Annotated in this window: 52 protein-coding genes and 1 pseudogene (1 of these 53 running past the window's edge); 31 read left to right on the plus strand and 22 right to left on the minus strand. The window is 71.2% G+C overall.

Annotation, left to right across the window (positions count from 1 at the left end; genetic code table 11):
• Window positions 1-18 precede the first annotated feature (18 nt).
• Window positions 19-723, minus strand: coding sequence for a hypothetical protein (locus ACI79D_RS19905; RefSeq protein WP_456920207.1), 705 nt, complete (start codon window positions 721-723; stop codon window positions 19-21).
• Window positions 724-888: 165 nt separating this feature from the next.
• On the opposite strand from ACI79D_RS19905, the gene ACI79D_RS19910 reads away from it, so the two are divergent.
• Complete coding sequence (locus ACI79D_RS19910; RefSeq protein ID WP_456920209.1) at window positions 889-1,122, plus strand: hypothetical protein; 234 nt, start codon at window positions 889-891, stop codon at window positions 1,120-1,122.
• Between the two features lie 9 nt (window positions 1,123-1,131).
• Here ACI79D_RS19910 and ACI79D_RS19915 read toward each other — a convergent pair whose 3' ends face one another.
• The 3 genes from ACI79D_RS19915 to ACI79D_RS19925 form a co-directional block, all read right to left on the minus strand.
• Complete coding sequence (locus tag ACI79D_RS19915; protein WP_456920210.1) at window positions 1,132-2,418, minus strand: Nramp family divalent metal transporter; 1,287 nt, start codon at window positions 2,416-2,418, stop codon at window positions 1,132-1,134.
• A 69-nt stretch (window positions 2,419-2,487) separates the two neighbouring features.
• A complete protein-coding gene (locus tag ACI79D_RS19920) occupies window positions 2,488-2,736 on the minus strand; it encodes a hypothetical protein (RefSeq protein ID WP_456920211.1) in 249 nt (82 codons plus the stop codon).
• Complete coding sequence (locus ACI79D_RS19925; protein ID WP_456920212.1) at window positions 2,733-3,077, minus strand: STAS domain-containing protein; 345 nt, start codon at window positions 3,075-3,077, stop codon at window positions 2,733-2,735. The genes ACI79D_RS19920 and ACI79D_RS19925 overlap by 4 nt, the downstream gene beginning before the upstream one ends.
• Before the next feature lie 137 nt (window positions 3,078-3,214).
• Here ACI79D_RS19925 and ACI79D_RS19930 point away from each other — a divergent pair, with 137 nt between their 5' ends.
• Genes ACI79D_RS19930 through ACI79D_RS19940 form a run of 3 tightly spaced genes read left to right on the plus strand, consistent with a single transcriptional unit; the run spans window position 3,215 to window position 5,935 of the window.
• Complete coding sequence (locus ACI79D_RS19930) at window positions 3,215-3,934, plus strand: response regulator (RefSeq protein WP_456920213.1); 720 nt, start codon at window positions 3,215-3,217, stop codon at window positions 3,932-3,934.
• Between the two features lie 25 nt (window positions 3,935-3,959).
• Window positions 3,960-5,333 carry a sensor histidine kinase gene (locus tag ACI79D_RS19935; protein ID WP_456920215.1) on the plus strand — a complete coding sequence of 458 codons (1,374 nt, stop codon included), beginning with the start codon at window positions 3,960-3,962 and terminating at the stop codon, window positions 5,331-5,333.
• Window positions 5,330-5,935 carry a GerMN domain-containing protein gene (locus ACI79D_RS19940; RefSeq protein WP_456920216.1) on the plus strand — a complete coding sequence of 202 codons (606 nt, stop codon included), beginning with the start codon at window positions 5,330-5,332 and terminating at the stop codon, window positions 5,933-5,935. Before ACI79D_RS19935 ends, ACI79D_RS19940 begins: the two co-directional genes overlap by 4 nt.
• Before the next feature lie 175 nt (window positions 5,936-6,110).
• On the opposite strand, the gene ACI79D_RS19945 is transcribed toward ACI79D_RS19940, so the two are convergent.
• Together ACI79D_RS19945 and ACI79D_RS19950 are read right to left on the minus strand one after the other, a co-directional pair.
• On the minus strand, window positions 6,111-7,223 hold the full coding sequence (locus ACI79D_RS19945) for an NAD(P)/FAD-dependent oxidoreductase (protein ID WP_456920217.1): 1,113 nt from the start codon (window positions 7,221-7,223) through the stop codon (window positions 6,111-6,113).
• A gap of 60 nt (window positions 7,224-7,283) precedes the next feature.
• On the minus strand, window positions 7,284-7,853 hold the full coding sequence (locus tag ACI79D_RS19950) for an LOG family protein (RefSeq protein ID WP_456920218.1): 570 nt from the start codon (window positions 7,851-7,853) through the stop codon (window positions 7,284-7,286).
• A gap of 87 nt (window positions 7,854-7,940) precedes the next feature.
• On the opposite strand from ACI79D_RS19950, the gene ACI79D_RS19955 reads away from it, so the two are divergent.
• The gene (locus ACI79D_RS19955; protein WP_456920220.1) at window positions 7,941-8,405 is read left to right on the plus strand and encodes an NUDIX domain-containing protein; all 465 of its coding nucleotides are present in this window, start codon (window positions 7,941-7,943) and stop codon (window positions 8,403-8,405) included.
• 36 nt (window positions 8,406-8,441) lie between these two features.
• Here the strand turns inward: ACI79D_RS19955 and ACI79D_RS19960 are convergent, their stop codons facing one another.
• Window positions 8,442-9,233, minus strand: coding sequence for an endonuclease/exonuclease/phosphatase family protein (locus ACI79D_RS19960; protein ID WP_456920221.1), 792 nt, complete (start codon window positions 9,231-9,233; stop codon window positions 8,442-8,444).
• 1,139 nt (window positions 9,234-10,372) lie between these two features.
• On the opposite strand from ACI79D_RS19960, the gene ACI79D_RS19965 reads away from it, so the two are divergent.
• The 4 genes from ACI79D_RS19965 (at window position 10,373) to ACI79D_RS19980 (ending at window position 13,174) form a co-directional block, all read left to right on the plus strand.
• Window positions 10,373-11,125 carry a hypothetical protein gene (locus ACI79D_RS19965; RefSeq protein ID WP_456920222.1) on the plus strand — a complete coding sequence of 251 codons (753 nt, stop codon included), beginning with the start codon at window positions 10,373-10,375 and terminating at the stop codon, window positions 11,123-11,125.
• 35 nt (window positions 11,126-11,160) lie between these two features.
• Window positions 11,161-12,051 carry a 1,4-dihydroxy-2-naphthoyl-CoA synthase gene (locus ACI79D_RS19970; RefSeq protein ID WP_456920223.1) on the plus strand — a complete coding sequence of 297 codons (891 nt, stop codon included), beginning with the start codon at window positions 11,161-11,163 and terminating at the stop codon, window positions 12,049-12,051.
• Window positions 12,052-12,091: 40 nt separating this feature from the next.
• On the plus strand, window positions 12,092-12,424 hold the full coding sequence (locus ACI79D_RS19975) for a hypothetical protein (protein ID WP_456920224.1): 333 nt from the start codon (window positions 12,092-12,094) through the stop codon (window positions 12,422-12,424).
• A gap of 156 nt (window positions 12,425-12,580) precedes the next feature.
• Window positions 12,581-13,174 (plus strand): TetR-like C-terminal domain-containing protein, encoded by a 594-nt coding sequence (locus ACI79D_RS19980; protein ID WP_456920225.1) that lies wholly within the window; start codon window positions 12,581-12,583, stop codon window positions 13,172-13,174.
• Window positions 13,175-13,189: 15 nt separating this feature from the next.
• Here ACI79D_RS19980 and ACI79D_RS19985 read toward each other — a convergent pair whose 3' ends face one another.
• Both ACI79D_RS19985 and ACI79D_RS19990 read right to left on the minus strand, forming a co-directional pair.
• Complete coding sequence (locus ACI79D_RS19985; protein ID WP_456920226.1) at window positions 13,190-13,834, minus strand: TetR/AcrR family transcriptional regulator; 645 nt, start codon at window positions 13,832-13,834, stop codon at window positions 13,190-13,192.
• A 45-nt stretch (window positions 13,835-13,879) separates the two neighbouring features.
• Window positions 13,880-14,326: a DUF5946 family protein gene (locus ACI79D_RS19990; RefSeq protein ID WP_456920227.1), complete on the minus strand. Its 447-nt coding sequence runs from the start codon at window positions 14,324-14,326 to the stop codon at window positions 13,880-13,882.
• A 41-nt stretch (window positions 14,327-14,367) separates the two neighbouring features.
• Here ACI79D_RS19990 and ACI79D_RS19995 point away from each other — a divergent pair, with 41 nt between their 5' ends.
• Window positions 14,368-15,348 (plus strand): Gfo/Idh/MocA family protein, encoded by a 981-nt coding sequence (locus ACI79D_RS19995; RefSeq protein WP_456920228.1) that lies wholly within the window; start codon window positions 14,368-14,370, stop codon window positions 15,346-15,348.
• Here ACI79D_RS19995 and ACI79D_RS20000 read toward each other — a convergent pair.
• The 6 genes from ACI79D_RS20000 to ACI79D_RS20025 all read right to left on the minus strand — a co-directional run bounded on the left by ACI79D_RS20000 (window position 15,345) and on the right by ACI79D_RS20025 (window position 22,384).
• Complete coding sequence (locus ACI79D_RS20000) at window positions 15,345-16,556, minus strand: glycosyltransferase (protein ID WP_456920229.1); 1,212 nt, start codon at window positions 16,554-16,556, stop codon at window positions 15,345-15,347. The two genes, ACI79D_RS19995 and ACI79D_RS20000, sit on opposite strands and share 4 nt — an antisense overlap.
• Window positions 16,553-17,515 carry a glucosyl-3-phosphoglycerate synthase gene (locus ACI79D_RS20005; protein WP_456920230.1) on the minus strand — a complete coding sequence of 321 codons (963 nt, stop codon included), beginning with the start codon at window positions 17,513-17,515 and terminating at the stop codon, window positions 16,553-16,555. The genes ACI79D_RS20000 and ACI79D_RS20005 overlap by 4 nt, the downstream gene beginning before the upstream one ends.
• Window positions 17,516-17,723: 208 nt before the next feature.
• Window positions 17,724-18,704, minus strand: a complete 981-nt coding sequence (locus tag ACI79D_RS20010) for a glucosyl-3-phosphoglycerate synthase (RefSeq protein WP_456920231.1) — start codon at window positions 18,702-18,704, stop codon at window positions 17,724-17,726.
• 85 nt (window positions 18,705-18,789) lie between these two features.
• Window positions 18,790-20,937: a phage holin family protein gene (locus ACI79D_RS20015; protein ID WP_456920232.1), complete on the minus strand. Its 2,148-nt coding sequence runs from the start codon at window positions 20,935-20,937 to the stop codon at window positions 18,790-18,792.
• On the minus strand, window positions 20,934-21,566 hold the full coding sequence (locus ACI79D_RS20020) for a DedA family protein (protein ID WP_456920233.1): 633 nt from the start codon (window positions 21,564-21,566) through the stop codon (window positions 20,934-20,936). The genes ACI79D_RS20015 and ACI79D_RS20020 overlap by 4 nt, the downstream gene beginning before the upstream one ends.
• Entirely contained in the window at window positions 21,563-22,384 is an 822-nt protein-coding gene (locus ACI79D_RS20025; RefSeq protein ID WP_456920234.1) for an MBL fold metallo-hydrolase, read from the minus strand. The genes ACI79D_RS20020 and ACI79D_RS20025 overlap by 4 nt, the downstream gene beginning before the upstream one ends.
• Window positions 22,385-22,713: 329 nt before the next feature.
• Here ACI79D_RS20025 and fdh point away from each other — a divergent pair.
• The 3 genes and pseudogenes from fdh to nrfD all read left to right on the plus strand — a co-directional run bounded on the left by fdh (window position 22,714) and on the right by nrfD (window position 28,146).
• Window positions 22,714-26,004: pseudogene (gene fdh / locus ACI79D_RS20030) on the plus strand (formate dehydrogenase).
• Window positions 26,001-27,065 (plus strand): 4Fe-4S dicluster domain-containing protein, encoded by a 1,065-nt coding sequence (locus ACI79D_RS20035; RefSeq protein WP_456920235.1) that lies wholly within the window; start codon window positions 26,001-26,003, stop codon window positions 27,063-27,065. The pseudogene fdh and the gene ACI79D_RS20035 overlap by 4 nt, the downstream one beginning before the upstream one ends.
• A 40-nt stretch (window positions 27,066-27,105) precedes the next feature.
• A complete protein-coding gene (gene nrfD / locus ACI79D_RS20040) occupies window positions 27,106-28,146 on the plus strand; it encodes an NrfD/PsrC family molybdoenzyme membrane anchor subunit (RefSeq protein ID WP_456920236.1) in 1,041 nt (346 codons plus the stop codon).
• A 27-nt stretch (window positions 28,147-28,173) separates the two neighbouring features.
• On the opposite strand, the gene ACI79D_RS20045 is transcribed toward nrfD, so the two are convergent.
• Window positions 28,174-28,695 (minus strand): ANTAR domain-containing response regulator, encoded by a 522-nt coding sequence (locus ACI79D_RS20045; protein ID WP_456920237.1) that lies wholly within the window; start codon window positions 28,693-28,695, stop codon window positions 28,174-28,176.
• 408 nt (window positions 28,696-29,103) lie between these two features.
• Between ACI79D_RS20045 and glmS the strand changes: the two genes are divergently transcribed.
• The 6 genes from glmS (at window position 29,104) to ACI79D_RS20075 (ending at window position 37,931) form a co-directional block, all read left to right on the plus strand.
• Window positions 29,104-30,921: a glutamine--fructose-6-phosphate transaminase (isomerizing) gene (gene glmS, locus ACI79D_RS20050; RefSeq protein ID WP_456920238.1), complete on the plus strand. Its 1,818-nt coding sequence runs from the start codon at window positions 29,104-29,106 to the stop codon at window positions 30,919-30,921.
• Window positions 30,922-30,938: 17 nt separating this feature from the next.
• Window positions 30,939-32,282, plus strand: coding sequence for a nucleotide sugar dehydrogenase (locus ACI79D_RS20055; protein WP_456920239.1), 1,344 nt, complete (start codon window positions 30,939-30,941; stop codon window positions 32,280-32,282).
• Between the two features lie 37 nt (window positions 32,283-32,319).
• Window positions 32,320-33,345 (plus strand): NAD-dependent epimerase/dehydratase family protein, encoded by a 1,026-nt coding sequence (locus tag ACI79D_RS20060; protein ID WP_456920240.1) that lies wholly within the window; start codon window positions 32,320-32,322, stop codon window positions 33,343-33,345.
• A 137-nt stretch (window positions 33,346-33,482) separates the two neighbouring features.
• A complete protein-coding gene (locus ACI79D_RS20065) occupies window positions 33,483-34,553 on the plus strand; it encodes a glycosyl hydrolase family 18 protein (RefSeq protein WP_456920241.1) in 1,071 nt (356 codons plus the stop codon).
• Window positions 34,550-35,908, plus strand: a complete 1,359-nt coding sequence (locus tag ACI79D_RS20070) for a glycosyltransferase family 2 protein (protein WP_456920242.1) — start codon at window positions 34,550-34,552, stop codon at window positions 35,906-35,908. Before ACI79D_RS20065 ends, ACI79D_RS20070 begins: the two co-directional genes overlap by 4 nt.
• 487 nt (window positions 35,909-36,395) lie before the next feature.
• Complete coding sequence (locus ACI79D_RS20075; protein WP_456920243.1) at window positions 36,396-37,931, plus strand: Rieske 2Fe-2S domain-containing protein; 1,536 nt, start codon at window positions 36,396-36,398, stop codon at window positions 37,929-37,931.
• A gap of 800 nt (window positions 37,932-38,731) precedes the next feature.
• On the opposite strand, the gene ACI79D_RS20080 is transcribed toward ACI79D_RS20075, so the two are convergent.
• Window positions 38,732-40,273, minus strand: a complete 1,542-nt coding sequence (locus ACI79D_RS20080; RefSeq protein WP_456920244.1) for a polysaccharide deacetylase family protein — start codon at window positions 40,271-40,273, stop codon at window positions 38,732-38,734.
• 297 nt (window positions 40,274-40,570) lie between these two features.
• Window positions 40,571-41,221 (minus strand): hypothetical protein, encoded by a 651-nt coding sequence (locus tag ACI79D_RS20085; protein ID WP_456920245.1) that lies wholly within the window; start codon window positions 41,219-41,221, stop codon window positions 40,571-40,573.
• Window positions 41,222-42,036: 815 nt separating this feature from the next.
• On the opposite strand from ACI79D_RS20085, the gene ACI79D_RS20090 reads away from it, so the two are divergent.
• Entirely contained in the window at window positions 42,037-42,222 is a 186-nt protein-coding gene (locus ACI79D_RS20090; protein ID WP_456920246.1) for a hypothetical protein, read from the plus strand.
• Window positions 42,223-42,262: 40 nt separating this feature from the next.
• Here the strand turns inward: ACI79D_RS20090 and ACI79D_RS20095 are convergent, their stop codons facing one another.
• Entirely contained in the window at window positions 42,263-42,775 is a 513-nt protein-coding gene (locus ACI79D_RS20095) for a hypothetical protein (protein WP_456920247.1), read from the minus strand.
• A 178-nt stretch (window positions 42,776-42,953) separates the two neighbouring features.
• Between ACI79D_RS20095 and ACI79D_RS20100 the strand changes: the two genes are divergently transcribed.
• The 5 genes from ACI79D_RS20100 (at window position 42,954) to ACI79D_RS20120 (ending at window position 46,270) form a co-directional block, all read left to right on the plus strand.
• Window positions 42,954-43,433 (plus strand): hypothetical protein, encoded by a 480-nt coding sequence (locus tag ACI79D_RS20100; protein ID WP_456920248.1) that lies wholly within the window; start codon window positions 42,954-42,956, stop codon window positions 43,431-43,433.
• Between the two features lie 217 nt (window positions 43,434-43,650).
• Window positions 43,651-44,727: an NAD-dependent epimerase/dehydratase family protein gene (locus ACI79D_RS20105; RefSeq protein ID WP_456920249.1), complete on the plus strand. Its 1,077-nt coding sequence runs from the start codon at window positions 43,651-43,653 to the stop codon at window positions 44,725-44,727.
• Between the two features lie 45 nt (window positions 44,728-44,772).
• Window positions 44,773-44,967 carry a hypothetical protein gene (locus ACI79D_RS20110; protein WP_456920250.1) on the plus strand — a complete coding sequence of 65 codons (195 nt, stop codon included), beginning with the start codon at window positions 44,773-44,775 and terminating at the stop codon, window positions 44,965-44,967.
• A gap of 44 nt (window positions 44,968-45,011) precedes the next feature.
• Window positions 45,012-46,034: an LCP family protein gene (locus tag ACI79D_RS20115; protein WP_456920251.1), complete on the plus strand. Its 1,023-nt coding sequence runs from the start codon at window positions 45,012-45,014 to the stop codon at window positions 46,032-46,034.
• 5 nt (window positions 46,035-46,039) lie between these two features.
• Complete coding sequence (locus ACI79D_RS20120; protein WP_456920252.1) at window positions 46,040-46,270, plus strand: hypothetical protein; 231 nt, start codon at window positions 46,040-46,042, stop codon at window positions 46,268-46,270.
• Window positions 46,271-46,273: 3 nt separating this feature from the next.
• On the opposite strand, the gene ACI79D_RS20125 is transcribed toward ACI79D_RS20120, so the two are convergent.
• Window positions 46,274-46,489, minus strand: coding sequence for a hypothetical protein (locus tag ACI79D_RS20125; protein WP_456920253.1), 216 nt, complete (start codon window positions 46,487-46,489; stop codon window positions 46,274-46,276).
• A gap of 735 nt (window positions 46,490-47,224) precedes the next feature.
• Window positions 47,225-48,322 (minus strand): acyltransferase family protein, encoded by a 1,098-nt coding sequence (locus tag ACI79D_RS20130; protein ID WP_456920254.1) that lies wholly within the window; start codon window positions 48,320-48,322, stop codon window positions 47,225-47,227.
• A gap of 395 nt (window positions 48,323-48,717) precedes the next feature.
• On the opposite strand from ACI79D_RS20130, the gene ACI79D_RS20135 reads away from it, so the two are divergent.
• A complete protein-coding gene (locus tag ACI79D_RS20135) occupies window positions 48,718-49,536 on the plus strand; it encodes a hypothetical protein (protein ID WP_456920255.1) in 819 nt (272 codons plus the stop codon).
• Window positions 49,537-49,593: 57 nt separating this feature from the next.
• Here the strand turns inward: ACI79D_RS20135 and ACI79D_RS20140 are convergent, their stop codons facing one another.
• Window positions 49,594-50,658: a glycoside hydrolase family 3 N-terminal domain-containing protein gene (locus tag ACI79D_RS20140; RefSeq protein ID WP_456920256.1), complete on the minus strand. Its 1,065-nt coding sequence runs from the start codon at window positions 50,656-50,658 to the stop codon at window positions 49,594-49,596.
• A 256-nt stretch (window positions 50,659-50,914) separates the two neighbouring features.
• Between ACI79D_RS20140 and ACI79D_RS20145 the strand changes: the two genes are divergently transcribed.
• From ACI79D_RS20145 to ACI79D_RS20165, 5 genes are all read left to right on the plus strand, one after another.
• Complete coding sequence (locus ACI79D_RS20145) at window positions 50,915-51,625, plus strand: PP2C family protein-serine/threonine phosphatase (RefSeq protein WP_456920257.1); 711 nt, start codon at window positions 50,915-50,917, stop codon at window positions 51,623-51,625.
• 715 nt (window positions 51,626-52,340) lie between these two features.
• Window positions 52,341-53,393 carry an O-antigen ligase family protein gene (locus ACI79D_RS20150; protein WP_456920258.1) on the plus strand — a complete coding sequence of 351 codons (1,053 nt, stop codon included), beginning with the start codon at window positions 52,341-52,343 and terminating at the stop codon, window positions 53,391-53,393.
• Window positions 53,394-53,521: 128 nt separating this feature from the next.
• A complete protein-coding gene (locus tag ACI79D_RS20155; RefSeq protein ID WP_456920271.1) occupies window positions 53,522-54,304 on the plus strand; it encodes a WecB/TagA/CpsF family glycosyltransferase in 783 nt (260 codons plus the stop codon).
• Window positions 54,305-54,394: 90 nt separating this feature from the next.
• Window positions 54,395-55,648, plus strand: coding sequence for an oligosaccharide flippase family protein (locus tag ACI79D_RS20160; RefSeq protein WP_456920259.1), 1,254 nt, complete (start codon window positions 54,395-54,397; stop codon window positions 55,646-55,648).
• 22 nt (window positions 55,649-55,670) lie between these two features.
• Window positions 55,671-57,671, plus strand: the 5' portion of a protein-coding gene (locus ACI79D_RS20165) for a glycosyltransferase (RefSeq protein WP_456920260.1). The gene runs 249 nt beyond the window's last position; only the first 2,001 of its 2,250 coding nucleotides appear in the window; it begins with the start codon at window positions 55,671-55,673; its stop codon lies beyond the right edge, outside the window.

Here is a 57,671-nt window from a genome sequence, read left to right on the forward strand (position 1 = left end):
GCCGGTGACCGCTCGCGGTCACCGGCCCCCCGGACGTTCCCTGCGGGCGGAGACCAGGACGCCGACGGCGAAGGCCAGTACGAGCAGCTGGAACGCCGGCACGGCCAGCGTCTGGACGGCGCTCTGCAGGCCGCTGTAGGCGACGTCGACCCCGACCACGACCGAGACGAGCCCGGCCAGCAGGGCCAGCCAGCCGGTCCAGGCCGCCAGGGCGCGGGTGGTCAGGATCGTCGCGCCGAACAGCAGCAGGGCCACGCCCAGCGTCACGCGGAAGTAGCTCTGCAGGCCCCACTCGGTCCAGCGCACCACCTCGGCGTTCCCGAGACGGACGGCCCGCTCGGGTCCGTCGGCGGCGACCCAGGCATCCACGGCCTGCTTCAGCGTCACCCCGTCGACGGCCTGCAGCACGGCCCACACCGCGACCGTGGCCACCGTCGTCCCGGCGGCGAAGGTCGACAGTCGCCGGGCCTGCGGGCGGAGCACCTGGTGCAGGACGATGAGCCCGCCGAGGGCCGCCAGCACGCCGACGAACTGGGCGAAGTGGACCCACTCCCACGCGGCGCTCGCCGCGTACCTGGCGAAGACGTCCTCGTGGACGTCCTCGTTCCCCCCGGGGTGGAACAGCACGGTGACGACGGTGGTGAAGAGGAACCCGCCCAGGAGCAGCGCGCCGCTGGAGCGCAGGAGCTGCCGGTTGCCCAGGGTGTCCGGTGCCGACGTCATGGCCACCTCTTCCGCCGAACGGCGGGCTGCCGGGGAATCGTATCGGCGGGACGCCGTGCCGCGGGGTCGTTCACGCGCCGCCTGCCTGCCGGCCCGTGCCGGTCGTCGGGCGGGTCGGGACCGCGGCACTCGAGTCGTCCCGGCGCACCGGACTAGCGTGGCGCCGTGGCCACCGCTCCGCTCCGCCCGCCCTGGTTCGGCAACCGGGGCGTGCAGGTCCTCGCGGCAGTCGCGCTCGCGTACAGCCTGGTCCAGCTCGTGCTGCACGTGGTGGACGCGGAGTGGGGCGAGGCCTTCCTCAGCTTCGCCTGGAGCGTGCTGTTCGGCTACGTGCTGCTGGAGTCCCTGCGCTTCCGCCGGCAGCAGGACGCCGACGAGCCGGCCGAGCCGGGCGACTGACCCGTCCGCTCAGGAGCCCAGGTTCGTCAGCTCGTTCACGCACAGGACGACGAACAGCAACCCGGCCCCGGCGAGCAGAGTGTTCGACAGCCAGCCGTTGCGCCACCGCTCCGGCGTCCGCCGGCTGTTGAGCAGCCACAGCAGGGTCAGCGCCAGGAACGGCATGAAGAACGCGCCCAGCGCGCCGTAGGCGACGACCAGCGCGAACGGCTGGCCGAGGAAGAGCAGCAGCATCGGCGGGAAGGTCAGCCACAGCAGGTAGCCCCGGTAGGGCCAGCTGCGTTCGGCCGGCCCCTCCGCCAGCTGCCCCGACGCCCGCTTCGACGTCCGGACGAAGTCGGTGAACAGCAGGCTGACGCCCTGCCAGACGCCGAGCAGCGAGGAGAACGACGTCGCGAAGAAGCCGACCAGGAACAGCGTGCCGACGACGTCGCCGAACCGGTCGCGCAGGATCTCGTCGAGGTCGAGCAGGCCCCGGTCGCCCTCGGTGAGCGCGATCCCGCTCGCGTGGAGCAGCTCCGCGCCGACGATCAGCATCGCCACCACGAAGACGCCGGTGGTGATGTAGGCGACCCGGTTGTCCAGCCGCATGACCTTCATCCACGAGGCGTCCCGCCAGCCCTTGGCGTTGACCCAGTAGCCGTAGGCGGCCATCGTGATCGTCCCGCCGACGCCGCCCACCAGGCCCAGCGTGTAGACCGCCGACCCTTCCGGCAGCCGGGGGACCAGGCCGCTGACCGCCGCGCCGACGTCCGGGACGACGAGGACGGCCAGCCCCACGACCACGACGAACATGACCCCGATGAGGACGGTCATCGCCTTCTCGAACAGGCGGTAGTTGCCGAACCAGACGAAGGCCAGCCCGACCAGGCCGCAGATGATCCCCCACCCGGGGATGCCCAGCGCCGGGAACAGCGCGGCCAGCGGCAGGGCGGACGACGTCATCGCGGTGGCGCCGTAGACGTAGCCCCAGACCACCACGTAGACCACGAAGTAGACCGACGTCCACGGGCCCAGCGACCGCCAGCCGGCGAAGATCGTCGACCCGGTGGCCAGGTGCCAGCGCCCGGTCGCCTCGGCCAGCGCGATCTTCACGACGACGCCGAGGACCACCGCCCACATGAGCACGTAGCCGAACCGCGAGCCGGCGATGAGGGTGGCGACGAGGTCCCCGGCCCCCACGCCGGTCGCGGCGACGACGATGCCGGGACCGACGATGCTCCACCGTCGGGTCCGCTGCTGCTGCGCCTCGGGGGAGGCGGGTACGTCCTGGCTGAGGCGCTCGTTCTCCGGCACGGCTGGCCTCCAGGGTGTCGACGGCCACCCCACAGTGCAGCGGAGGGCGGGCCGGGCGGCAACCGCGGGTCAGGCCCGGATCAGCAGCTCACCCCCGTCGGCGGCGAAGTCGCGGCGCATCTCGCGCAGGATGTCCAGCCCGTCGGCGTCCGCGGCCCGCACGCCCCGCAGGTCGAGCACCACGCGGACGTGCCCGCTGCCGCGCAGCCCGTCGGCGGTCCCGCGCAGCAGGTCGGCGCCCAGCGAGGTGAGCGTCCCGCTGGCCCGGATCAGCCCGGCGCGCCGGTCGACGACCTCGGTGAGGGACGGCGCGCTCATGCGACCGCGGCCGGCTCGACGGCCATCACATGCCACAGGCCGGTGCGGCGCAGGAGGTCCTCGGTGCGCCGGTTGGCCCCGCGCAGCACCACCGCCCCGCCGCGGGCCCGGCAGGTGCGGTGCGCCCACAGGAAGCTCGCGACCGCGGGGCTGGACAGGTGCGTCAGGTCGGAGAGGTCCACCACCACGCGCCGCGCGCCGGCCAGCAGCGCGTCGTGCAGCAGCCAGCGGACGTCGGCCAGCCCGTCGGCGAGCAGGGCGTCGTCGAGGTGGATGGTCACCACGTCCGTCCGTTCGTCGACGTCCGGACGGGGGAGAGCTCTCGCCGGGGCCAGGGTCATGTGCAGTCCTCCTCCGTGCAGTGGGCGCGATCCTGCGTGCGCCTCCTGACAGAGTCGTGGGAGGAGTTTGCGATCCCGCCGGGAGTTGGTTTGCGATCCGGTGACGACCGGCCGAACCCCGGGTGGCCGGTGGCAGCATGGCCCGAGTGGCACCGCGACTCCTGGTCGTCGAGGACGACGACCCGATCCGCACTGCCCTGCGCTGGGCGCTGGAGGACGAGGGCTACGACGTCGCGGAGGCCGTGAGCGGGGAGGAGGCGGTCGCGGTCGTGGCGACCGCCGCGCCGGACCTCATGGTGGTCGACCTGATGCTCGGCCCGATGGATGGCTTCGAGGTCATCCGCGAGGTCCGCCGCGACCACGACCTGCCGATCATCGTCGTCAGCGCCCGTGCCGACACCCTCGACATCGTCGCCGCGCTGGAGGCCGGCGCCGACGACTACGTGACCAAGCCGTTTCAGGTCAAGGAGATCACCGCGCGGCTGCGCGCCCTGCGCCGCCGGGCGGGGAGCGGCAGCGCCCACGACAACGCCTCCACGCCCGAGGTCGTCCTCGACCGGCACCCGGCCGCGCCGCTGGTGCTGCGCGAGATGCGGGGCACGGTCCACCGCGGGGACGAGCAGGTGCCGCTCACCCTCACCGAGTTCCGGCTGCTGTGCGAGCTGGCCAGCGCGCCCGGCCGCGTGTTCAGCCGGCAGGCGCTGCTCGAGCGGGTGTGGTCGCACGGCTTCTTCGGCGACGAGCGGATCGTCGACGTCCACATCCGGCGGCTGCGCACCAAGGTCGAGCTCGACCCCGGCGCGCCGCGGATCGTGGTCACCGTCCGGGGGCTGGGGTACCGGCTGGACCCGCAGTGAGCGCCCGGCGCCACCCGGGGGCACCGTGAGGCGGCCTCTCGGGGGACGGGGGCTGCGGGCGCGGATCGTGCTGGGCTTCGCCGCCGGCGCGCTGCTGGTCTCGGCGGTGCTGGTGACGACGACCTGGCTGCTGGCCCGCGGGTACCTGATCGACCAGCGGGAGCGGTCCCTGACCCGGCAGGCCCTCGCCGACGCCAACGTGCTCAGCAGCCGGCTGGCCACCGCAGGCACCGACGTGGGCGAGGCGGTGGCCGAGCTGGTGCCCTCGGGCGGCGCCGACGTCGTCGTCCGCAGCGAGGACGCCTGGTACTCCTCCAGCCTGGACGTCGGTGCGCGCGACGTCCCGGCCGAGCTGCGCGCCATCGTCGCGGACGGGTCCGCGGGCACCGTCCGCGTGGACACCGCGTCCGGCCCCGCCCTGCTGGTGGGCGCCCCCGTCCCGGCCGCCGGGGTGGAGTTCTACGAGCTCTCGCCGCTGACCGAGCTGCAGCAGGTGCTGCGCACGCTGGCCGCCGTCCTGGGGGCCGGGGCCCTTGCCGCCACCGCGGCGGGCGCGGCGTTCGGCGTGTGGGCCAGCCGGCGGGCGGTCGCGCCGCTGGAGCAGGTCGCCGCCGCCGCGACCCGGATCGCCGGCGGGGAGCTGGCCACCCGGCTGCCGCCGACCGACGACCCTGACCTGGTGGCGATCGTGGCCAGTTTCAACAGCATGGTCGACGCACTGGCCGCGCGGATCGAGCGGGACGCCCGGTTCGTCGCCGACGTCAGCCACGAGCTGCGCAGCCCGCTGACCGGCGTCGTGACGGCGGTGGAGGTGCTCGCCGCCCGCCGGCCGGAGCTCGCGCCGCGGGCCGAGCAGGCGCTGACGCTGGTCGAGGGTGAGCTGGCCCGGTTCCGGCAGATGCTCGACGACCTGCTGGAGCTGGCCCGGCTCGACGGCGCCCCGCCCTGCGAGCGGTCCGCGCCGGTGTCGATGACCGCCCTGGTCCGTGAGGTGCTGGCCGCGAGCGGGCGGGACGTGGGCCTGCTGGCCGCCGATCCCGACGAGGAGACGACGGTGGTCGGGGACAAGACCGGCCTGGAGCGGGCCGTGCGCAACCTGCTGGACAACGCCGACCGGCACGCCGGGGGCCCGTGCGCGGTGTACGTGCGCCGGTGCGAGGACACCGTGGTGGTGAGCGTGGACGACGCCGGGCCCGGGGTGCCGCCGGAGGAGCGGGAGCGGGTGTTCGAGCGGTTCGCGCGGGGACCGCGCGCGGCCCGCCGCTCGCTGCCCGGCGCCGGTCTCGGGCTGGCGATCGTCGCCGAGACCGCCGCCCGGCACGGCGGCGCCGCCTGGTGCAGCACCGCGCCCGACGGCGGCGCCCGGTTCAGCCTGTCGGTACCCGGGAGCTCGCGGTGATCGGCCGGCGCGGGCTGTTCGCCGGCGCGCTGGTCGCCGTCCTGGCCGGGTGCGGCGTCCCGACCGGCGGGCCGGTGGAGACCATCCCGGAGTCCGAGGTCCCGCAGGGGCTGTCCTCGCCGAGCCCGACGGCGACGGCGCCGGCCGAGCCCGAGCCGATGGCCGAGGCGTCGCGGATCCACCTCGTGGCCCGCGACGACACCCTCGTCCCGCGGCCGCGGGAGGTGACCGGTCCGTCACTGCGGGACCGGCTCGGTGACCTGCTCGGGGAGCTCGCCGCCGGGCCGACGGCCGACGAGCGCGAGCTGGAGCTGTCGACCGCCCTGCCCCCGGACGTCCGGCTGGCCGTCACCGAGGTCGCGGAGGGCACCGCCACCATCGACCTGACCGGCCCGGTGGACGCGCCGACCGGGCTGGCGGGTCGCCGCGCGGTGGCCCAGGTGGTGCTGTCGGCCACCACCGTGCCGGGCGTGGACGCGGTCGTGCTCACCATCGACGGGGAGCGGGTGGAGGCGCCCCTGCCGTCGGGGGAGCTCACCGCGGCGCCGCTGTCGGCCGACGACTACGCCGCGCTGCTCTCCCCGGCCGCACCGCCGTCCTGACGGCCGCCCCCGGCCGCACGCCTCCCACCCCACGTCCCAGTTCCCGTTGACCATGGGCTGGTTGCCGGGCTCTGCGGCATGTCCGCCCGTGTCGCCGGCAACGACCCCGGGATCAACGCGGCGGAGGGACGGCGGGAGACGGGGTGTGCGGTGGCGCGGGCGGAGGGGGTGGCGCTCAGGTCAGCAGCCGGCGGGCCACCGCGGCCAGCGTGCGGGCGCGCAGCCGGCCGTCGGCCAGGCCCAGCGCCACCACGTCGTCGAACACCCGCTGGTCGGCGCCGGCCGCGCGGACGGCGGCGTCCATCACCGCGGGCCAGCGGCTCAGCGAGGACGCCACCGCCGACGACCGCAGGTGTCCGGCCAGCCTGCGGTCCAGCAGCGCCCGGTGCCACGCACCCGCGCCCGGCCCGGCCGCGGCGGCGATGCCGGCCAGCGCCCCGGACAGCACCGCGTAGAAGATCCCCTCGCCGGTCAGCGGGTTGACCAGGCCGGCCGCGTCGCCGGCGAGCAGCACCCGGCCGTCGGGCAGCCGCGGCCGGCCGGTCGACAACGGCAGCCGGTGCGCCCGCAGCGGCCCCGGGGCCACGCCGGGCAGCAGCCGGTGCAGCCCGTCGACCAGCGCGGCCCGGGTGGCCCCGCCGGAGACCAGCTCGCCGTAGCCGACGTTGGCCCGCCCGCCGCCGAGCGGGAACGACCACGCGTAGGCCGGCCACCGCTGCTCGGTGGTGACCAGCAGCAGGGTGCCGGCCTGGCCCGGCAGCTCCGGGGCGTAGCCGCGGATCGCCACGGCCAGCCGGTCGGGCCGGTGGGTGCGCAGCCCCAGCGCCCGGCGGACGACGGACTCCGCGCCGTCCGCCCCGACCACCACCGACGCGCGGATGGCCCCGTCGACGGTGACGCCGTCGGGGTCGGGCCGCAGGGTCCGGACGACGTGCCGCCGGAACGCCGCCCCGCGGGCGCGGGCCTCCGCGAGCAGTCGCCCGTCGAGCACCGCGCGCGGGACCACGTGCGACGGGCGGGCCGGCGCCCGGTCCACCGTGGCGCCGCCCGGGGAGCGCAGCGCCAGCCGCGGCACCGGCGGGGACCCGGCGACCAGGCGCGCGGGGTCGACGCCCAGCGCGGCGAGGACGTCGAGCGCCTCGGGTGCGACGCCGTCGCCGCAGACCTTGTCGCGCGGGAACTCGGCCCGGTCGACGACCAGCACCGACGCGCCGGTGCGCAGGGCGGCCAGCGCGGCCGCCGAGCCGGCCGGGCCACCGCCGACCACGACGACGTCCCAGCGCTCCACGAGCGCCGACGCTAGGGGGTCGGCGCGCCGAGGGCCCGGCGTGCGGTCACCTCGGCGGGGTCACGGCGGGGTCGGCGTCCACTTCCGGGCCGGGTGCTCGTAGCCGGCGACGAACGCCAGCAGGCCCTCGGCGTCGGTCACCACGCCCAGCGCGTCCAGCCGGCGGCCGTCGAGGTAGCCGTCGTCCACCATGCGGCGCAGCTGGGTCAGCAGCGGCTGCCAGAACCCGTCGACGTCCACCAGGACGGTGGGCTTGGCGTGCAGCCCGAGCATCCCCCAGGTCCAGGCCTCGAACAGCTCCTCGAGGGTGCCGGCCGCACCGGGCAGGGCGACGAAGGCGTCGGCGAGCTCGGCCATCCGCGCCTTGCGCTCGTGCATCGAGCCGACGACCTCCAGCGCCGGCAGGCCGGGGTGGGCGAGCTCGTCGTCGACCAGGTGCTGCGGGATGACGCCGACCACCTCGCCGCCGGCGGCCAGCGCGGCGTCGGCGACGACGCCCATCAGGCCGACGTGCCCCCCGCCGTAGACGATGCCGACGCCGGCCCGGGCCAGGCCCGCGGCGAGGTCGGCGGCGGCCTGCTGGTGGGAGGACGGCCCGCTCTGGGACCCGGTGAAGACGGCGACGCGCACGCCCTCGAGCCTGTCACGCACGCGGGAGCGGAGTGGCAGGGGCGCGTTTTCCGCGCCCTGCCACTCCGCTCGGGGTTCACTGGGGGCGTGTTCTCCTCCACCGACGGCTGGGTGACGTGCTCGTTCGGCCACCGGCACTGGGGACTGCTCGGTGCGGCCGGGCTGCTCGTGCACCGCGACGGCGCCGAGGGCACCGAGCTGCTGCTGCAGCACCGGGCCACCTGGTCCCACCACGGCGGGACGTGGGGGACGCCCGGCGGCGCGCTGCACGCCGGCGAGACGCCGCAGCGCGGCGCGCTGCGGGAGGTCCGCGAGGAGCTGGGCCTCCTGCCGGACGACCTGGAGCTCGGCGCCTCCTCGGTCGACGACCACGGCGGCTGGTCGTACACGACGGTGCTGGCCCGGCCGCTGCGCGGCATCGAGCCGGCCGACCTGCGGCTGGACGGCGAGAGCGACGGGGTGGCCTGGATCGCGCTGGCCGACCTCGCCTCGGTGCCTCTGCACCCGGGCTTCGAGGCGTCCCTCACCCGGCTGCACGACCTGCTGTTCTGACCCCGGTCCCCGTCGGTCCCCGCGGGAACCGGCGGCTCAGGCGGGGGTCACCGTCACCGTCAGCGCGCGGTGGTCGCCGACCGGGAGTTCCTGCGACCCGCCGTCCCGGGCCCGCAGGCCGTTCCCGAGCGCCAGCACGTGGTCCAGCTGCACCCGCGGCCGGACGGCGGGGAAGCTCGGCGCCCGCACCAGCGGAGCGGCCCGGACCAGCCGCGCGGGCACGGTGCCGGGCAGGTTGAGGTCGCCGGCCAGCACCACCGGGCCGGGCAGCCCGGCCACCCACCGGCGCAGCCGCAGCAGCTGCCGGACGGCGGTGTGCGGCGCGAACGACAGGTGCGTGGTGACGACGGTGAGGTGCGCCAGCCGCGCGGCCAGCGCGATCCGCGGCTCGTCGGGGACCCACCACCGCCGGCCCTCGCGGTCGCGCACCGGCAGCCGGGCCCGGCCGGTCCCCAGCCCGAGCACCGACCACTCCACCACCGGCAGCCGGCTGAGCAGCGCGAGCCCGTAGACCGGTCCGGCGCCGTCCGGGTGCGGCCCGCGCACCGCGGGGTCGGCCGCCGTCCAACTGCGGAACGGGTCGGGCGTGCCGGTGAGGGTGACGGCGCTCCGCCAGTGCGCCGCGCCGAGCCCCTCGGCCAGGACGGCGGCCTGGTCGGTGCGCTGCGAGCGCGGCTGGCCGGCGTCGACCTCCTGCACGGCGAGCACGTCGACGTCGAGCCCGCCGGCGGCCGCGCGGAGCTCGGCCGGGGAGAGGACCGCTCCGGCGGCGCCGCGCCCCGAGGCGATGTTCGCGGTGCCGATCCGCACGGCGGGCGGCTCGGGCACGAGTCGACGCTACCCCGCAGGTCCCGCGCTCGAGGTGCCGATGCGTGCGGTCGCGCTTACCGTGAGCGCCGTCCCGTCGCGCCACGGAGGAGTCGGCCATCTCCCGCAGACCGCGTCACCTGACCGCCGCGGGAGTGCGCCTGGGCCGCACGGGCGCGCGGCACCTGCGCCACCGCGCCGGCGGCCGCGGCTCGCTGGCGCTGCTCCTCCTCGCCGGGTTCCTCTGCGCGGCGGCCCTGGTCATGATCGCGGTCGCGCCGTCCCCGGCGGGCTCTGCCGGGAACGGCACGCTCGGCGGCTCCGAGGACCCCACCGACGTCCCCCGGGCGGGCGTCGGCACCGCGGCCCGTGCTCCGGAGACCTCGACCGCGACGCCGGCTCCGACCTCGGCCGGTGCGCGACGGTCGGCGGAGGGCGACGTCACAGCCGAGGTCGCGGCGGTGCCGGGTGCGCCGACCGTGGCCGGGGTCCCGCCCGTGCCGGGGAGTCCCGGGGCGGCGGCGTCCGCCGGTGGGGAGGCGACGGTGGCGGCCGGTGCGCCCGCGCCGCGGCGCACCTCGGCGGGCGGGTCGTCCTCCGGGGGGTCGTCCTCCGGTGGGTCGTCGGGCGGGACCGCCTCCGGGGGGTCGTCCGGGGGCTCCGGCGCCGGGGGGTCCGGCTCCGCGCCGGCGAGCCGGCCCGAGCGGGACCGGGGTGGGAGCTCGATCGGGAGCGGACCGTCGGGTGCCAACGGCTCGACCGGTGGCTCCGGTGGGGCCGGGTCGACCGCCGGGTCCGGTGGCGGCGGGTCGACCGGCGGGTCCGGTGGCGGCGGGTCGGCCGGCGGCTCGGGGAGCACGCCCGGCGGTGGCACGGGGAGCCCGCCCGACGACGACGGCTGCGTGTGCGAGGACGTCGGCGACCTGCTCGACGGCGTCACTGACGGCGCGGGCGGGGTCGTCGGCGACGTGACCGAGGGCGCGGGTGACGTGGTCGGCGGCCTGTTGCCGTGACCTGGAGCGCACTCCGCCGGCAGGGGTGTCCTCAGCGTGACCAAACCGTTACTTTGAGGTGCGCGTCGTCACCGATCCGAGGAGCCCGCCCTGTCCGTTCGCCCTCGCCACCGCGCAGCTGACAGCGGTCGCGGATCCCGTGCGCGGGTGCGGCTCGTGCTGGTGTTCCTCGTCGGGTTCGTCGGTGCCGCCGCTGTCCTCGTGGTGAGCCAGGACGCCGGCGGGGCCCCCGCGGCGTCCGGGAGCGAGTCGGCTCGCATCCGGAGTGCGGCCGACGGCATCGGGACGGCGGTCCGGGCCAGCAGCACCCCGACGGACCCCGCAGGTGCCGAGGGCACCTCGCAGGCCGAGCCCGGCACGGCTCCGGGGGCCGGCCCGACGCCCGACGCCGGCCCAACGCCCGACGCCGGCCCGACGCCCGACGCCGGCGCGCCTGCCCCGGCGGTCGCCCCGGGCAGCTCGTCGGCCGCTCCGGGCACCGTGCCGCAGACGGCCGCGCCCGCGGCGTCGCCCGGTGCGACGTCCGCGCCTCGCACGGCCGCCGGGGCCCCCGCCCCTCGTGCCGCCGGCGGGACCGCCACCGCGCCGACGGCGCCCGCGCCGCAGCCCGACCGGACGGCGCCCGCGCCGCAGGCCGACCGGAGGACGCCCACCCCGGCCGCCGCGCCGTCCTCGGCCGCGCCCTCCACGGCCGCGCCGTCCACCGCCGCGCCGTCCGACCGCGAGGCGGCCCCGTCCGCGCCGAGCGCGACCGCGGAGTCCCGGGTCCCCCGCGAGCGCGACCATGAGCACCGGCGGGACCGGGACCGCTCTGCTGACGAGGAGCGAGAGGGAGGCCGCGGCCTCACCGGCACCCCCGCGGCCCCCGGGACCGAGGTGCTCGACGCCGTCGTCCCCTGAGTGACCGGCGCAGCGGGGCCACTAGGTTCGAGCGCATGACCGCCCGCGACGACGTCTCCGAGATCTTCGACAGCGCGGCGTGGCAGCCGGTGGAGGGCTTCGACTTCGCCGACATCACCTACCACCGCGCCGTCGACGCGGGGGTGGTGCGCATCGCGTTCGACCGGCCGGAGGTGCGCAACGCCTTCCGCCCGCAGACCGTCGACGAGCTGATCACCGCGCTGGAGCACGCCCGGCTGTCGACCGACGTCGGTTGCGTCCTCCTCACCGGCAACGGCCCCAGCCCGAAGGACGGCGGCTGGGCGTTCTGCTCCGGCGGCGACCAGCGCGTGCGCGGCCGGTACGGCTACGAGCACGACAAGGGACGCAGCAGCGGCCGGCTGCACGTGCTCGAGGCGCAGCGGCTGATCCGCTTCATGCCCAAGGTGGTCCTCTGCGTCGTCCCCGGCTGGGCGGCCGGCGGCGGGCACAGCCTGCACGTCGTCTCCGACCTGACCCTCGCCTCCGCCGAGCACGCCCGGTTCAAGCAGACCGACGCCGACGTCGGCAGCTTCGACGGCGGCTTCGGCTCGGCCTACCTCGCCCGCCAGGTGGGGCAGAAGTTCGCCCGCGAGATCTTCTTCCTCGGCGACGAGTACTCCGCCGAGGACGCGCACCGCATGGGCATGGTCAACCGGGTCGTGCCGCACGCCGAGCTGGAGGCCACCGCGCTGGACTGGGGACGCCGGATCGTGGCCAAGAGCCCCACCGCGCAGCGGATGCTCAAGTACTCGTTCAACCTGATCGACGACGGGCTGGTCGGCCAGCAGCTGTTCGCCGGCGAGACCACCCGGCTGGCCTACATGGCCGAGGAGGCCGTCGAGGGCCGCGACGCGTTCCTGGAGAAGCGCGACCCCGACTTCTCCCGTTTCCCCTGGCACGTGTGAGGGGACTCTCGGCCGAGAGGGTCCCAGCGAGGAGGACAGGATGATCGTCGAGGTGGTGGGCGGCACCGACGAGGTGCCCGAGGTGAAGGTCGTGGACGTCGACGACCTGACGCGGCTGCACCTGGCCCTCGGGGCGGTGACCGACGAGGAGGCCGACACCGCGCTGCGGGAGGCGGGGCTCGGCCGGTTGCAGGACGCCGAGACCGGGTTCCTCGACGTCGCCGCGCTGCGGGCCGCCGCGGAGCCGCAGGCCGGCGCCGACGACTGGGCGCGGCAGTGGGACGGGATGGTCGAGTACGCCCGCGGCAAGGGCTGGCTGACCGACGACGGGGCGAGCCTGCAGGTCCACGTGGAGAGCGCCGCCGGCGCCTGACGTCCACACGATCGGGTGGCGGCCGTCCAGGCCATGCTGCCCGATTGGGTTGAGTCCCTAAAGAAACTTCGGGTGGTTTTGGGTTGCGGTCATTGTGGTGACTCCAGTCAACGGCCACGATGACGCGGTGAGGTCCACCTTTGTCCGGGCGTCGGCGTGACAGGAACGCCGGGTCGCCCCCTGAGCGCCGAGCTCTCCGACCAGCTGCTCTCGGTGGCAGTCGACATCCTCGCGGAGGAGGGTTGGGGGCGGCTCAACAGCGATCGTGTCGCCGCGCGTGCCCGGGCCGGGAAGGCCGGGATCTACCGGCGGTGGCCGACGATGGCCGCGATGGCCCGCTCGGCCGTCGGCCGGTTCACGCTGGTGCGCGTCCCGCCGGACACGGGTTCCCTCCGGGACGACCTCGCCGCGCTGGTGGACCGCTGGCGCCGCCCCCTCGACCGTGAGGAGCGGGCCACCGCCAGCCTGGTCGGCGCCGCACGCCACGACGAGGACCTGCGCGCGGGCCTCGACGCCGCCCTGGTGCAGCCGCTGGCCGCCGCGGTCGCCGAGATCGGCGCCCGCCAGGCCCACCGTGGGCAGGACGTGCCCGAGGCGCGGCTGGCGCTGCTCGGCTCGGTGCTCGAGGCCTTCTGGTGGCAGCGGCTCACCGCGGCCAACGGCGTCCTGACGCAGGAGCAGTTGCGGCACGTCGTCGACGAGGTGCTGCTGCCGATCCTGCAGCCGGCCCACGAGGGCGCCGCCGTCTAGCCGGCGCGGCGCCGGTCAGCCGGCGCGGCGCAGGCCGGACAGGACGTGGTCGGCGACCGTGCACGCGACCGCGGCGCCCTGCTCCGGGTCGCCGGTGGCGGCGTCCTGCTTCCGACGCTGCTCGCAGATGAGCGTCCGGACGGCGGCCAGCCAGACCGCCGCGGTCACCGAGGCCGCCGTCCGGGGGTCGCTCGGCACCGACGGCGCGGAGCCGTCCTCGGCCCACGCCTCCACCAGGGCGTCGGTCAGCAGGGCGATCGAGCGGTGGTGCAGTTCGCGCTCGTACGCCGACAGCGTCGGCGAGGCCTCGACGGTGGCGATGTACTCGCGGCCGGCCGGCGTGGCCCGCCGGCGGACCTGCAGGGCCACCCGTGAGGTGAGGTACTCGTGCAGCGCGTCCAGCGGGGTCACCCCCGCGGGACGGCAGCGCACGGCCTCCGCCGGCCCGTCGACCCACGGCGTGCGGCCGTCGAAGAAGAGGTCTTCCTTGCCGGAGAAGTGGTTGAACACCGTCTGGACGGCGACGTCCGCGGCGGCGGCGACGTCGGCGGTGGTGACCGCCTCGAAGCCCCGCTCGGCGAACAGCCGTCGCGCGGTGTCCCGGATCAGTGCCCGGGTCTGCGCCTTCTTCCGCGCCCTCCGGTCACCGAGATCACTCACCGTGTCAGGATAACAACGCAGCGTAGAAGCGGCGCGGTGCGCGGCTCACGCGCCCGTCCCCGTCCCGGTGCGGTCGGCCAGCACGGTGCGGGCCCACGTCTCGACCAGCACCGGCAGGTCGATGACGTCGAGGTCGGCGGCGACGTCGGCGATCGTGGTGCGCCACGCCGGGGGCGGGGCTGCGGGGACACCGGCGGGTGCCGGCTCGCCGAGCCGGGCGGCCAGGCCGGCCAGCCGCGGCGCACTCCCGTCGGCGTGCTGCACCGCGTACGCGTCGTCGGCCAGGGCGACCGCGGCCGCCGCCCGAGGGTCGGCGGCTGCCTCCTCACGCAGCCCGCGCAGCGTCTCCTCGAACAGCCGCGCGCAAGCCGCGGTGGGGGAGGCGTCCTCCCCGGGAGCCGGTGCCAGCACCGACCCGCAGCCGGGACAGCGGACGGTGGCGGGCACCGCGGCGGGCGGCGGGGGAGGCGTCGCGGGCCGGGGGGAGGACACCCGCCGATCGTGCCGCACCGGGCGGTTCCCGGCAGGACCGCGTGGGCAACAGGCTGGTCATGGGGACGGTGCGGGTCGGTCTGGTCGGAGCCGGGGGCGTGGGGGCGCGGCACGCCCGCACGCTGGCGGGGTTCCCCGACGTCGAGTTCGTCGGCGTCACCGACGTCGTCCCCGGAGCCGCCGCGGCGCTCGCCGGGGACCTCGGCGTCCCGGTCGTCGACGACGTCCCGACCCTGCTGCGGCAGTCCCTCGACGGGATCTGGCTGTGCGTGCCGCCGTTCGCCCACGGGGAGCTGGAGCTGGCCGCGGTCCGTGCCGGGATCCCGTTCCTCGTCGAGAAGCCGCTGGCCACCGGGCTGGCGGTGGCCGAGGAGGTGGCCGCCGCGGTCGCCGCCGCCGGGCTGCCCACCGCGACCGGCTACCACTGGCGGCACCTGGACACGGTGGCCGCGGCCCGCGCCGTGTGCGCCGCCCACCGGCCGCGGCTGGTCGGCGCCACGTGGCTGGACAAGGTGCCGCCGCCGGCGTGGTGGGCCCGGGCGGAGTCCTCCGGTGGGCAGGTGGTCGAGCAGCTGACCCACGTGCTCGACCTGGCCCGGCTGCTGGCCGGGGAGGTCGTCGAGGTGCGGGCGGCCGCGGCGCCGTCCAGCGCCGCCGGGCGGGACGTCGACGACGCGACCGCCGCGCTGCTCACCTTCGCCTCGGGCGCGGTGGGCACGGTGACCGCCGCCTGCTCGCTGCCGGCCAAGGTCCGCGCCGGCCTGGACGTCGTCTGCGACGGGGCGGCCGTCGAGCTCACCGAGACCGCGCTGACCGTCACCACGGCCGCCGGCACCGAGCGCACCGAGCCGGCCGTCGACGCGCGCACCGCCGTGGACCGCGCCTTCGTCGACCTGCTCGCCGGCGCGGCGCCGCCGGCGGCGCTCGTCGACTACGCCGAGGCGCTGCGCACCCACCGGGTGGCGGTGGCCATCGCCGACTCCGCGCGCAGCGGTAGAGCCGTGCGGGTGACCGGGGTCTAGCTCCGGCCGACGACGGCGTCCTGCCCGGCCGGCGGGATGCGCGGTGCGGGCATGGTCGAGCGCGCCCGTCGCAGCGCCTCGGCGTAGAGCCGCTCGTAGCCGGCGGCCATCACCGCCGGGGCGAACCGCCGGCGGGCCTCCGCGGCGCAGACCTCAGGGTCGATCTCGTCGAGCCGGCCCAGCGCGGCGGTGAAGCCGTCCTCGTCGGTGGCGAGGAACCCGGTGCGGCCCTCCTCCACCAGCGAGGGCAGGCAGCCGCGGGCCATCGCGACGACCGGGGTGCCGGCGGCCAGCGCCTCGCAGACCGCGGTGCCGCCGGGCTCCTCCCACCGGATCGGGAACAGCACGGCGCGGGAGGTGCGCAGCAGGTCGGCCTTCTGCTCCCCGCCCACGCTGCCGATCCAGCGCGCGGCGACGCCGTCCAGGTGTGGGTCGACGTGCTCGAGGAACCAGGCCACGTCGGGGTGCGCGCGGGCCGGGTGGCCGGGGGTGGCCAGGGCGGCGGCCAGCGCGTTGCGGTCGGGCAGCCCGCCGACCGGACCGGCGAGCACCAGCGGCACCCCGGCCGCCCGGCAGGCCCGCAGCGCGGTGTCGATCCCCTTGGACTCGCACAGCCGGGCGAGCACCAGCACCGAGTCGGTCCGCTCGGCGCGGGGAACCGGGGGGACGTCGTCCACGGGGACGGCGAGCGGCACGGCGCCCAGGACCTGCCCCCGCAGCCGCTCGGGCGCCCGCGCCACCTGGCTGTCGGAGACGCCGGCGAAGAAGACCCGGCCGCGGCCGTCGAAGCCCGCGTAGAACTCGGCGTTGCGGTGCAGGTCCCAGTGCAGGGTGGCCAGCACCGGGGGAGCGGCGTCGCCCAGGCTGCCCAGCAGCGCCGGGCCGACCACCTCGACGTGGGTGTGCACCAGGTCGAAGGGCTCGCCGGCGAGCGCGTGCTCGGCGATCGTCGCCTGCACCACGTGCTCGTGGGCGTGCGCGGTCCCCACCACCTGCGGGTAGGGCCCGCCCAGCAGCTCGAACCGGCCGCTCGGGAAGGCGCTGACCAGCCCGTCCACCGGCAGCGTGGAGTCCCCGACCGAGGCCAGGACGACGGTGTGCCCGCGGGCGCGCAGCTCGGCGGTCAGCGTGGCGACGACGTTCTCCAGGCCCCCGTAACCCGGCGGCGGCACCGGCAGCCAGGGCCCGGCGTCCATGAGGATCTTCATGCGCCCGGCTCCGCGCTGCCGTCCGTGGCCCGTACGGAGCGCATGGGTGGCCGCTCGAGGACGCTGACGTCCCAGCTGACTCCCTCGAGGCCGTCCGCGGTGCGCATGAACTGCAGCAGGTCCCGGCTGGGCCGCCCGGCGCCGGGCCGCCGCGCGAAGGCCGTCTGCAGGATCTGCCCGGCCATCCGGCCCAGCGCGGCGTCGGCCTGGTGGGTGTGCTGCCGGGTGCCGAGGTCGACCTGGGCCAGGGCGTCGAGGCCGGCCAGCCGGACGAGGTCGACCAGCAGGCCGAACTCCACGCCGTAGCCGGAGACGAACGGCACCTCCTCCAGCAGCGCCCGGCGGCCGGCGTACTCGCCGGAGAGCGGTTGCACGAAGCCGGACAGCTCGGGCCAGAACGCGTTGAGCAGCGGCCGGGCGACCAGCTCGGTGACCCGGCCGCCGCCGGAGGGCACGATCCCGTCGGTCGTGGTCAGCGGCCGGTCGTAGAGCGCCTTGACGTAGCCGATGGTGGGGTCGGTGAGCAGCGGGCCGAGCAGGCCCACGACGAACCGCGGGTCGAAGCCGATGAGGTCGGCGTCGACGAACACCACGAGGTCGCCGGTGGTCGCGTGCAGCGACTTCCACAGCGCCTCACCCTTGCCCGGTCGGCTGCCGTGGGCGGGCAGGATCGTGTCGACGTGGACGACGCGGGCACCGGCGGCCGCCGCGACCTCCGCCGTCCGGTCGGTGGAGCAGCTGTCGACGACCACGAGCTCGTCGACCAGCGGACATCGGTCGACCAGCGCCTCGCGGATGGCACCGACGATCTGGCCGACGGTGCGTTCCTCGTCGAGGGCGGGCAGCACGACGCTGACCGTCGTCCCCCACTCGTGCTTCTCGGCGGCCAGTTCCTCGGCCTGCCAGGTGTCAGCGGTGAAGGTGCGGTGGCGCAGCCAGCGCCGGACGTCAGGGCGCACGCGTCTCCCCTTGTCGGGTGCCGACCTCGTTGTCGGCACGGGACCCCCGTCGCGCCAGGATGCCGGGTGATCGGCTTCTCGCACAGGGGGAGTCCTGCCGATTGCCCGCCCGGGCGTGTCCGCGGTATCCCGCCGTGTCAGCCGCCGAGGACACGGTCGGGATCCGCGGCCGGTCCGCCCCTCGCTCGCTGCGATGCTCCCGACCGCGTCAGCCGACCTCCTCCGCGCAGAGGGCCCGGTACTCCGGCACGGTGATCATCGGCGGGCGCTCGTCGACGGTGACCGGCGTGCTGTGCGGCACGAACCCCAGCCCGTCGTGCCGGAACTGGGTGAGCAGCCCGCCGGCCTCCGCCTGCAGCGCCGCCCCGGCCCGGGACAGCACGGTCGACACCACCTGCCCGGCCATCCGGCCCAGCGCCTCCTGGCTCTGCGAGGTGTGCCGGCGGACGCCGAGGTCGACCTGGGCCAGGCTGCCCAGCCCGGTCAGCCGCAGCAGGTCGACGAGCAGCCCGACCTCGACCCCGTACCCGGAGACGAACGGCACCTGCTCGAGCACCGCCCGCCGCCCGGCGTACTCCCCGCCGAGCGGCTGCACGAACCCGGCCAGCTCCGGCCACAGCGCATTGAGCAGCGGCCGCGCGGTCAGCTCGGTGACCCGGCCGCCACCGGCGGGGACGCTCACGCCGTCCACCTGCAGCGGCCGCGTGTAGCAGCCCTTCACGTAGTCGACCTGCGGCTCGGTGAGCAGCGGCGCGAGCAGGCCGGGGACGTAGTGGGTGACGTCGCCGAGCAGGTCGGCGTCGAGGAAGACGACCAGGTCGCCGGTGGTGGCGGCCAGCGACTTCCACAGCGCCTCGCCCTTGCCGGGGCGGGTGCCGTGGCCGGGCAGCACCTCGGTGGTGGAGACGACGTCGGCGCCGGCGGCGCGGGCCACCTCGGCGGTGGCGTCGGTGGAGTCGGAGTCGACGACGAGCAGCTCGTCGACCAGCGGCGTGCCCAGCACCCAGTGCTCGCGGAGCCCGGCGACCATCCCGCCGACCGTCGCCTCCTCGTTGCGGGCCGGCAGGACGACGCTGACCCGGTGCTGCCCGCGGCGCTTGGCTCTCAGCAGGGCGTCGAGGTCGAGGGCGTCGAGCGAGGGTGCGGAGGTGGTGCGGTCCTCGAACCAGGCGCGGGCATCGGGTCGCATCGGCCCACCTTCCGCGAGGCCCCGATCCCGGCGCCAGCGGGCGCGACCGAGTTCACGTGACCGTCACCAGGTGTCTCGCCGGCCGTCACACCGCCACGCCGGACTCCCGCAGCGCCGTCGCGCTCAGCGGACCCACGACGGCGTCCGCGCCGGTCGGCTCGGGGTGGCCGAGGTCGGTGAGCCAGCCGCGGAAGACCCGGTGCAGCTGCTCGGCGCCGACCACCTCGCCGGGCGGCCGGAAGGAGCGCGGGTACAGCAGGAAACCGTGTTGCTGCGGCCCGCCCAGCCCGCCGTGCGACCCGACGTGCGGCTCGAAGGCCGAGGCCTCGTCGGTGTCGGGGTCGTAGCGGCTGTTGATGACGACGTCGGCGCAGTGCGGGAACGTCGATGCGCGGGCCACCAGTGCCGCCGCGTGCTCCCCGTACGGCGCCAGCGGGTCCTCGCCGATCACCATCCCCGCGGCCAGCCGGTGCACCCCGTCGCGGCCGAGCACCACCGGCCCGTACTCCTCCGAGTGCACCAGCACGAACCCGACGCCGTCGTGGTCGACCAGGCCCGGCAGCAGCTCGGGCCAGTGCCGCTCGATCTCCTCCAGCGAGACCCGGCCCGGGAGGTCGGCGAAGGACACCATCGCGGTGTGGCCGGAGACGGCGACGACCACGCCGGGCGCCACCCGCGGCCCGTGCTCCTCGCGGTCCTGCGGCAGCTCGTGGGAGTGCGGCACGGCCTCGGCGCGCTCCACCCGCTCGCGCAGCCGGCGGGCGATCACGCCACCCTCGGCCAGCGCGGCGCCGACCTGCCAGCCCTCGGTCAGCCGGCGGCTGTCCCGGGGGCCGGTGAGGTGCGGCTCGGGCAGCTCCCCGCCGCCGCAGAGCCGGCCGACGAGCTCCTCGACCGACTCCCCGAACCGGCCGGCGAACGACTCGCCCTGCGTCTGCCCGTGGTCGGAGAGGCACACCAGGTGGTACTCCCGCGGCGCCAGCTGGGTGGCGCGGTGCAGCCGGCCGATCTGCTGGTCGATGCTGCGCAGCACCGCCAGGCTGTCGGCGCGCTCCAGGCCGGCGTGGTGGGCGGCCTCGTCGTAGCCGAGGAAGTCCGCGTAGGCGACCGGCCGGCCGGCCATCACGTCCTCGAGCAGGGCGAAGACGACGACGTCGCGCGCGATGACCGTCGTCGCCGGCCGGGCCAGCGGGTAGAAGCCCCCGCGCGACACCCGCGGCCGGACGTCGGCGCGCCGCTCCCGGGCCGCCGCGACCAGTTCGCGGTAGACGTCGACGGCCGAGACGGCGATGGTGCGCAGCCCGTTCACCGGGTTGGCGAAGTAGGCGTAGTACCCGGAGCCGACCCGCTCCCGGGCCAGCCGGGCGCGCCGGCTCGACGCCGGGACGACGTGGGCCAGCGAGCTCATGGTGAGGCTGACGTGCGTCGCGTCGCCGGTGAACAGGTTGCCCCGGCTGGCGCCCCCGCCGGAGAGCAGGCCGCGGCCGTCGGAGTGCGCGCGCTCGAGCTCGGCGGCGTCAACCGGCGAGGAGACGCGGACGATCCGGCCGCGGTCCTTGTCGAACCAGCGGAACCCGGGGATGTCGTGGTTGGAGCCGTGCAGGATGCCCATCACCGACGCGCCGGTCTGCGAGCTCCAGTCGGTGTGCCAGGAGGTCAGCGTGTGGCTGCCCGAGCGCAGCCAGGCGGCGAGGTGGGGCATCGAGCCGTCCCGGACGGCGCGGCGGGCGGTGTCGTAGGACAGCGCGTCGATCTGCAGGAACAGCACGCCCGGCGGCCGCCGTTCGCCGTCCGCGCTCGCCCGGGCGCGGCGGCGCGCGCGGCGGAAGAACAGCTCGTCCTCGTCGATGGCCAGCACGCTGCTGACCAGCCCGGAGACGGCGGCCATGCCCACGCCGACGGCGACGCCGGTGCGCAGGTTCTCGATGACCACGCCGGGGATGACGAAGGACAGGCCCAGCACTGCCGCGCCCAGCAGCAGGAAGCTGCCCAGGCCGAAGGTGAAGAAGGCCAGCGGCAGGGCCACGCGCATGACCAGCGGCCACACCAGGGCGGTCAGCGCGCCCAGCAGCAGCGCGATCACCGGCGGCTGCCACGGGCCGGCCATCGCGAAGTCCTCGAGCCAGGCGTCCAGGGCCACCAGCGCGGCGGTGCTCGCCGCCCAGGTGAGCAGCACACGGGCCGGCGTCCGGCCGCGCTGCAGGACCCGGCCGGGCGCAGCGGGTGCGCTCATGCCGGTCCGCAGGTCGAGGGATCGGGCTCGCGGTCGGGCTCGGGCGCTTTCCGGCGCCGCGCGCTCACCAGGTTGAGCACCGCGCCGACGACGAGCACGAGCACGGTGGCCAGCAGGACCGCGGTCAGCGGCGAGTCGAAGATGCCGCCGCTGACCACGCCGAGCAGCGCGTAGGCCAGCGCCCACAGGGCCGCGGCCAGCAGGGACGCGGGCAGCAGCCGCCGCCACGGGTAGGCCAGCGCACCCGCGGCGAGCAGCACCGGGATCCGACCGGCCGGCAGCAGCCGGCCGACGACGATGATCTGCCAGCCGTGCCGGCGGAACTGCTCGCGGACCTCCTCGATCCGCTCGGCGTGCTGGCCACGGGCCACCCAGCGCACCGCGGCCGGGCCGCCGAACCGGCAGATGGCGAAGGTGACCACGTCGCCGGTCCACGCCGCGAGGGTGGCGACGAGGACGACCACCGGCAGGTTGAGCTCGTGAGCGGTCATCGCGAAGGCCGCGCCGGCGCCCACGACGGCGCCGGTGGGGACCACGGGCACGATCGAGCCGAGCAGCACGCCGCCGAACAGGACGGGGTAGCCGATCGACCCGTCGGTCCAGCCCGCCGCGAGCGCGCCCGTGCTCACGCCGCGACCTCCCCGACGTCCGGCGGCGGGGGTAGGAGCACCGGCTGCCCGGGCTCGGTGACCGCCACGTGGGTGTCGAGGCCCCGTGCGGCGACGGCGGCGGCGAAGGTGCGCGGCGGCTCGACCAGCAGGGGCCGCACCCGGCCGCGCAGGCCCGGGAGCACGGTGCCGCCGGGAACGGCGAGGGTGCCCCAGTGCACCGGGACGGCGACCCGCGGGCGCAGCCGGGCGGTGGCCTCGGCCGCGGAGTCCGGGTCGAGGTGGCCGGGGCCGAGCGTGGGGCCCCAGCCCCACACGGGCAGCAGCGCGACGTCGACCCCGCGGTCGCCCAGCAGGTGCATCTCGTCGAACAGGTCGGTGTCGCCGCTGACGTAGACGGTGCGACCGCCGCCCTCGACCAGGTGGCCGACCGCGGTGGTGTCGGGGCCGTGGGTGAGCCGCGGGCCCCAGCGGTGGCCGGTGTGGTCGGCGGGGACGGCGGTCACCCGCAGGGCGCCGTGGGTGAACGCCTCGCCGGGCAGCACCTCGACGACGTGCCGGAAGCCCTTCGCGCGCAGCCACGCGCCCGCGCCGCGGGGGACGACGACGCGGACGTCGGGCCCGAGCAGGCGCAGCGAGGGCAGGTGCAGGTGGTCGCCGTGCAGGTGGCTGACGAGCACCAGGTCGACGCCGGCCCAGGCCTCGGGGCCCGGCGGCGGGACCACCCGGCGCAGCGGCCCGACGCGGCCGGTGAGCAGGGGATCGGTCAGCACGGTGTGCCCGGCCAGCTCGACGCGCACCGTCGAGTGGCCGAGGAAGTGCATCTCCAGGTCCCCCACGCGCCCAGTATCGACCTGCCCGGCGACAGTCCGGCACCGGTTTGACCCTTACGGGGAGGCCCTGACCACGCCCCCTGCCCGCGTCTCCGTCTGGTCACCGTCTGGTCGAGGTCTTCCCGCGTTGATCAGCCGGTCTGCCTCCCCGTTGATCATGGGCTTGTCGCAGGCGACACGGGAGGACACGCCGGGCGCGGCGGCAACGACCGCGTGATCGACGCGAGAGGGGGCGCCCGGAAGCGCGCGGGACGGACGGGTCGGTTCCGCTGTGACCTGCACGGTCCGTGCACCTCGATGCGCCGGATCGGCGGCGAGGTGGCAGAGTCGAGGAGGTGAAGACCTGGCTCGATGCGTGGCCGGTGTTCCGGCAGCTGACCGGCCCCGACCCGCTGGGACGCGGCAGGGCCGCCCGCAGCAAGGCGACCGAGAACGTGGTCAGCCGTACCGCCACGGCCGACCGCGTGGTGCAGAGTGTCTGCCCCTACTGCGCCGTCGGCTGCGGGCAGCGGATCTTCGTGAAGGACGAGCAGATCGTCCAGATCGAGGGCGACCCGGACTCCCCGATCAGCCGCGGCCGGCTGTGCCCCAAGGGCAGCGCGAGCAAGCAGCTGGTGACCAGCCCGACCCGGGTCACGAAGGTCCGGTACCGCCGTCCGTACGGGACGGAGTGGGAGGACCTCGACCTCGACACGGCGATGGAGATGATCGCCGACCGCGTGCTGGAGGCCCGCCGCAAGGGCTGGCAGGACGAGAACGACGGCAAGCGCGTCAACCGGACCATGGGAGTAGCGAGCCTCGGAGGGGCGACCCTCGACAACGAGGAGAACTACCTCATGAAGAAGCTCTACAGCGCCCTGGGCGCGATCCAGATCGAGAACCAGGCGCGCATATAGCACTCCGCCACGGTCCCCGGTCTGGGGACCTCGTTCGGACGTGGCGGTGCCACTAACACCCTCGAGGACCTGGCGAACGCCGACTGCATCGTCATCGAGGGCTCGAACATGGCCGAGTGCCACCCGGTGGGCTTCCAGTGGGTATCGGAGGCCAAGGCGCGCGGCGCGAAGATCGTGCACATCGACCCGCGGTTCACCCGGACCAGCGCGATCGCCGACCTGCACGTGCCGATCCGCGTCGGCACCGACATCGCGTTCCTCGGCGGGCTGATCAAGTACGTCCTCGACAACGACCTGTACTTCAAGGAGTACGTGGTCGCCTACACCAACGCCGCGGCGCTGGTGGGCGAGGACTTCGTCGACGCCGAGGACCTCGAGGGCGTCTTCTCCGGGTTCGACCCGGAGACCCGCACCTACGACGAGTCCAGCTGGCAGTACGAGCCGGAGGAGCCGCCGCACTCCTCCTCCGACTCCCCGGCCGAGGCCGCCGAGCAGAAGGCCACCGAGCAGCACCCCGACGTCAAGAAGGCCGACCGGGCGCAGGCCGCCGGCAGCGGTGGCCCGCCGATCGCCAGCAAGCCGAAGCGGGACGAGACGCTGCAGCACCCGCGCTGCGTCTTCCAGGTGCTCAAGCGGCACTTCGCCCGCTACACCCCGGAGATGGTCGCCGAGGTCTGCGGCATCGAGCCGGAGGTGTTCGCCCAGGTCGCCCGCTGGATCACCGAGAACAGCAACCGCGACCGGACGACGGCGTGGGTGTACTCGGTGGGCTGGACGCAGCACAGCGTCGGCGCGCAGTACATCCGGACGGCGTCGATCCTGCAGCTGTTGCTGGGCAACATCGGCCGGCCCGGCGGCGGGATCATGGCGCTGCGCGGGCACGCCAGCATCCAGGGCTCGACCGACGTCCCGACGCTGTTCAACCTGCTGCCGGGCTACCTGCCCATGCCGCACGCCCTCCAGCACCAGACGCTGGAGGACTACGTCGCCGACGCGGCCGGCAAGGCCGGCTTCTGGGGCAACAAGCGGACCTACATGGTCAACCTGCTCAAGGCCTGGTTCGGCGACGCCGCGCAGCCGGAGAACGACTTCTGCTTCGACCACCTGCCCAAGATCGACGGCGACCACAGCTCCTACCGGACGATCGCCGACATGATCAAGGGAAAGGTCTCCGGCTACTTCCTCGTCGGGGAGAACCCCTCGGTCGGGCACCCGAACGGCCGGATGAACCGCTTCGGCCTGGCCAACCTCGACTGGCTGGTCGTCCGCGACCTGCAGCTGATCGAGTCGGCGACCTTCTGGAACGAGTCCCCGGAGATCGAGACAGGGGAGCTCGCACCCGAGTCGATCGCCACCGAGGTCTTCTTCATGCCCGCGGCCACGCACGCGGAGAAGGAGGGGACGTTCACCCAGACCGAGCGGGTGCTGCAGTGGCGGCACAAGGCGGTGGACCCGCCGGGCGACGCCCGCAGCGACCTGTGGTTCTACTTCCACCTGGGCCGCATCCTGCGGGAACGGTTGAAGGACTCCACCGACCCGCGCGACCGCGCGCTGCTCGACATCACCTGGGACTACCCGGTGCACGGGCCGGAGGACGAGCCCAGCGCCGAGGCCGTGCTGCGCGAGATCAACGGGGTGGGCCCGGACGGCCGCGCCGTCTCCGGGTACATGGACCTCGAGGACGACGGCTCGACGTCCTGCGGCTGCTGGATCTACTCCGGCGTCTACGCCGACGAGGTCAACCAGGCCGCCCGCCGCAAGCCCGGCCGCGAGCAGGGCCCGGTCGCCTCCGAGTGGGGCTGGGCCTGGCCGTACAACCGGCGGGTGCTCTACAACCGGGCCTCGGCCGACCCGGAGGGCCGGCCGTGGAGCGAGCGGAAGAAGTACGTCTGGTGGGACGCCGACGCCGGCCGCTGGGTCGGTGAGGACGTCCCCGACTTCGAGGCGACCAAGGCGCCGTCCTACGTGCCGCCGGAGGGGGCGCGGGCGCAGGACGCGCTCGCCGGCAACGACCCGTTCGTCATGCAGGGCGACGGCAAGGCCTGGCTGTACGCCCCCGCGGGGCTGGTCGACGGCCCGCTGCCGACGCACTACGAGGCGGCCGAGTCGGTCGTGGAGAACGCGTTCTACAAGCAGCAGGCCAACCCGACGATCGAGCGGATCGAGGGGCCGTGGAACCGGGAGAACCCGCCGCGCAGCGAGGTCTTCCCGTTCCAGGTGACCACCTACCGGCTCACCGAGCACCACACCGCGGGTGGGATGAGCCGCACGCTGCCGTACCTGGCCGAGCTCCAGCCGGAGTTCTTCGTCGAGGTGAGCCCCGAGCTGGCCGAGCTGCGCGGGCTCAGGAACGGCGAGTACGCCACGCTGGTCAGCACGCGGAGCGCGATCGAGGCGAAGGTGCTGGTCACCGAGCGGATGCGGCCCATCCGGCTGCGCGACGGCACGGTGGTGCACCAGATCGGCATGCCCTACCACTGGTCCTACAGCGGCATCTCCACCGGGGACTCCGCCAACGACCTGCTGGGCATCGTGCTCGACCCGAACACCCACATCCAGGAGGACAAGGTCAGCACCGCAGACATCCGGCCCGGACGGCGGCCACGCGGGCCGGAGCTGGTGGAGTTCGTGGAGGAGTACCGGCGGCGGGCAGGGGTGGCGTCGGGGCGGGTCGGCCGGAACGGTCGCGACCCGGTCGAGGCGTCCGCCGGGGAGGGATCGAAGCTGTGACCTCGATCAGCTCGGCGAGCCCGGCCTTCACCGGGCGCGACCCGGACCACCGGCTGTTCGGGCCGCTGCCCGACGTCCAGGGGGAGGCCGGCTACGACGCCGACCACCCGGCGCGGGTGGGCTTCTTCACCGACACCTCGGTGTGCATCGGCTGCAAGGCCTGCGAGGTGGCGTGCAAGGAGTGGAACCTCCTGCCGATGGACGACTCGCACGGCACGCGGGACGTCATCGGGCTGTCCGGGATGTCCTACGACAACACCGGCCAGCTGGGCGCCAACAGCTGGCGGCACGTGGCGTTCATCGAGCAGAGCCGCCCGGTGGACCTGCCGATGCCGACCTTCGGCCGGCCCGGCGACGACCGGCAGGACACCGCGCCCTCGCCGTCCAACGCGACCGGCGACAGCCTCGCCGACGCGCAGGCCAGCGTGCTCAACGCCGAGGCGCTGACCGAGTACGACCCGCAGACCGGGCAGTCGGGCACCGACAAGCAGATCCGCTGGCTGATGAGCTCCGACGTCTGCAAGCACTGCACGCACGCCGGCTGCCTGGACGTCTGCCCGACCGGGGCGCTGTTCCGCACCGAGTTCGGCACGGTGGTCGTCCAGGGCGACATCTGCAACGGCTGCGGCTACTGCGTCGCATCCTGCCCGTACGGCGTCATCAACCAGCGCAAGGGCGACGGCCGGGTGTTCAAGTGCACCCTCTGCTACGACCGGCTGACCGACGGCCTGCAGCCCGCGTGCGCCACGGCCTGCCCCACCCAGTCGATCCAGTTCGGCAACCTCGACGAGCTGCAGGCCCGGGCCGACGCGCGGCTGGCCACGCTCAAGGCGCAGGGCGTCGAGACCGCCCGGCTCTACGGGCGGGACGAGGACGACGGCGTCGGCGGCAACGGCGCGTTCTTCCTGCTGCTCGACGAGCCGGAGGTCTACGGCCTGCCGCCGGACCCGGTGGTGACCACCCGCGACCTGCCCGCCATGTGGAGGGCGGCCGGAGCCGCCGCGGCGATGATCGTCGGCGTGGCGCTGTCGGCCGTGCTCGGCTCGAGGAGGCCTCGCTGATGGGGCAGAGATGGCCATCCCTGCCCCGGGAGGTGGCGGCATGACCGAGGGGGTCGAGACGCCGGGTGCGGGCTGGCGCCGGGCCGGGGGCTCGGACGTCACGGCGAACGGCAAGCGGCGCCGTCGCCGGGGCGGTGGCCGGCCCGGCGGCGAGGTGCCGATGGTCGAGGAGGCCGAGTTCACCTCGTACTACGGCCGGCAGATCGTCAAGACGCCGATCTGGAAGAGCCCCGACGTCCCGCTGTACCTGTTCCTCGGCGGCGCGGCCGGGTCGTCGTCGATCCTCGGGGCGATCGCCGACCTCACCGACCGCCCCCACCTGACCCGGGTCACCCGGCTGGTCTCCGGCGGCGGGGCGATCGCCTCGGTGGTCTTCCTCGTGCACGACCTCGGCCGGCCGGAGCGGTTCCTGCACATGCTGCGGGTGCTCAAGCCGACGTCGCCGCTGTCGGTGGGCACCTACATCCTGTCGCCGTTCAGCGCGGCGGCCGGGGCGACGGCCGCGGTGGAGCTGCTCGGCTGGTTCCCGCGGCTCAAGCGCTTCGGCGGGGTGGTCGCGGCGCTGTTCGGCGGGCCGCTGGCCAGCTACACCGGGGTGCTGCTGGCCAACACCGCCGTCCCGTCCTGGCACGCGGCGTACAAGCAGCTGCCGTACCTCTTCGGGGCCTCGGGGATGGCCGCCGGCGGCGGGATCGCGATGGCGCTGACCCCGGTGGCCGAGGCCGGGCCCGCCCGCAAGATGGCGGTGGCCGGTGCGGCGATCGAGCTGGCGGTGACCCAGCGGGTGGAGACCGACCACGGGATCGTCAGCGAGCCCTACCACGAGGGCCGGCCCGGACTCCTGCTGCGCGCGGCGAAAGCGTGCACCGCGGCGGGAGCGGCGCTGACCGTCGTCGCCGGACGGCGGCGGGCGGGCGCGGTGGCGTCCGGCGTGCTGCTCGCCGCGGGGTCGCTGCTGACGCGGTTCGGGGTGTTCGAGGCGGGACTGGCGAGCACCCGGGACCCGAAGTACGTCGTGGTCCCGCAGCGGGAGCGGCTGGCCGCCGGGCAGAACGGCCACGCGTCGACCGTCACCCGCTGAGGGCTGCGTCCGGGCTTCGACCGCCGGTCAGGGCGCGCGCGAGGCGAGGGACGCTCCTCCCGTCGATCCACGCTGCGCGTCGGCTGACGAGTCACCGGTGCCAGTTGCCGTTCCCCGCGGAGCTCGGTTGGCAGGGCACTCAGCGGAAACAGCGACCGTTGGGCTCCGCGCCGGCGGGGAGCCGACGGGTCCGCCGGCGATGTCGGCGGCGAGCTCGCGCAACTTCCGTCGTTGCCTGTGGGACATCTCGTTGAGCAGGTCGAACGACTGCGACTCGGAGATCCCGTGACACTGCATGAGGATGCCCTTCGCCCGCTCGATGGCCGCCCGCGAGGTCATCCCCTCACGCAGCTGGTCGACCTCACGGCGAAGCGCGGAGACCTCCTCGTCGCGGGAGGACGCGAGCTCCTCGCGCAGTGCCCGTTGGACCTCCTTCCGGACCTCCGACAGCAGGCGTTGTAGTGGCAGCACGCCCTCCTCGATTGCACGAAGCAAGGACTCGGCGAGCTGCAAGCGGTCTTGCAGGCTTGGGTGGGTGGTCTCCCCCATGGCGCGGAACTCTGCCGTATCCAGGTGATCAGTTCCACTGTTCTGGTCCGGTATCGTTCCGTAAGCGGATGACTACTAGAGCTTTGGCGCAACTAGGGCTTCCTTCTTGAGCCGCCGTGGTGTTTCCTCCCCGTGACCACGAGAAGCCCGGACCTGGCGCACGACCCACCGCAACCACCGCTCGAGACCACGAGCGGCTGCATGGAACCCGTACAGGGTGCGGGGTGCGCGGCGGGCTGCTCGACAACTCGAGAGGGCCGATGTCGGCCCTCTCCCGTGGTCGTGAGCTGTCCGGAGCCTGAGACCTCCACGCTCTGGTGACAGCCTCTACGCATCGCAGCGTTGGCCCGTCCCCTTCTCGCGGCCAAGCGTGCGAGCGGTCCTTCGCCCATGCCCCCGAATCCGCTGATGAACGCGGAGGCCCCCGTGTGCGGGATTGTTGCTTGTCGCGGTCGTGAGCACGCCTCCGAACGCTTGCTGGAGGCGCTTCACCGGCTCGAGTACCGCGGTTATGACTCGGCCGGGCTCGCGGTAACCGGGATCTTCCGGGACGAACTGGTCACGGTGCGTTCAGTCGGACGAGTTGCCACGTTGGAACGCCGGATCGGCGAGGAGCGTCCGTCTGCGGACCTGGGGATCGGCATCGGACACACGCGGTGGGCGACCCACGGCATCGTCGCCGAGCACAACGCCCATCCTCACAGGGACTGCCACGGTGCGATCGCGGTGGTGCACAACGGCATCGTCGACAACGCGAGCGCGCTGCGAACGGAACTCGAGGAGAGCGGTCACGTCTTTAGGTCGCAGGTCGACACCGAGGTGGTGGCACATCTCCTCGAGGAGGCGTACGCGACGACGGGGGACCTCGCTGCGGCCACCGTGAGTGTCGTCCGCCGCCTCCGTGGCACCTGGGCTCTGGCCGTGACGGCCGCCTTCTGCGCCCAGGTCGTCCTCGCCTCGCGCCGTTCCCCTCTCGTCGTCGGTTCCGGTCCTGACGGGCACCTGGCGGCCAGCGACGTCACGGCGCTGGCGGGGTTGGTGAGCGCCGTACAGGTCCTGCACGACGATGACGTCGTCGTTCTGGGCGACGAGATCACGTGGCTCGACGCGATGGGTCACCCAGTCCCACCACGGGAGACCGTGCGCCTCGATTGGGAGGCCGAGGACGTCGAGTGCGGCGCCTTCGAGGACTTCATGGAAAAGGAGATCGCCGAGCAGCCGTCGGTCGTCTCCCGGCTCCTGGAACGCCTGCTGCCCGAGGTGGCCGACGGGGGGCTCTGGCGGAAGCTCGGCCTCGCCCGGCCGGCTCGGCTGCGCTTCGTCGCCTGCGGGACGTCGTTGCACGCCTCCCAGGTGATGGCGCGCACCTTCGGACTGCTGGCCGGCGTGCCCGCCGAGACGGTGGTGGCCTCCGAGTGCGACGAGATGGTGGCACCCGGGCCGACCGAGGGCCTGCTCACTGTCGCCGTTTCTCAGTCCGGGGAGACCTCCGACGTCCTGCACGCCCTGGATGACGTACGCGGACCCGTGCTGGCCATCACGAACCGGCCGCACTCCTCGCTGGCCCGCCGCTGCGACGCGGTGCTGGAGTCCAGCGCGGGGCCGGAGATTGGGGTCGCGGCGACCAAGACCTTCACGACGCAGGTCGTCTCCGGGGTGGCGCTGGCGCTTGCCTGTGCGGCAACGACCGGCGCCATGGGGCTCCGGGACGTGGCTCGGCAGGCGATGGGACTGGGAAGCCTTCCTGGGCGCCTGGAGTCGGCTCACACCACCGCGTTCCCCGTCGCCACTGCACTGGCCGAAGAGCTGGCGGAGGCGAGGTCGTTCTTCTTCGTGTCGCGCGGGGCGGGTCTCCCGTATGCGGCCGAGGGCGCCCTCAAGCTCAAGGAGATCACCTACCGCACCGCCGACGCCATCCCCGCGGGTGAGTTCAAGCACGGGCCCATCGCACTCATAGAGCAGGGGACGCCTGTCCTGGTGCTCGAGAGCGGGGACCCCGTGCGGCTCGCTGGCGCCGTGGCCGAGCTCGCCTCCCGCGGTGCCCGGGTCATCCGGGTCGGCAGCGGCTCCGAGGACACCTTCCCGATCCTCTCGGGTCCCCCGCCAGCGTGGGGACCGCTCGAGTCGGTCCTTGCGTTTCAGCACCTCGCCCGTTGCCTCGCGGTCGTCCTCGGCCGGGATGCAGACAAGCCGCGCAACCTCGCCAAGTCCGTGACCGTGCTGTGACCCCCGGAGACGTCGACATGACAGACACTCTGCCCACCTCGAACGAGCTCGACCTACCTGGCGTTGTCCAGACCACGCCTCTGCGCGTGAAGCGCAGTCAGCCCGGCGTCTCCGCCGTGGCCATCGTCGGCCTCGGCTACGTGGGACTGCCCACCGCGCTGGCCCTGCACCGCCAGGGTGTCCGTGTCATCGGCGTCGACGTGAGCGCGACGCGTCTCGCGGCGATCCGAGGACGGGCGGTCGACCTGCTGCCCGAAGACCTGGCTGAGCTGGACATCGCTCTTGAGGACCCGGGTTTCCGGATCACCGATGACGGCGCCCTCATATCGCAGGCCGATGTCGTCATCATCTGCGTACCGACCCCCGTCGACCCACATCTCAACCCCGACCTGCGCCCACTGGTCAGCGCCTGCGCCTCTGTCGTGGACTCGGCTCGCCCGGGGCAGCTTCTGATCCTGACGTCTACGACGTACGTGGGCTCCACCAACGACCTCCTGGTGGCTCCGCTCGCGAGGCGGGACCTGATGGTGGGAAAAGACGTCTTCATCGCGTTCAGCCCGGAACGGATCGACCCTGGAGTCGTCGAGCACGCCCAGATGGTCACGCCCCGTGTGGTGGGCGGCGTGACCATTGAGTGCGCACAGCGAGCTGTGCCCGTCATCAGCCTCCTCGCCGAGTCAGTTCACCTGGTCAGTTCGGCCGAAGCGGCGGAGATGACCAAGTTGTACGAGAACAGCTTCCGGGCGGTCACTCTGGCCCTGGCGAACGAGTTTGCGGGCATCTGCAGGTCGATGGGGCTGGACCCTGTCGAGATCACCAATGCAGCGGCGACGAAGCCGCACGGCTTTCTCGCGTGCTACCCCGGACCGGGCGTCGGTGGGCACTGCATCCCGTGCGACCCCCACTACCTGCTCTGGCAACTGCGCCGGCAGCGCACTCCCGCACCGCTCATCGAACGGGCGATGGCGGCGATAGCAGAGCGGCCGCATCAGGTGGTGGCGCGGGCGGTCGAGCTGATGTCGGACCTGGGCCGCGGTCTCTCCGGCGCCCGCGTCCTGGTCGTTGGAGTGAGCTACAAGCCGGGCGTACGGGACGTCCGCGAGACGCCGGCTCTGGAGATCATCCAGGGCCTCGAGGAGCGGGGGGCCCGGGTCCACTACTTCGACCCCCTGGTGCCGACCATGCTGCTCCAGGACGGTCGCACGATGGCGTCCGATGTCTCCGCGCCTGAGGCGGAGTGGGACCTCGTCCTGCTGCACACAGTGCACCCGGAGGAGAACTACTCCTGGGTGTCGCGCCACTCCACGGTCCTCGACGCGACCTATCGCTTCGACACCGTGCCGCAGAGGTACGTCGTCTGACCGCCGGGTCGACCCCTTCCATCCCGAGAGGCTCCAGATGAAAACGCTGATCACCGGGGGCGCCGGCTTCATCGGGTCCCACCTCGCCGACGCGCTCGTCACCGCCGGTCGCGAGGTCGTCGTCCTCGACGATCTCAGCACCGGGCGACGTGACAACCTCGCAGGTCTCGATCCCGGATCCCTGGAGTTCGTGCAGGGCAGCATCGTCGACGAGGGGCTCGTCGAAGAGCTGGTTGCCGGGGTCGACGAGGTCTACCACCTGGCCGCGGCCGTTGGCGTCTTCACGATCCAGCGCCGAACGCTCGACAGTCTGCGGGTCAACCTGCGCGGCACTGAGGTCGTGGTGGATGCAGCCGCCCGGTACGGCGCCCGCCTCCTCGTCGCTTCGACCAGCGAGGTCTACGGCAAGAACACCACAGTGGGGTTGCGTGAAGAGGACGACCGAGTCCTCGGGTCGCCGTTGAAGAGCCGGTGGTCCTACGCAGAGGCCAAAGCCCTGGACGAGACCGTGACGGCCCAGTACGTGCAGCACCACGGGCTGCACGCGGTCCTCGTCCGGCTGTTCAACACCGTGGGGCCCCGGCAGACAGGGCGGTACGGCATGGTCATGCCGCGGTTCGTCTCCCAAGCGTTGCTGCAGCAACCGCTGACGGTGCACGGAACAGGAACGCAGACCCGGTGCTTCTGCCACGTCGCCGACGCGGTGCCGGCACTGATCGCCCTGATGGAGACACGGCAGGCTGTCGGACAGGTCTTCAACGTCGGCAACCCGGAACAGGTCTCGATCCAGGAACTCGCGGAACGCGTGATCGCCCGCACCGGCTCGTTGAGCGGCGTCGTCCATCTGGACTACGAGGACGTCTATGGCCCGGGCTACGAGGACATGGAACGCCGAGTCCCCAACTGTGACCGGATCCGTGCCTTGATCGGCTGGACACCGCGATACACGTTGGACGAGATCATCGACGACGTCGCGGCGTTCCAGCGCGACCACGACCCTCAGTCGGGGGACGCCGATACGCCGTCCCCCCGGGGCGAAGAGCGGGCGGTCGCGACGCCGTGAAGGACGACCCGTCACCCGGGCGCGTCGCAGTCGACAGGCGACGCTCCTTGAGGAGTGTGCTGCCCGAGAAGTCGGGCGACCGGGCGGTGCGGAGGCGCAGGCCCTGGAGGCCATCTGACGGGCGTGTGGTGTTGACGGTGTGCATCCTGGGTCTCGTCGCGGTGGTGCTCGGGACGATGCTGAAGTTCCCGAACGTGTTCGCGAACGACACACCTGGACCGCCCCACGTGGTCGGGGCCATGCCGGTGTGGAACCTCGACAGGGGAAGCGAGACGATCGCTGCGCACGCTTCGTCGTTGACCGGGGCGTCCCCGAGCCTGTACGAGGTGGCGCCCACAGGCGAGATCGTTCTCCGGCCGCAGCCGGATGGGACCTCCGTGCCGGATGCTCTCGATGCGGTGCGGTCGCAGGGCATCCCGATCGTGCCCATCATCTCCAACACCCGGGACGGTGCCTGGGATCCGAACCTGATCCAAGAGCTCCTTCACGACCCGGACCTGCTGGAGCGACACATCGAGGCGATCGTGACGCTCGTGCGTCAGGAGGACTACGCAGGCATAGACATCGACTACGAGAACCTCGTCAGCGCCGACCGGGAGGTCTTCTCCGACTTCGTCACCCGGCTGGCGGATGCCCTGCATCTCGACGACAAGATCCTCGCCGTCGACGTCTTCGCCAAGGAGTCCGACCAGGGATATGACGAGCGCAACCGCGCTCAGGACTATGCCGCCATCGGGCGCGCAGCCGATCAGGTGCGGATCATGGCCTACGACCGACACTGGCAGAGCTCGACTCCTGGCCCCGTCGCGCCGTTGAACTGGGTGCGAAGCGTCGTCGCCTACGCGGTGGAAGAGGTACCCCCACAGAAGGTCGTTCTGGGAATACCGACGTACGGCTATGGCTGGGCAGGCTCGGAGGGGCAGTTGGTCAGCTGGCTCCAGACGTATGCGACCTCGCGCAACCTCGATGTGCCGGTGCGCTGGGACCCGGCCTCTCAGACGCCATGGCTCACATACCGGGACGCAGACGGCGCCGAGCACATCATCTGGTTCGAGAACGCCTACAGCATCGCGTTGAAGCTCGGTCTGGCGCAGACCTACGAGCTGGGCGGGGTGTTCCTGTGGCTCGTCGGCGACGAGGACGACCATCTCTGGCCCCTCCTCTCGTCCTTCCAGGACGGGGAGGACCTCCAGGAGGGGATCCGATGACCCTCTGGCTGCTCCTCGTCCTCGTCATCGGGATCAACTTCGTGCTGTGGGGCAGCGTCGGGTTCCTGAGGCTGTGCGACGAGCGCATCGCTCGGTGGCGGTCCCAGACCCGCCGCGGTCACCACCGTGGCGGGAAGGTCCCGGGACACCCCCTTCCTGTGCGATCGCTGTCCCCGGTGAGCGACGTGCCCGCGGGCCGTCTCACGACCGCAGACGTCGCCGTGCTCATGGCCGCTCACAACGAGGAACTGGTCATCGATCACTCGCTCCGCGCAATCGCTGAGCTCGTCCCCATCCGCAATGTCCATGTGGTCTCGGACTTCTCGACCGACCGTACGGTCGAGCTGGCCCGTAAGGCCGGCGCAAACGTCATCGAGACCCGGACGAACGTGGGGAAGGCGGGCGCACTGGAAGAAGGCATCACCCACTTCCGGCTCTCCGAGCGCTTCGAGGTCGTGCTCATCGTCGATGCGGACACCGAACTCGACCACCGATATTTCGAGGTGGCCCTTCCGCTCTTGGATGATCCTCGGGTCGTGGCTGTCGCCTGCTGCACACAGACGAGGTGGCAGCCGTCGGAGCTCAGCACGATCGGCGCGATGATCGTCGCCCACCGGCAGCGCGTCTACACGCTGATGCAACGGCTGCTCAAGTACGGGCAGACGTGGCGAGGGCTCAGTGCGACGCACATCATCCCGGGGTGCGCGAGCATGTACCGATCCCGCGTGCTCGAACAGATCGACGTCAACCCCGGTGGGTTGGTGATCGAGGACTTCAACATGACCTTCGAGGTCTGCACCAAACGGCTGGGGCAGGTCGCATTCTCGCTCCAGGCGTGCGCGTACACCCAGGACCCCAATCGCTACCGGGACTACGTGCGACAGATGAAGCGCTGGGCGCTCGGTCTCTGGCAGACGTTGCGCCGGCACCGCCCCCGGCGTGGTGTGTTCGGCGCCATGCTCGTAGTGCTCATCTCAGAGCTGATAACGAGCAGTCTATTTCTCCTCCTCGTGCCGCTGACTCTGTTCGTCTGGGGGGCGGCGGCGCTATCGTCCGTGGCGGGCCTTGATCTCGGTGCACATGTCGCCGACACCATCGACGACCACGTCAATCTTACGCTCATCGTTCTGGGTATATTGCTGCCCGACTATCTCCTCACTTGTTTCGTGGCTCTTCTGGACAAGCGTCCCCGCTATCTCTATCTCGGACTCTTCTTCATGGCGATGCGCGTGACCGACGCCTTTGTGGCCCTGTACATGCTGCCGCGTGCATGGCTGGAGCGCTCCAATGGCCAGTGGCAGAGCCCCCCTCGTCGCGCCATCGCACCGGGGGAGCCCGGGAGAGACGTCGCCTGACCAGGGCGGAAGCGTCCGGGGATCCGACTCCGAGACCCGCGTGGCAGTGCTGGTGCTCAATGACGTGGACGAGAGGTGGACGACCAATGAACCAGGAACACGTCTGCCTTGGCGATGAGGCAGTGGATCGACGCGATCTCTGGAGTCAGAGCCAGAGTCAGAGCCGGAGCCGGAGCCGGGGCCGGGGCCGGGGCCTCCATGGCACCACTTCCCCGGTTCGGAGATTCGATCGTCCCGCTCTCTTGATCTGGCTCGCGTCCGTGGCGACGGCCATATAGACGACGGCTCGCGTATCCCCGCACCGGCCAATCTGACCCCATGGACCCGCCAATTCGAACCTGGCCGGATGGTGTTCAGCAGGCGTCGAGGGAGGAGGGAGAAACTCTCGGTAGTCGGCGCGCCGACGACTCCCGAAGTGATGGCAAAATGGCGAGAAAGGGTGGAGTTCCTGGCACGATCATTGCACTGACCGATCAGGAGGTGAGGAATGCGTATCACGGGCCTGGGTCACGCCGGCCTGCTTGTCGAGACCTCGTCGGGCACCGTTCTCTGTGACCCTTGGAGATCACCCGCGTTCTTCGGGTCGTGGTTTCCCTTCCCTGACAACACGTGGCTGGACTGGGATGCGATCGGACGAACCGACTACCTCTACATCAGCCATCTCCACAAGGACCACTTCGATCCAGATCTATTGAGGCGTCACGTCCGCAAAGACGCCACGGTCTTGTTGCCTGATTACCCGACGCATGAACTCGAGAGCGGTATACGGGACCTCGGCTTCACGAGACTCGTGCGGACGAGGAGTGGAGAACCGGTCGAGCTGGATGGCCTGCGGATCATGATCACTGCGTTGACCGGCCCGGGGGACGGTCCCGTGGGGGATTCGGCGCTCTCCCTCGACGACGGCGAGACGATCATCCTCAACCAGAATGACGCCCACCCACTGGACACCGAACGGCTCAAGCGGTTCGGCTCGTACTCCGCACACTTCCTGCAGTTCTCCGGCGCGCTGTGGTGGCCGATGGTGTACGAGTTCCCGACGGCCGCGAAGCGGGTTTTTGCTCAGCGCAAGCGCGCCATGCAGGAAGAGCGAGCGCTCCGCTACATCGAGGGGGTCGGAGCCACTCACGTCTTCCCCTTCGCTGGTCCTCCCTGCCTACTGGATGACGAGCTGAGCGAGCTGAACGGGCGCGGTTCGGGCCGGATGGCCGAGCAGAGCATCTTCGTCGACCAGCACGAGTTCCTCCGGGCCTACGCCGAGGGTGGCCGCGACAACGGTCACCTCCTGCTGCCGGGGACCCAGGTGGAACTCTCCGGCCGCGCCTGCACGGTGACGCAGCCGCACCCGGAGGCGGATATCCGGGCGATGTTCGAGGACAAGGAGACCTACCTCCGTGACTACGCCCGCCGTCGGCGTCCGGAGATCGAGCGGGAGAAGGCATCGTGGGTCGATGTCCAACCGGACCTGTTGGCTCGGCTCAAGGCGTGGTGGGAGCCGTTGTTGTGCCGCGCCGCGCGGATCCGTGCCGGGGTGGGCGGTCCCGTGCGGCTCAATGTCGGCAGCCGGGCACTCGTGGTGGACTTCCCTCACGCCGAGGTCCGGGAGTGGAATGGCGAGGCGTGCCGTTACCAGCTGTCGCTCCCAGAGGAACTCGTTGCTACCAACGTCGAGCGTCGTGAGGTTGACTGGCAGAACAGCTTGTTCTTGTCGATGCGCTTCTCGGCTCGACGCATCGGCGCGTACAACGAGTACCTCTTCACCTTTTTCACGTGCCTGTCCGAGGATCGCATCGACTACGTGGAGAAGTGGTATGCCGAGCAGAGCGACGACGGCCGGGACGTGGTCCTGGACGGCTGGACGGTGCAGCAGCGCTGTCCGCATCAACGTGCAGACCTCGCGCGTTTCGGTCACGTCGAAGGAACCACGCTGACGTGTGACATGCATGGCTGGCGGTTCGACCTGGAGACCGGCACCTGTCTGACGTCCCCGGATTACCCGTTGAGGGTGTCCGCTCACGCGTGACGGTCCCGGACGATCCTGAGCGTCGAGCCCGCCGGGACGCCGTAGAGGCTGTCTTGCTGGAGGGGCGAGCCGGCCAGCTGCTGGCCGGCTCGGCCGACCGCCGTGCACTCGGCGCGGAGGGGGGATCGGCCGGTGATGAAGGACGGGTCTCACGCTTCAGCAGCGGTCCCCTGCCTCGAACTGGAGGTGGATGAGAAGACCGGTGGATGCGTCGGTCTCGCGGTCCACGCCGCAGCTGCCATGGCTGATGCCAGCAGCCGGGCGTGTCGTCTCCAGCGGCTGCATCCTGCACGCACACACCTGACCCGACGGACTCCTACGCCCAGGCGGCCGACGGCGCCCGAGTGGCGGTCGGATGCCGTCAGCTGGGCGGAGAACAGATCTGAGCGATCGTTGCTGAGCCGCACCGCTTCATCGAGCCGTGCCTCCTGAAGTTCCGCTGTCCACGCGACTGGCACGATGTTCGGACGCCACGATCCCTGCAGCCCTGGGCCATCTCACGTCGGATCGCAGGAGGGCGGGGCGATGCGAATCGGGATCCCGGGTGCCCGCCGGTCGGTCCGCTCGAGCGACGCCAGCCGATTGCTCGGAGCTGCGGCGGCCTCCTGACGGCGTCCCCCGATGGGTGGGCCCAGCTCACCTGCCCCAACTGGTGGAGGGACCGAGCCGGGTCGGCAGTGAGAGAGCGCGCTTCACGGCCGAACGTTGAGCGACAGTCGACCATCTCCATGTCGTCGTGCGGCGGGGCCGCCGATCTATGGCTGCTTGGTTGCTCTGGGATGCCAGGAGGGCGGGGCGCGTCACAGGGAGTTCCGTTGCCTGCGCCTCGACGGGGGGCCGACATAGAGGACCATCTGCAGGGCCAGGACTGCGGCCACTGTCCAAACGAAGGGCGAATCCAAGATCGACGTCCCATCGTCACCACCGGCGCCGGCCGTCCCACTTTGGGCTGAACCGATGTCATCTGAGGCAGTCGGGGAGATGGCGGGGCGACCGGAGTCGACGAGCCTGTAGTCATCGGTCGTGAGCGTGCCGCTGTCGCCCAGGACGAGCCCGAAGGTCATCGCGGTCGCATCGGCCGGTACAGGAGGAGTCGTGAATGTGGCTTCGGTCCACACGGTCGGTGCAGCTGGGGGGTCGAACCACGGGCTGAACACCCAGTTGGCCCAGCGGAATGAAGCGTCGCGGTAGTAGAGGGCAAACTGGGTCCTGCCTGTGGACTGATACCAGACGCTGATCTGGTAGACCTTGCCTGGCTCAACAGTTGGCGCGCAGGAGTGGATGTCCAGCGTCGGTAGCAGCTTGGCGTCGCCGTCTGTGTACTCGGTGATCTCCAACCTCTTGGCGGTGTTGCCGGTGTGGCCCGGTGACACAGTGGTCCACGCATGGTTGTTCTTGCCCCAGTGGCTGGGCTGCCAGCATGACGGGAACCCCGTGGATGGGTCATCGGTCTCCAGCGAGGGATTGTTCAACGCATTGACGCCCACCGGCGCCGGCGGTCTCGGCGCCACCGCCTCAGCGGGTCGGTACTGGTAGTCCGTGCCCATGTACTGCCGGACGGTCTGGTCGATGGTCTGGACGACGGTGTTGTTCGCCGCGTCGGCTCGAAAAGCCGCCAACCAGGAGACGAACTCGTTGAAGAGTGCTGGCGTGGTCGACGAGATGGCCGGGCACTCCGCGCTGCCGACAGGGGCGCAGACGTGGTGAAAGGTCAGGATGATCCAGCCGCCACCGTGGTCCACTGCGTTGGTGACTGCTGCCTTCATGTCGTCGAGCGTCCACGAGGAGTCGACCTGCCGGGGGGCTTTGAGGTATTGCGGGTCCTCAGGGGGTAGTGACTCGGCGTAGGGGCAGTTCTCGCAACTGCCCGGCGCGACGATGTCCACGAGCCCGCGCGAGGTGTTGTAGCCGCAGTCCGCCGCCTCCTGCTCGATCGCCGGGATCGCTCTCATGAAGGGATAGGCGAAGCTGGTGGGCTGGAACCCCCAGCTCTCCAGCACCGCGCGACCGTCACAGATCTCCGCCCTGACCTCGGGCGCAGGGAGCTGGGTAAGATCCGGGTGGGACACGGTGTGGCCACCGATCTCATTGCCATCCTCGGCCATGGCGCTCAACTGGTCGCGGGTCAGGTATCCGCTCCCATCGATCCACCCTGTGACGATGTAGAAGGTCCCGATCAAGCCGTTCGCAGTCATGGTCTGCTCTGCCGGGAACTGGTCGGCGTTACCGTCGTCGAACGTCAGCGTCACCACGGTGGGGTTGGGGGCTGCCTCTGCCGCCGGCGTGACCTGCCCCACCATGGACGCCGCTATGAGCACCAGGACAGTGCTGGCCAGGGCCACGGGAGACCTTCTCGTGTCCACGGACACCTCCGGGATGTGGCGCACCCGCCCATGTCCACGCCGCCCCCGCCCTGTCAGGGCAGCACAGCCACGGCAGGTGTAGGCGACAGCATTCAGGTGAGAGAAGGGATGGGCAACACCGTCTCGAACGGTTCCGTGGTTTCGTCACCCTCGTTCCGAGGCGTTGGGTCGGCCGCGGTATGGCTGTGAGCAATACCGCAACTGCGTGCCGTGGACGCCGACCTGGCATCACCGGCGGGTCGGTCGCAGCGACCAGTCGCTCGCCCAGGCAAGTGGTCAATCAGTTGTCACCAGAATCAGCCAAGGTCCGTCTGGGACATCGGCGTCATCGACGAACCACCAGTCGACGCGGTCGTCACTGCCGTTGAGATCTGTGAAACCGAGGCAGCCGTTGAGTGCAGGACTGACGTCCATCCCGGCTCCGTTGAACCGCTGGTTGGCGGGCCGAGCGTCGTCTGTCCCGAACACATAGCGTGCGTCGTCGTAGACGCTCGGTCCGGCGTCCTGAATCTGCCCATAGCAGACTCGCTCCCCCTTGCGGATGGCGACCCAGCGGTTCTTCATGATGGATTGCTCTGGGTCGGTGAGCTTCTCCTCCCAGCCGGGGTCGTGTGCCCACGGCACCACTGTGCTGCGCTGCGCGGCGGCCGAGGGGTCGTTGACGTCATCGAACGGGAGATCGAGATAGAAGGGGTTCTGCTTCGGCGTCATCCGGGTGGGGAAGTAGTTGTTGCTGGCGACGCGGCGCTCTGTCTCGCAGACGCCATCGATCTCGACGCCGTCGCACCCGCCATAGCTCTCCAGCCAGTTGTCGTCATAGGCAGAGATCAACTGACTGCCATCATCCGCATCAGGATCCGCGATCTCTCCGACCCAGAACGTCGTTGCGACGATGGACGAGTGAACCGGATAGCGCGCACTCGTCACCGCTGGTGGTGTCAAGTGACGCGATTTGCCCGATGGGCCTTGCTGGCCCTTCTCTGCGTCTTCGGGGCTATAGCTTGTAGTAGCTGTGGCCGTACTGGCGGTGATCATCGCGAAGGTCAGGACCTCGAGGAATCCATGACTCGATCCCATTCGACGAGGCTAGACAATCGAAGTGGTGACGTCACCGGTTTCCGGCTTGTCTGGCGTCGCAGACACAGATCAGGTGGGTCACGGGCGCGCTGTCCCGATCGGCCGTGTCGCGGACCAAGGCGTGGGAGGATGGTCATCATCCGAGCAACCGGCAGCAGAGCGGTGCCAGCCAGTCGCCGCGGCGCTGCGAGCGGGGCGACGACGACAGTGGTGGCGGTGAGCCGCCCCACCTGGCAGGTCGGAGCGGTGGCGCTCGTGGGGCGCCCAAATGGCGAGCGGAGTCTCGGCCCTGATTGACAGGAACTCCCCGGGGCGCACAGGGGCGCCGCCAAGCGAGACGCCGACCGCCTGCCCGGCGAACCGTCGAGCGTGGCCGGAGGAAGCCGCTGAGGAAGTGGTGTCCCGCGACGCGCGGTGCCGAAGCGAGGCTGCGGATGTGCGCGGTGGCGGTGAGGACGAACCCGGGGCAGATCACCGGCAGCTCCATCGCCCTGCGTGTCCTCTTCGAACTCGGATGCTGTCCTGCTCAAGAGTTTGACGCGACCCTCGGTAGAGCAGTACGTCCAGGAGAGGGTCCCTCAGCGCGCCCGGAAGGCAAGACCCGTCCGCGTATCGTCATCATGGCGATGTGCGTCCGCGCCGGGCGCCGCCGGTGAAGGGCCGGTGTGTCCCTCTTCGTCCTCGCGGTGCCCGCGCTGCTGGTCGTCGTCCTGGGCTACGTCGTGGGCTACGCGGTGTGGGACGGCGTCGGGCTCGGCGGCAACCCGGAGGTCGCCGGCTGGGTCACCGGCCTGGTGCTGCTGGCCGCGGTGACGTGGGTGCTGACCCGGCGGTGGCGGAGGAGGGGCTGACGGGGTCGTCCCGCGCCGTCGCGGACGCCCGTCTGCGGGATCAGCGGGTGCCGGTGTAGCGGATGACCGTCCCCGCGCCGGTGACGCGGGCGGTGTGCAGGCTCACCGTCGCCCGGCGCATCGCCTCGTGGGCGGAGAGGCCCTCCTCGAGCGCGACGACGCCGGCGCAGGCGCCCAGCCCGGGGATGCCCAGCGCGGCGATGGCGACGGTGAGGCGGGTGGCGGCGGTCCCGGCGGCCGCGACGGTGCCGCCGATGAAGACGGCGTACTCGTTCGGGCCCGACCGGCCCAGCCAGTCGTCGCCGCGCAGGGAGCGGGCCACGACCGCGGTGGCGGCGGTGAGGGCGCTGGTGGCGGTGGGCCAGGTGTCGTCCCGCCGCAGCAACCCGAGGACGATCAGCGCGCCGGGGGTGTGCGCCGCCGCGGCGAGCCACTCGGTCAGGTGCGCGGACACCGAGTTGGGGCCGGGCAGGAGGCTCGTGGCGTCGTCCTCCGGGGGCAGGAGGAACGAGACGGGCAGCGAGACCCCGAGCGGGTTGTGTGCGAGGGACATGAGCCCGGGATCGGCCGCCTCCGAGGAGGTGTGCAGGCGGGGACGGCGGGACCCACCCGGAGTGGTGACGACACGCGACCGACTCCGAGACGAGACGGCCCCGTTCCGTCGTCCCCAGCCCGTAGGGTGCGCCGCGGGGGCACGGTGGGATGCCTTGGCGGGGGCGACGGGGGAGCACGTGGCAGTCGAGGACGACGTCGCGGCCGTGGCGTTCACGGTCGAGACGAGGCTGGGTCCGGCACAGATCCGCGAGGCCGGACGGCGGGCCGCGGAGGCCGGCCGCGCGTACATGCAGACGACGATCACCGAGACGCAGGCGACGGGCCCGGTGGTCCGGTACGTGGCACACGGCCCGGGTGGGTTCGTCCGGCAGATGGCGCTGCAGGTCCGCTGGGAGGACGCCGGTCCGGGCCTGCGGCAGGTGCACTTGACCGTCGGCGAGCACCTGGTCGAGCGTCCGCGGTTCCTGGGCATCCCGCTCGGCCGGGCGTCGGTGCCGGCGCTGCCGTCCGCGCGCCGGTTCGCCGACGCCCTGCGGGCCGCGCTGACCGAGCCCGCGCCGCGCGGGGCGGCCGAGGCGGTGCCCGAGCCGCGCCGGACGGCCCAGCTCCCCGCACCGCGCCGCACGCCGGCCTCCAGCCTCCCGACCGAGCGGTAGGACTCGCCGGCCCGGCGTGCCGGTCGCACGCACCGTGATGGCGCGCCGTCCGCCGGCTGTGCTGGGGCACAACGTCCCTGCTCGGTTGTGAGGTGCGCCACATAGCGTCCTCCGCCACGGACGGGGGTGTTCCGGATCGCGCCGATGCCGCTCCGGCCCGCCGCAGAGGGGGAGGCCACCGTGCGCAGCGCCGTCCAGACCGTCGCGACGTGACCGCATGAGCCCGGCTGTGCGCGGCACCAACACCGTCCAGGAGCGGCTGGTCTCCGAGCAGCTCGAACCCGGTGTCGACCTGTTCGGCACGCCGGTCCTGGTCACCGGCGGCACCGGGTTCCTGGGCTCGTACGTCGTCCCACGGCTGGTCGCGGCGGGCTGCCGGGTGACGATCGTGGCGCCGGACCCGGGCTGGCGGGAACCGGTCCGGCAGGCGGTGCGGGACGGCGTGGTGCGGCTGCTGCCGGAGGCGGAGTGGTGGCGGCCGGAGGCGGCGGCGCGGGTGGCCCGCGGCGCGGTCGGGACCGAGCACCTGGTGCACCTGGCCTACGCGCCGGTGCCGCCCGGGCAGGGGACGCCGGTGCGGCGGGCCGAGCACGAGCTCGGGGTCAACGTCTGCGGACCGCTCGAGCTGCTGCTCGCGCTGGGGGACCAGGTCGGCCACGTCGTCCTGACCAGCTCGCTGGAGATCTACGGCGGGACGCCGCCCTGCCCGGTGGACGAGGACGTCCGGCCGGAGCCGGCCGACGCCTACGGGGCTGCCAAGCTCGCCCTGGAGGACCAGCTGCGGATCTCGGCCGCGACGGGCGGGCCCGAGGCGACGGTGCTGCGGATGAGCACGGTCTACGGGCCGGGGGAGACGGTGCCGCGGGCGGTGCCCCGGTTCGTGCGGGCCGGGCTGGCGGGCTTGCCGGCGACGATCGCCGGCGACGGGCTGGAGCGCCGCGACTACCTGCACGTCACCGACGCGGCGCGGCTGGTGATGCGCGCGGTGGCCTCCCCGCCGCGGGGCGGGTCGGCCTTCCGGCTGGTGCACGGCGGCAGCGGGACGGCGGAGCGGACGGTGGCCCTCGCGCAGCGGGTGCGCCGGTTGCTCGCCGTCCGCGGGGTGGAGGCGCCCGAGCCGCGGCACATCGAGGGCCCGTACGTGGCCGACGTCCTGACGCGGACCGACCGGGGGCGCGAGCAGCTGGGCTTCGCGCCGCTGGTGGACCTCGACGATGGCCTGGCCGGGGAGATCGACTGGTTCGCCGCGCGTCCGGACCTCTGGCGGGACCTCGCCGTCGACACGACGGTGTGACGGACCTGTCGCCCTCACTTCGGAGAGTGATGGGACACTGACGGTGTGAGAGAGCGACGGGCCATCGGGCACACCGGCACCGCCTGCAGTCTCTGCGGTCACCAGGGTCTGGTGCTGACCGAGTCGCGCCTGCCGCGCCGGGGGCTGTCCCGGCTGCACCCGCGGTTCGACGGCGACGTGCGCCTGTACGAGCTGTGCGAGGGCTGCGGCGCCAAGCACGCCGTCGACCTCGTCGCCTGACGCAGCCGGTGGCAGGGGACGCCGCCTCGGCTGACGATGGGCCCGTGGAGTCGGAGGGGGCGCCGTCCGGCTCCGAGCCCGAGGTCGTCGGGTCGCGCATGGCGCGCAACCGGGCCCGGCACCGGGCGCGGCGCTCCCGGCTGCAGAAGGTCCTGCTGGCGCTGCTCGGCGCGCTGGTCGTCGTCGCCGGGCTGGGAATCGGCCTGGGCACCTGGCAGGTGGACGACGTGGCGTCGGACGTCGACCGCGTCGAGGACGCCTTGCCCAGCGGTGACCGGCCCGCACCGGCGGAGGCCGACCCGTCGACCGGGCAGGAGGCGCAGACGTTCCTCGTCGTGGGCGTGGACCCCTCCGACGTGGCCACCGGCGAGACCCGCGCCGAGGCGGCGCTGCTGGTGCGGCTGACCGGCGACCGGCAGCACGCGCAGGTGGTGACCTTTCCACTGGACACCTGGGTGGCCGGCACGGGCAGCACGCTCGAGGGCGCGTTCGGTGCGGACGGGCCGCAGGGCGCCGTGCGGGCGGTGGAGACGCTGACCGACGTCCGGGTCGACCACTACGCCGAGCTCGACTACTCCGGCTTCGCCACGGTGACCGACGCGCTGGGCGGGATCACCGTCGACGTCCCGGAGCCCTACGCCAACCGGGGGTACACGTTCGCGGCCGGTCCGCAGCAGATGGACGGCGCCGCCGCGGTGGCCTACGTGCGCGACGCGAGCGCCGCGACACGGGCCGGGGCGCCGGCCCGCCAGCAGCAGGTCGTGCAGGCGCTGTTCGCCCGTCTGGGCGAGCGGGGCGCCTTCTCCGACCTGGGGCGGCTGGGCGACCTGCTGGACTCGGTGACGGGCGCGCTGCAGGTCGACGACTCGCTGGCGTCGGAGGACCTCGTGGCGACCGCCTGGGAGTTCCGCGGCGTGGGGGACCCCGAGTTCGTGGCCGCTCCGGTGGGCGGCCCGGGCGTCGAGGGCGGGACGCCGGTGCAGTACCTCGACGAGGGCCGCGCGGCGGCGCTGTGGGGCTACCTGCAGGAGGACTCGCTGGCCGGCCACCTCGGCGAATTCCGCTGACCGCCGTGGCCCGCGCGTTCGGTCCCCGGTCGCTGTGGGCCACCGTGCCCGTCTACACGGTGCTGCTGCTGGTCGTGGTCCTCGACGTGCGGGCCGTCGTCTTCTGGGCCCGGGTGGGCGGCTCCCTGGGCACGCCGATCGCGTGGGCGGCAGGGGGCGTCGCGGTGCTGGCGCTGCTGCTGCTGGGCTTCGACCTGCGACGGCAGGTGCTGCTGGCGCGGGACCGCGAGGACTGAGCGCTACTCGCGACGTCCGGCGGTGAGCAGGAGGCCGGCCTCGGACAGCAGCGCGGCCGCCCAGCCGCAGACCACGAAGACGTCGCCGCGGTGGATGCCGTGGTCCTCGGCCAGCCGGAGGACAACCGGGCCATCGTTGAGGTACTGGCCGGTGAGCAGGAGGACGGCGAACGCGGTCAGGACCCCTGCGACGACGAGGCCGAACAGCCAGCGGAGCACCGGCGCACGGTAAGCGAGCTGTCAGGCCGCGGGTGGCTACGCGCGTCCCATGTCCCCCGGTCGGGTCAGGGTGGCGGCAGCAGGCCGGCCCGCGCCTCGGCGGGTGAGGGCGCGGACAGGCTGCCGGTAACGTGGCTTTCGAGTGAGTCCTCGGGGGCGACGCCGACACCTACAGTGACGGCTCCACCGACGCCACCGCTCACCTGCAGGGCCGCATCGAACCGCGTTCGCGGCCGGTGGTGGCACGTTCTACCTGCCTGGCGGCACCTGTCAGCACTCGGGTCTGCTGCTCCGCAGCAACGTGTGCCTACGGGCCGCATCGCGATCCGCTGTGACGCTCAAGCTCGGGCCGGCGGCGAACGCGCAATGGATCGCCATGGCGGACGAGGTGACCGCATCCTCGGCAACATCTACCTGGCGGTGTACTGGCCCACCGGCTCGGGCTGTAACGAAGTGCCGGGCATCCAGGTCAACACGACCGGATCCATCGCCTGCCCGGCCGAAGGTTACATCGATCTGCCCGTCGGGCGGACGATCACCCTGCCGCCCCGGGAACTTCCTGTCATCGGCTGCGACAACACCAGTGCCGCGTTCTGGGCACCCTCAGCGACGAACCTCGTCAGCGACATTCTCAGGGGGTCCTACTTCAAGAGGATGTTCCCGGCGCTCGCCGTGCCGTGGCTCCTAGCCCAGCGAAGGACCGGTCGATCTACCTGGCCGGCGTGGCATGAACCGTTAGCTGACCGAGTCGCCGGTGGGGGCCTTCGTCTCCACCGGCGACAACGCCGCGGCCGGCCTGCGCGGCTTCTGGCCCAGCACCGCCCAGCTGATGACCGCGAAGCGGCCGAAGAGCAACTCAAAGACGATCGGCAGGCCGATCGCGAACACCAGGCCGAGGACGAAGAGCAGCGGCGTGCCATCAATGCCCAGCCGCAGCCCGACAATCCGAGCGCCAGCGCTGCCGAAGACGTGCAGGAGGTAGATGGCGAAGGAGAAGCCCCCCAGCCACACCAGGAAGCGTGATGCGAGATACCGGCGCAGCGCCAGCAGCGTGACCACGACGAGCACGGCGACGGCCAGGCTGAGAGCCCGCGACGGGATGCCCGGCCAGTCGACGTCGGCCAAGATCGTGTAGAGCCGCAGGGCGTACACGGGCAGAAAGAACACAGTGGCGATCAGTAGGCTGCGCGGCTGCAGCAACTGGTCGGAGTACCTATGAGCCGCGTAGCCGAGCAAGAAGAACGGCAGCAACCGCAGGAACCCGTTGATGCTGAACACCGCGATATCGGACGGCAGCCTCACCAGGATGAACAGCACGAACGTCGCCAGGGTGACCATGCCCCAGGAACGGAAGGTGCCCAGCATGTTGAAGGCGTCAAGCGCGCCGACGAGCAGGAAGATCAGGAGGATCGACTGCAGGAACCACAGGTGCTGGTAGCCGAAGAGGAAGGCGTGCGGCAGGTCGGACAGTTCCGGCCGCGTGTTGGTGCCGGGGACGGCCATCTGGACGAAGAAGAAGACGGTGCAGACGACGACGAAGGGGACGAACAGCCGTCGCACCTTGCCCTTGACCAGGGGAGCGAGGCCCGCCTTGGCCCGCACCGGGCGGTAGGCGTACACGTAGCCGGACAGCACCGTGAACAACGGCATCCGCAAGTCCTCGAGCGCGCGGTAGAAGAACCGCCACCCTGAGTCGTCTTCCACTGTCAGCCCCAGGTCCGCCCTGGAGCCGATGACGTGGCCGGCGACCATAAGAATGACAGCGACGCCTCGCAGCGACTGGATCCCCAGATCCTTGCCCCGCGTGGTCGCGGTATCCGCACGTGACTCCATAGACCCTGCTCCCCCGTAGCACAGATGACCGATAGATGGTTGCACGGCGCACAGGGACTGACGGAATGACTCCGGTCACTGCCCGCGCACCTCACTCTTCCGCGGCCCAGGTCGCCGATAGGGGGCGCTCGCGGTGTGGGCCCCCCGCGCGAGACCGGTCCCGGGCTATCCGCGGTGACCAGTTAGCCACCGACACCGGCCCGCTACTGAAAGTGATGGCCCGATGCCTTACCGTGTCATTGGTGGGCATGACATCATCGAGACTGGCCTCGAGTTCGCTCTACCGGAGGGTTCGCCGCTCTCTCGCCGCAGCCAGTGGGACCCTGTTGGTCGCAGGTGGGATGTTCCTAGGGCGGGGCCCCGACACCTGGGCAGCAGCTTGGAACAGCGGATCGATGGCCACACTGGAGGCGTGGTTCCAAGAGCACACCGGACCGAGTGTCGCCCTGAATCGCATCCCGCTCACTGGCGCGCAGATCATCAACTCACAAGCCGACGCCGACGCCCTGGCCGGTCGGATCATCGATGGCACCGTGCAAATCCGCGCCGACAACGTGACCCTCCACGACTTCTTGTTGCGCGGCGACGGATCCCGCGAACTAGTCCGCGTCGTCGGTGCCCGTCACGACATCACCATCGTCGACGCCGAGATCGACGGGCGAGGCAAGAAGAACAGCATCGGCATCGGCGGCGCCTCCTACGCCAGAGCCGTCACGCTAGAACGCGTGGAGATTCGCCGAGTCGGATTCGACGCGATCCGGCTCATGGCGAATAGCACCTACCGGCACGTCTATGTCCACGACCTGTGGCGGTGGAACAAGGCCGTCGAGGGGCGCCCATACAGGGCCGCCAACCCGCAAAAGACCGACCCACACACCGACGCCGCGCAAGCCGTGCGAGGCGGCGGGCTCATCGATGAAAGCTGGCTGGACAACGCCGGCATCAAAGCGGCCAACGCCACTGCGGCCGTGTTCATCAGCCCCGGTGCTGGACCGATCGACGGGTGGACGATCCGGCGGAGCTACCTCAACGGTGGCGGCTACACCGTCCACGTCCACGCAGGCCCCTATGGCGACCCCGAGAACATCGTCATCGACCGAAACCGGTTCGGCCGAGGCCACCGCCTCGGCATCTACTCCCACCGGGACGTTCCGGCCAGCAGCATCACCAAGAGAGGCAACGTGTGGGCCGACACCCTGAAACCCGTCACCTGACTCAACCATAGGGGGGCGCTTTCGGCGCCTCAAGAGCTCCTCGGTTGGGTGGCCTGGTCAGCTGGGCAACCGACCGGCGCGCGCCTTGGCGGTAAGGGCGGTGCGGACGGCGGCGTCGACCTGCTCGGCAAAGGTCGGGTCGCTGTCGACGCGGGCCAGGACGGCATCAACCATCTCCCGGACCTGCCCGGCGTCCACCGTGAGCACAAGGGTGCCGCCGGCAGCGAGGAAGCGCACGGCGCGCTCACCGATCGGCACGCCCTGCACGGCCTGGGCCGCGCCGACGTCGTCGGAGATGACCACACCGTCGAAGCCGAGCTGATCGCGCAGGACGTCGGTGACGACGGTGGGGGAGAACATGGCCGGGTCGGTCGGGTCGAGCTGCGCATAGGTGGCCGACGACATCATCACGAAGGGGTCGGCGTCAGAGTCGGCGAGTTCGCCGAAGAGGGCGACCTGCTCGTCGTCCCGCGTGGTGACGTCGTCGGTGACGTTGGCGCTGTGGTCGGTGTTCTCCGGCACCCGGCCGAGGCCGGGGAAGGGCTTGAGCGTGGAGGTGACGCCGTGGGCGGCCAGGCCATCGACGACGGCGCCTGCTGCCGCTTCGACGGCGTCGGGGGTGCTGCCGTACTGGCGGCCGTAGGCGCCAATGGGCGCGTTGCTGCTCTCGGTGCCCTCAGGGACGACGTCGACGACCGGGGCGAGGACGAGGTTGATGCCCGCGGCGGCCAGGGAGGCACCGAGCCCGTCGACGAGGCTCTTCATCTCGTCGGCCGGCAGGCGGCCCTGGTCGACAGCTCGGGGCAGCTCGCCGAAGCCGGGGCCGGAGAGGGTCTGTACGGACCCGCCCTCTTGGTCGGCGGCGACCCAGGGGTCGACGTGCGCGGTGCTGTCGGCCCAGCGGGAGGTCGTGGCGGCGAGCTCCTCTGCCGGCGCGCTGGTGCGACCCTGGAGGAAGACGCCGCCGATGCCGGCCTTGGCGACAAGCGCGTCGGCGGGGGAGAGGTCGCCCAGCGGGACGCCGACGACGATGAGCTGCGCGACCTGCTGTCGGCGGTCCAGCTCCGCCAGCGCGGCCTCGACCTGCTGCTGGACGGGGTCGGGCGTCGGCGTGGGGCTCACCGTGGCTTCGGTCGTGGGAGTGCTCGGATTCGGCTGCCCCCCGGCGCAGGCGGCCAGGACCAGGCTCACCGACGTCACGAGGGTGGCCAGGACAGTGAATCGGGAAGCCGGCGACCGCATCGACAGGCTTGTTCCGTCATCCCAAGGGGCGATCGCACCAGTGGTGCGACCTGCCGCTTCGGTTGAGACCTTCTACGCTCGACGCGCCCGCTCTCCTCGCGGGTAGCTGTCATCGATCCGAAACCGTGGAGAGTGCATGCCGCCGGTCGAGCTGAGCTGGGGCGCGGCCACCGCGGTCGGTCAGCGCGAGGACAACCAGGATCGCTACATCGCCGAGCCGCCGATCTTTGCCGTTGCCGACGGTATGGGTGGGCACGTCGGTGGTGCAGCCGCTGCGGAAGCGGTCGTCGAAGCCCTTCGCTCGTTGGCCGGCAGCAAGACGACAACCGTGGAAAAGATCCGCCTGGCCCTGCAGCGCGCAGACGGCGAGATCCGTGCCTTCCGCGGCCCGGACAGGGAGGGCGCAGGGACAACGGTGGCCGGCGTAGCCCTCGTTGACGAGGGGGACGGGCCGCAGTGGGCGGTCTTCCACATCGGCGACTCTCGGGTGTACCGCTGGCACGAGGGGAAGCTGGAGCAACTGACCACCGACCACTCGGTCGTGCAGGAACTCGTGGACGCGGGTTACATCTCTGACGAAAGCGCCGCTAGCCACCCGCAACGCCACATCATCACCCGCGCGCTGGGAGTCGGACCGCGCAGCCAGCCCGACATCTCGGTGCTTCCGGCGACTGAGGGTGACCGATTCCTTGCGTGTTCGGATGGCCTCACGAATGAGGTGCCCGACGAGATCATCGCGACAGTCCTTTCAGGCAGGCGCAAGCCAGATGACATAGTCGCCGATCTGGTCACACACGCCAGTGCTTCAGGCGCTCGGGATAATGTCACCGCCCTGGTGACTCTTTGACAAATCCTGCATCTTACTGAGCCTCAAACACCCAAGCCACGGGTAGACGCCCGTATTCGCAGGCACTTCCGCCTGCAGCGCAGAAACGATCCCGGAGTCATGCCACCCAACACCTCGTCCCCACCACGGCTGCACAGCCGATTTGTGCGCGGATCCGAGATGCAGCTTCTGAGGAGCTGGACCCTCTGCCCGGCCGCTCGACAGGGGACTAGAGAACTCGCTCATGCGGACGAGCGGTGTCCGTCTCAGCCCGACATCAGAGGCCCCTATCCGGCAGCGGGCCCCTGGGCGAGAGATGACGCCTCCTGGCGGCGACAAGGCCAGCCCCGGTCAAATAACCGAAGCGGGGCAGCTCGCGTATCGGCCCTCGAACCCTTCAGCGTGCATACCTTGGCAATGCCCACCAGCCCAGAAGCCCGTAAGACTGATGATTAGCGGAGACACCGCCTCAATATCAAGACGCGCGAAGTCGGCCCTGAGTTCTGAACAAAAACCTTTAAGGGCGCCATCTCACAAGACCGATAACGTCTCAAAGACGCTGCGGCGCGCCAGCCTGGTTTACATCACTGGCCTCTTCCTGCTCGACCTAAACAGCCCCTACTCGGGCCTGAAGATCTGGAACGTGGCTTGGGCCTGCCTAGCGTTCATATCTATCACCATGGCATTCCTGGCGTATACGCGACCCGGGAACCAGAATCGACCGCGACTGTTTTTGATGGACGCGGCGTACCTCATTTATGTGGCGTATTGCTTCATCTCGGCGATATGGTCTGTCACTCCAGCTGACACGCTGACGCAGGCGGCATTCGCACTCATCGGCTGGCTGGCCACGCTGGCGATCAGGGCTATGTCAAAGGCCCAATTGATCAATCTAGTAGTTCGAGCCACCTTTATCGTGGCCACGCTGTCCTTTGCGGCCATCATCCTACTCCCAGGGATGGCCTTTCAGCCGGCCCCTTCAGGTGATCTCCCCGAGCTTCGCGGCATCTATGATCATCAGCTGCGCCTGGGCCTACTCATGGGGATCGTCGTTGGCATTATGCTCATCGCTCGGCTCAACGGAGATCTGTGGGGAAGCCTGAGAACTACACGGCCGCGATTGATCCTAATCTTCGTGGTGATCCTGGTGTGCTTTATCGCGGCGCTCGCCCGCTTGAACTCCTTCTTTATCGTGTTGGCTCTCGCTCTGACATTCGGACTCATGAGGAAGTCCGTCCTTCGACTGGCCAGCCTAGTAGCGATTGCCGCCGCTTCGTTGTTGCTGATCTTCGACTGGAACTCCCTTCTCCGATACGCCGGAGACAGAGGCGTTGACCTGACCCTCACTGGCCGAACCAACGTTTGGGCAACTACGCAGGCTTTGTCCGAGAAGGCGGGACTCTTCGGCTATGGATTGGGCTCATTCACGGACCCGTCATTCGACGCCTACTGGCAGTATTACAGGGCCCCGTCAGCTCACAACTCCTTTCTGCAGGCCAATTTCGAGACAGGCGTAGTTGGGCTGACTCTGTTGGCAGTGCTGGTAGTGACACACCTGGCGACTTCCTACTCGGCCGGTCGCACAAGTGGGAAAGTGTCCTACTCATTCTTCCTGGTTCTCGCAGTCGCTCTGTGCAGCATTACCGCCGTGGTGTATGCAGGAAAACCTACAGCCGTCTTCGAATTGATGCTGCTGTTCCTTGCAGTCGAACGTCAAGATGCCACATCACTGGGAACAGTGAGCGCGCGCAGGGTGTGTACAAGTGCGCGAGAGCCCGCGATCCCCTGACCAGAAGGGGCAACCCCCGATCGAGTGTCTCGCAGCGCCCATATGCAGCACCGTACGACTGGGGCACTCCTGGCGATAGACCAGCGGTCCGCTGCTGAGCAGCTTTGACCAAGAAGGGAAGATGCAAAGTGTGGAGGTCTTCTACCATCAGTCGAAACCCTACGAACTCCCGTGGGGAACCTGATTGGGCAGAGTCGCTAGCGACGGAACTCCTAGAGCAGCACGCCGCAGGACGGGGACGCACAGTTACGTGGCTGAATCATCACACCGTCCAAACAGTACTCGATTCCGGGCTGAGGCTGGACGAGTTCGACTACATCGGGATTGACGGTTTGTACCTAGTCCGACTGCTTGGACGCGGCAGCCTGCCGCGCACTAGCGCCGACCTGGTGATTCCGCGACTCCTAGATCGTGCGAAGTCGTGTCCCCGGCTCGCACTCATCGGCACGACAACCGCCGCCCTCAACGAGGCCAGTCAAGTGATCTCCTGTTACGCCTCAAACCCAAAGATCGTCCTCGCACTGAACGGTTTCGATGAGTTGCTGGACGTAGACGCCCTCGCCCAATCGATCCTGTCAAAGGACATTGACTTCGTCATACTGGGACTTGGGAGCCCTCTGCAGGACAGCTACGCCTTAGGGCTACAAAAGGCAGGCTGCTCCCAGCAGCTTATCCTGACGTGCGGCGGGTGGTTGGATCAGGTGGGTCGGGAGAACTACTATCCGCCGTTTGCCTATCGTTTCAAGGTCAACTGGCTGATTCGCCTTGTCCGTGAGCCGAGGCGCCTCTGGCGTCGATATACGATTCGAGCGGCCTTGGCGGCTCGACGCCGTAGTGAGATCCGCGACGCGTTGGAAGTTCGCAATGCACCCGGCGTAGGTCGCTATCTTCAGTCGGTCACAGAAGCCTAGAGTCACAACCGCGGACAACGAATCCTTGACGTTTAGGGTGGTGTTCGAGTGCTACGCAGTAGGCGGGGCAGGTCCCGCTACTCTGACCGAGTGCGCGGGCTTGCGCAGTCTGGTCGCTTGCCCTTGAGTCAGGCTGCGGGGCAGTTAGCACTCTTGATTGCGATTCCTGTCATCGCTCGCAACGTTGAACCCGATGTGGTGGGCGCGTTCCAAGTGGCTTCAGCTGTCAGCCTGATAATTCAACCTTTAGCGACCCTTCGACTTGAGTATCTGATCCCGGTTACGCGTGGTCTACCCATGCTGCGTCGTCGCCGCAGAGTTGCTTTGGCAGGCGGCGGTGTTGCGACTATCCTCGCCGGGCTCACCGGTGCACTTCTCTTCCTAACGCAAAACTCGAGCATCGCCGAGATCTGCCTGGTGCTGTCGGTGGTCCTCCCTGCATACGTTATATCCGCCGTAGAGAATGCCTACCTCCTTCGACTTCAGGAAGTGCGAATCCTGGTCCGAAGGAATCTGGTGTCGGGCTGCATGGCAGCGCTGCTGCAAATCGTCGCCGCCTTCGTCTGGCCAACAAGCTTGGCGCTCGGCCTTTCCCTCGTCGTCGGGCGGTTGTTCGCGATCGTGGTGTGTGGACGTCCTCGACGCCCGCGCCAAGACGTCTATGAGCCCTCTGGTGACTCAGATGAGCGGGCGTCTTTCACTGAGCGGGTTCATGCCATTGTTGCGGGTACTATCTCAAATGGGGCAACTCAGATCACGATCCTCTGCGTGGGATGGCTGTTCGGCCTGACGGCCGCCGGCCAGCTGGGCCTCGCCCAACGAGTGGCCGGAGTCCCCACGGCTCTGCTCGGCCAGGGGCTCTCGCAGATGTTGATGTCTACTGCGGGGCCGCTTATTCGCATGTCGCAGCCCGGCGTGCGAGGCCAAGTGAAGCGGATGATCCGTAGGTTAGTGCCGCTCGTGCTCGCCTTCGCCATCCTGGGTGCAGTCGCAGGGCCGACAATGATCCCAGCAGTGCTCGGAAGCACCTGGCGAGATGCTGGAGCCTACTTTGCATTGCTGTCGCTGCCCATTGGATTGCAGTTGATCGCCGTCGCGATCCTGCCGGTGCTCATCGCCGTCCAGAAGAGTGCGACTCTCTTACGGATCCAAGCCATCAGGCTCTTTGGCGTTCTTGCCGCGCTCGTTGTCGCTTGGGCCTGCAATTGGGGGGTGCTGGCAGCGATCGTCGCGGTCTCGGTTGCTATGGTCATCACCTACCTTCAGGCGATCGCAGCATGCCTAGCTGCACTCAAGCGCCACGAAGCCGGTCTTGATGCGTGTCGGTTGACTAGCCGTCGTTGATAAGCGAGACAGGGAAGGTCGAATGAGCAAGGTCTTCTATTGGTGTGCTGGGCAGGATGACAACATTGGAGACATAATCCTGCGTCGGAGAATGCTCCAGACGCTACAAAAACTTGGACCTTGCCATGTCTACGTCGGCAGCGCCAGTCATGGATTCATCGACGCGCTGGAGCTGCGGCGCTGCGATCGAGCCTACGCGAGCTTCGCCGGGTGGCTGGGGGCGATAAGTGCGCACGCACTCCGGCATCGCGCCTTCTTCGCGTTCAATCCAGGGGAGGTCGACTCCGATCCGATTCAAGGGCTGATGCACCTGGCGACCTGCCCCGTGTTGGCATTGGTCCGTCTTCGCGGGGGGACGGTCTTTCGTGCGGGTGTTGGGCTCCGCACGTGGAAGCCGGTCTGGGGCAATATGATTCGCCTGACGGCACGCCTGTCGACCGTGAACCTCTGGCGCGACGACTCGACCCGGGATGTTGTAGGCAGGGGCGGCGTCGCTCCCGATTGGGCCTTCGATTTAACTGAGACTACGCGGGCCGAAGGCAGGACGCGACGGCGTCTCACGGTGTCCATGCGGGGTGACGAAGCGGAGTTCTCGCCGCAGGCGCTTTCGGCGGTCCGTGCTCTAGCGGACTCGAACTCACTACAAGTAACTGTAGTATCTCAGGTGGTGAGGGATAACCCGAGTGCTGTTTCACTCGGGAAGTTGCTGGACGCCGAAGTGGTCACCTGGAGTGACCGCGACCACGCGGCCCAAGAGCGCCTCCTTCAGGAGATATATCGGGAGTCGCGTGTTGTCATCAGCGACCGGTTGCACGTGTTGCTATTGGGGGTGGCTTGTGGTGCCGTTCCCTTGGGCCTCATGGAGCATGACGATCGGAAGGTCCGGCGTACGCTGGAGGCCGCCGGCTTGCGGAATTGGAGCAAAGACGTCCGTGGCCTGAGCACGGCTGAGATGACTGCCTGGGCGTCGTCGAGGATGTCGGCGGAGTCTGAACTTGAGCGCGCCTATGAGGCCGCGCGCCACATGGTCCGGGACATAGACACGTCGATTCTTCGATCAGTGTCTCATGAGCGGTGGGACTACCTGGTAGGCGCCTTGCGCATATCGCTGGGACCGGACTCGACCACGTTCGGCCCCCGGACGCACATCCTGGGATTCCTTGAGGGACTCGAAGAGGTGGGCTGCCCAACGGACATCTTCCTCGCGTCCAAGGTGCGGGGCCTTGGTCGGTTCGCACGGATCCGGGAAAGCGACTACGCGACGGCCTCGCGTAGAAGGATCGTCGGGGGAGATGTAGTCCGACTGGCCGCAAGTGTCTGGTCGGGGAGCTGTCTGTTCCTGCAGCGCTTGATCCGCCCTAGGCCAGATGTCATCTACGAGCGGCTCGCGGTCATGCAGTCGTTGGCACACTTCCATCCGTGGCGTCGCAGGGCTGTCGTCGTGCTCGAATGCAATGGCATCATGTCTAGGGAGTCCGCGAAGGACCGGGGGGCCATCGCGGCAGTGAAGTGGGCGGAGCGCATAGAGCGGAAGGCGCTCCTTGACGCAGACTTGATTGTGGCCGTGAGTGACAATCTGCGTGCCGAGATCCTGGACTTCGTTGCTGTCCCGGAGGCATCGGTAGTGGTCGTCCCCAACGGCATCTCCAGCGACTTTCTGACCGTGGAGATTCCGGAATGCGTGGACAATTGGACGATTGGGTTCGTTGGGACCGTCGGGGAATATCAGCGTATTGATCGTCTGGTCCGAGCTACTGCTGGTGCCTTGCCGGAGATGCGGGCCGCAGCGGGCAAGCCCATCAAGGTCGAAATCATCGGTGAAGGCCCAGCGGTGGAGAGCCTGCGGGAGCTCGTGGAGATCTTGGACGTCTCCAGCGTTGTCTCATTCCTCGGTGCTCTACCTCGGGACGAGGTGGTGAAGCGAATCTCAAAGTGGGATGCAGGGTATGCTGGTCACGAGCGTACTTCAGGGAAATCCATGTATCACAGCCCGTTGAAACTGTATGAATATGCGGCATGTGGC

This window comes from Geodermatophilus sp. SYSU D00708 (assembly GCF_054050115.1).

Coding starts and splice junctions, on each gene's coding strand:
- ACI79D_RS20105 (WP_456920249.1), top strand. CDS start 43,651: ATGAGCCCGGCTGTGCGCGGCACCAACACCGTCCAGGAGCGGCTGGTC.
- ACI79D_RS20060 (WP_456920240.1), top strand. CDS start 32,320: ATGAAAACGCTGATCACCGGGGGCGCCGGCTTCATCGGGTCCCACCTC.
- ACI79D_RS20130 (WP_456920254.1), bottom strand. CDS start 48,322: ATGGAGTCACGTGCGGATACCGCGACCACGCGGGGCAAGGATCTGGGG.
- glmS (WP_456920238.1), top strand. CDS start 29,104: ATGAACGCGGAGGCCCCCGTGTGCGGGATTGTTGCTTGTCGCGGTCGT.
- ACI79D_RS20070 (WP_456920242.1), top strand. CDS start 34,550: ATGACCCTCTGGCTGCTCCTCGTCCTCGTCATCGGGATCAACTTCGTG.
- ACI79D_RS20055 (WP_456920239.1), top strand. CDS start 30,939: ATGACAGACACTCTGCCCACCTCGAACGAGCTCGACCTACCTGGCGTT.
- ACI79D_RS20015 (WP_456920232.1), bottom strand. CDS start 20,937: ATGAGCGCACCCGCTGCGCCCGGCCGGGTCCTGCAGCGCGGCCGGACG.
- ACI79D_RS19970 (WP_456920223.1), top strand. CDS start 11,161: ATGACCGCCCGCGACGACGTCTCCGAGATCTTCGACAGCGCGGCGTGG.
- ACI79D_RS20095 (WP_456920247.1), bottom strand. CDS start 42,775: ATGTCCCTCGCACACAACCCGCTCGGGGTCTCGCTGCCCGTCTCGTTC.
- ACI79D_RS19920 (WP_456920211.1), bottom strand. CDS start 2,736: ATGAGCGCGCCGTCCCTCACCGAGGTCGTCGACCGGCGCGCCGGGCTG.
- ACI79D_RS19925 (WP_456920212.1), bottom strand. CDS start 3,077: ATGACCCTGGCCCCGGCGAGAGCTCTCCCCCGTCCGGACGTCGACGAA.
- ACI79D_RS20000 (WP_456920229.1), bottom strand. CDS start 16,556: ATGAAGATCCTCATGGACGCCGGGCCCTGGCTGCCGGTGCCGCCGCCG.
- ACI79D_RS19930 (WP_456920213.1), top strand. CDS start 3,215: ATGGCCCGAGTGGCACCGCGACTCCTGGTCGTCGAGGACGACGACCCG.
- ACI79D_RS20075 (WP_456920243.1), top strand. CDS start 36,396: ATGCGTATCACGGGCCTGGGTCACGCCGGCCTGCTTGTCGAGACCTCG.
- ACI79D_RS20135 (WP_456920255.1), top strand. CDS start 48,718: ATGGCCACACTGGAGGCGTGGTTCCAAGAGCACACCGGACCGAGTGTC.
- ACI79D_RS20010 (WP_456920231.1), bottom strand. CDS start 18,704: ATGCGACCCGATGCCCGCGCCTGGTTCGAGGACCGCACCACCTCCGCA.
- nrfD (WP_456920236.1), top strand. CDS start 27,106: ATGACCGAGGGGGTCGAGACGCCGGGTGCGGGCTGGCGCCGGGCCGGG.
- ACI79D_RS20150 (WP_456920258.1), top strand. CDS start 52,341: ATGGACGCGGCGTACCTCATTTATGTGGCGTATTGCTTCATCTCGGCG.
- ACI79D_RS20045 (WP_456920237.1), bottom strand. CDS start 28,695: ATGGGGGAGACCACCCACCCAAGCCTGCAAGACCGCTTGCAGCTCGCC.
- ACI79D_RS20145 (WP_456920257.1), top strand. CDS start 50,915: ATGCCGCCGGTCGAGCTGAGCTGGGGCGCGGCCACCGCGGTCGGTCAG.
- ACI79D_RS19905 (WP_456920207.1), bottom strand. CDS start 723: ATGACGTCGGCACCGGACACCCTGGGCAACCGGCAGCTCCTGCGCTCC.
- ACI79D_RS19975 (WP_456920224.1), top strand. CDS start 12,092: ATGATCGTCGAGGTGGTGGGCGGCACCGACGAGGTGCCCGAGGTGAAG.